This is a genomic window from Candidatus Electronema sp. PJ (genome assembly GCF_048287395.1).
Classification (GTDB): domain Bacteria; phylum Desulfobacterota; class Desulfobulbia; order Desulfobulbales; family Desulfobulbaceae; genus Electronema.
In genome coordinates, this window is the sequence record NZ_JBLWEO010000093.1 from 1 (window position 1) to 49,082 (window position 49,082).

The window sequence follows — 49,082 nt, forward strand, 5'->3', positions numbered from 1 at the left end:
GGCGTGAAAGTGAGCCAGGGGGCTTCATCTACGCATCAAGGTTCGAACCTTAGGGGCGGCCACAAGCTCTCCCCGACTCGTGTGCTGGCAGCTAACCACCACAACAGACAAGATACAAGGGCGGCCCCCTGTGGCCGCCCTGGAAATCAGGCTATTTCTTCTTGCATGAAAGGGCAGGCACAGGGGGCTGCCCCTACCTTGCAAAGCCCGCGTGCAGCGGTAGCTCGACCAGATGCAGCTGCACTCATCGCGGCTCCTCTTGTTCTCTCTGCTGCTTGAAAAAATTGATCCAGGCTGAGGTTTTTTCTAAGGCCCAATCTTTGGGCGGGAGATGCGGTGGCTCGGCAAGGCTTTTCAGGGTGGTTTGCGGGTCAAGCCGCTCGTAAACTCGCACCCAGAAACAGAGTCGCTCTGGATGCACCTCGCAGAATCCCAGGCGGCTCCCGCCGCAAGGGCCGTTGATTAACCGTTTGGGGCAGCCAGACTGCGGACAAAGAAAGGCAGATCGGGATAAAGTGCAGTCGCCACACATTCGGCAGTTGAACAGCAGCCGTTTGATTGCCCGTTCCAGCAGAATCAGGACAGTGGTCCGGCGTTTACCTTGGCTACAAAAGAGACAGAAGCGGCCAAAAAGCCTGCTGCTCAGAGACTGACTGAACAGGAGCTGATGACTGAGGCTGGGAAACTTGGTAGCAGCCCTGCGTAAGCCGGGCTTGAGCAGGGTTTCCTGCGACAAGCCTTGTTCTTTACGGTAAAAATACCAGGTCTTCTGTAATGGAAAATCGCAGACCAGATCAGGCAGCTCTGTTTCCTGATCCCATTGCGCATAACGGTCTAAGACATAGCTGACTTCCTCAAAACGGAGGTTGCTGCCGCCGAGATGCACGCCTTGGCAGCCGTACCGCTTCAGTCGCACAATCATCGCAGCGGCCCGATCCAGGCGGGCATGGTTGTCGCCTGCGGCGGCCTCCTGTTCCATCCGGGCGAGCAGCTCTTGAGAGAGAAGCACGCCAGGTACTTTGCCGGCGGCCATCGCTCTGGCCGTCCCTAAAGAGGGGATAAAGACATTGGCGAGCACCGGCAGGTTGATGCGTTCGCGCCGCAGCAAGGTTATCAGCTCGGCAAATTTGCGCACATCAAAGCCCAGCTGGCTGACAATAAAATCTGCGCCGGCGCGTACCTTGCGCAGCAGATTGGCATACTGCCAAACCTGCTCGGCCTCAGTGGCCTTAAAGGGTGAAACCACGCAGCCTTTGAACAGGCGGAGATAAGGCCGTTTTTGACTGAGAATACAGCCAGGATGCAGGCCAGTGGCCATCTCCTGCATGAGTTGCAGGGTCTGGGTGCTGTCGAGATCAAAGACTGGCCTGGCTTGCCCGTAATAGCCAGGCTTAGGAAAGTCCCCGCCCATCACTAACAGGGAGCGCAAGCCCAATCGCTGATAGAGATAAATGTGGCTAACAATCTGGCTGCGGTTCTTGTCTTTGAGGGAGAAATGCAGCAGCGGCTCAATCTTGAGTTTCAGCAGCTCTTCGCCAATCGCGGCTGGAGCCAAGGAGGAGTTGCCACCCGGATTATCAGTGACAGACAGGGCCTTGATCCTGCCATCGGCCTTGGCAGCGCGGGCAAAGTCCAGCAGTTGCTCGATCCGTTTGCCACAGCAGCTCTGGCCAGGCACTAATTCATAGGTGAAGGTGAATTCGCCGGGATTATTCAGGGAGGTTCGGAGCATAATTCGATAAGAGCGCAGAAAATGGCCGCACCAAAAGAAGCAGGCGGCGGAGTAAACACTGCGAAATAAGAGAAAGAGCAACAGAGCAAGGTGAAACGCGAGAGAAATGCAGCGGAAACAACGGCGGGATACTGAGGAATTTTGGTGGAGCTAAGCGGGATCGAACCGCTGACCTCTTGAATGCCATTCAAGCGCTCTCCCAGCTGAGCTATAGCCCCTCCAAACGAGGCCCATAATATCCTCAATCCTCCCTACTGTCAAGCGGCAAAATGCGAACGACGGCAAGAAAAAAAAGGACAACCGTTTACCGCTCTAGACCGGAAAGGGCTTGCATTTTTTCCGCGAGAGAGTTATGAATAAGTCCGAATTTCATGCGCAAAACCTTGCAAGGAGAATATATCATGGCGTATAAATGTGAAATCTGCGGAAAAGCTCCGACGACCGGCAATATTGTCAGCCACGCTCACAACAAGAGCAGGAGACGTTGGTTGCCCAACTTACAGAGTGTCCGCTCAGTAAGCGGCAGCGGACGCACGGTCCGCATTCGGGTTTGCACGCGTTGCATCCGTTCTGGCTCGGTGGTTAAACCGGCGTGACAGATGCAGAGCTGTAGTGAAGAGGGGCGCGGAGAGGAATCTTCCGGCCCTTTTTTTATTGCGTACACAAAGGAGAGAGCATGAGCAGCGAGGAGATTCGTTTCCTGCCATTTGAGCAGGCTGCCGCCTTGGTTGGGGCGATTCAGGAAGAGGAGGATGTCGAAGACCCAGATCGCCGTATCTTCATGGTCTATGCCAAAGATGACCGAGAGCTGTGTTGGTTTGACTTTGATGAAGTGGTGAGGGAGGTCAAGCCAGTTAAGGGCGATAAAGGTCGGGAGCAGGTAACAGAGTACATCCTGCATCGCATACCCGAATGGGTGCTTGAGCTGTAGCAGCGGCTATTTTTCTGAGCAGGAATGTTTCTCATTCTTCCCTTCCTGCTTTTCTGCTATGCTACCTTGTAGCAGCAGAAAAAACATCTTGCCGCTTCTTGCGCAGATACTCTTTCCTCAAGCAGACAGCTCACTATGTTTGACAAGTATTCCTCCATTCCTGAACAGCTGCATCTGGTTATCACCGGCGAAACTGGCAACGCTCTGTCCTTTGTTGTGGAACGCGACTGGCTCGCTCTGTGCATGAGCGGCCTGCTTCTTCTCTTGCTCCTCTTACCAGTAGGTACGTGGTTTGCTCTGTATTGCCTTCAGGAAAAGAACGAACTCGCAATCAAGACCGTTAACCAGGCGCGCGAACTCGAGTCTGTCCATGCTGACTATACCGAGCAATTGGACACTGAGCTGGCACAACGAGAGAAGCAATGGCAGGAGCAAGCTGCTGCTGCTCAGGCTCGCATCAATAGTCTGGAAGAAGAACAAGAAGTAACTGAGCAGCAATTTAATGCAGAAAAGGAACGGCTCATTTGTCGTTATGAGGAGGAGCTGGCAGCAGCGACTCAAGCAGGCTCAATCAGAATATCCTCTCTCGTTGCCGAGCTGGAACAGATGCGGCAGGGTAAGCAGAAGCTGCTGGAGAAGACCGCAGGTAAACTTGACGAGCGCAGCCGGATGATTGAAACCGTGATGAGCCGGATCGGGATTGAGATCAAAGTTGGAAGAAAGCAGCCAGTCAGCGGCAGTGGCGGCCCCTTCTTAGCAGGTCCAGCTATTAATGGCAAATACAGCGAGCAGCTTTTAGAACGGAGTGATCGTTACCTCAAAGCCATCCAGCAGATGCCCCTTGGTCTGCCAATGCGAGGCCGAATGACCAGTAGTTTCGGTAGTCGTCTTGACCCGTTCAACAATCAGCTCGCCTTTCATGCAGGCATTGACTTCAAAGGAAGCATTGGTGACAATGTTACTACAACTGCGGACGGTGTGGTCAAGGAATCTGGCTGGGATTCAGGTGGCTATGGCAACTATGTTATCGTCCGACACGGCGGCGGCTATGCAACCTTGTTCGGCCACCTGAGCAAGGTCTTAGTCAAGAAGGGAGACACGCTGAACCGGGGCGATGTCGTGGGCTTGATGGGCAACAGCGGTCGTTCAACAGGCCCACATCTGCATTATGAAGTGCATTATCAGGGAAAAGCGGTTGACCCAGAAAAATACCTTTCGGTCGCCGATCTTTCATTTACAGTTCCCAGTGACAAGTAAAAGAGGAGATTGCAACAATGGGCTTGTTTAGTAAAGAAGAGAAGGTTAAACCAGAGCCAGCAGCTGCGCCATCACAGCCTGTGCCAGAGAGAAAGATTGTGAAAAGCGATAAAGACCCTATTGAAAGTGTATTGGCCAAAGAAGTGGTCATTAAAGGTGAAATCTCCTTCAAAGGCAAGGCCCGCTTTGACGGTACGATTGAAGGGAACATCAACGGTGAGTATCTCATACTCAGCGAGACAGCTAAGGTGCACGGTAACATAGATGTTGCCACCTTGATTTGTCATGGGAGAGTGGAGGGAAACATTACGGCTGATATTGTGACTGCTCATGCCACCTCTTCCATCAACGGCATCCTTAAGTCGGAGAATCTCACGGTAGAGTCTGGTGCTGCCCTTGATGGCGAGATTCATGCCAGCTCGCGGAAACAGACCAACCCTGAACGCACAAAGGTTCTGCTGGCCCAGTCAACAGTTGACCTGGGTAACAAATAACGTAACAGACAGCTGCGCAGTACACAGAAGCGGCAGTAGCCCTACAACAAATAGGCTACTGCCGCTTCTTTCATTCCTGCTCAAGAACTACTCATCCTATAGCCATATTCCCGTCTCCTAAAAAAACATCGCTCATACCCTGATAAAAACATCGAGTATAGCCGTAACAAATCATCGAGCGTACTTTGGTCTCGGATCGAGCGTTATTTTGTCTGGGCAATAAGTACGCGGCAACTGCGCATCGAGTATCCTTTTTCCTACCTGACGAACATCTGGTCATTGCAAATCACTCATACTCGGAAGAAGTTATCGCCGTTTCTTCTCCCGATGTTCTAACGCGGCCCGCAGTATTTCTGCTAGTTCCTCAAACTGTTGATCCAACGGCGCATGACCGCGCAAACCTATTTCATAGGCCGGATCATCGCCCTCGCCTTTATAATAGCTCGACAGCCACGCCTTCCGGGCTGCTTCCATTGCGGCAGGCCGGGAGTGTGCCTTTTCTAGCCAAGCCCAGCTCGTTTCCGGGTAAAAGCGCAGCGGTGTACAGATACCCTGATGAAACAGATGAATCAGTCTGGCCAGCTTGTCCTGTGGATCAGCAACCTCTTGAAAGCTGATGGTCTCATCCTTAGCTGCATGAACAGACCGTGGCTCTACACCAGCTGGCTGAAGCATAAGCAGGGCCAGATGATGTATCCAAAGTTGGAGTAGATCATTGGCTTTGAGGCGCGCAGGTCGGAACGTCACTCTGCCGCAGCGACAGAGCGAGGTAAGCTGGCCAGTCAGCCTTATGCCATCAATGGTCAGGCTGACCTCTGCTGGTTCTACTGGCTGCGCAAGCAGCGGTTCTACGGTGTTGATCAGTTGGGTGGTCTCAGTATGTATCTTTTGATGCAGAAGATGGCCGAAACAACTTCCTGGGAGTTCGCCAGCTGCCAGGTGCTGGTGGAAAAGGGTGGTGCACTCTATTCTGCCGTTGCGGAGTTCATGGATCATTTGCGCAGCCAACTGATAGTGCTGGAGCTGCTCTAAGACAAAGGTCTCGCTTTCTGGTAGATGTGGCAGCAGGTTCTCGCTCAAGGTGGGGCGCAAGCCGAGCCGTTGTTCGAGAAAGAAGCGAACAGGATGCTTCCAGAAGCGGACAAGCTGATGGAGATCAATCTGCCGTAAGAACTGCTCTGGCTGGGGTAGAGGCTGGCTGGTAAAGGTCAGGGAGTGTTCTGGAGCAGCAGGTAGCCATTCTGTTCGATACGAGGCAACAGCTGCATTGCCAGTAAAGCACTGGCGACTAAACGGTTGCAAAGGGTGCTCAACAGTTAGCTGTGCAGCTGCGGCAGTGTTATCCTCGGTGCGCCAGCCTCGGTTGATGTAGTCGCGCAGTTCAGCAACAGTCACTGAAGGTGGACGCGGTTTATTGTCACGCAGATCACGCCCAACCCAGGAAATGGCAAGATGAGTCCGGGCCGAGAGCAGGGCTTCTAAGAAGAGATACCGGTCATCATCACGGCGGCTACGATCACCAGGACGGCGGTGTTCAGCCATCAGATCAAAAGCAGGTGGGTGTTGGGAACGCGGGAAGTCGCCATCGTTCATACCCAGTAACCAGATCACCTTAAAGGGCACCGAACGCATGGGTACCATATTACAGAAGGTAACTCTGCCAGCGAGAAACGCTTGGCCACCTGCTGGGGCAGCTAGGATCTGTTGGAAGTGCCGCCGGACAATGGCCAGACTGAGAGGTTGCCCAAAACCAGCCTGACGGCAATTCTCAGCAAAGTCAGCAATGCTTTGTCTGAGGAGCAGGACACCTTCCTCGTGCTGACTGCTGGTGCCGTTGTCAAGAAAGGTAGTAACCAGCCGTAGGAGGAAGGTGGCCCAATTTGCTGGCGATAAGGGTCGGGCTACTTGCCGTCTTAGTCGCTGGAGTTGACGCAGGAACTCGGCCAGATTACCCAGCCATTCCTCGTCCTCACTCATGCTGCCGCTGATCGGCATAATGCCTTGCCAGGGTGCAGCCAGTGGCCCGGTCAGGCAGCCGAGCAACAGCCTGTTGATACCTGCCTCCCAGGTATAGAGCACGTCATGGCCACTGCGTTGCTCCAGGCCCAAACGAATACCTGCGGCGGTGATCATCCTGCGCAGGAGCGGCACGTTCTGCTCACTCAGGCTGAAGCAGGTGAGAATGACCGGGTTCTCCAAGACCGCCATCACTTCGGGAGTGGTGCAGCGGCTACTGAGTAAACCCAGGATACCGAGAAAGCCATCCAAGACAGGCTGCTCTTCCCGGCGTGGCTGATCAGCTATTGACCAAGGGATGCGCAGCGTACTGCCTGCTGAACCGAACACACCCGCCACTGCTGGGGCATAGCGACTGATGTCTGGGGCCATCACTAAGATGTCTGCGGGTTGCAGCTGCGGATCAGCAGCAAAGAGATCAAGCAGGCGGTCATGCAGAACTTGGATCTCCCGCATCGGACTATGGCAGCAATGAAAGCGGATGGAGTGATCAGTCAGATGGAGGAGCAGTAGCTCACCCTTGCCTCGGTCACGCAGGTCAAGGATGTCGCCCTGTATCTGACCAAGCAGTGTGTCCTGCGAAGGTATCTCATACAGGTCTTGCTCCTCAGCAATGGGATGTGTCTCCATCAGCAACTTGAAGAACTCCCGGCCTAAGCTGCCCAGTGAGGCCAGCAACGGATTGCCAGAGCTGTAATAACGACTGAGATCGGTCGAGCCGCGTCTGCGCCAGCTCTGTCGCCGCAGGGCGATTAGGCGTTCTGGCATGATATCATCCCAGGCTTGACGGCAGGGACTGAAGTGAAAGATGCGGATATCAATATGCCGACTGATGCGACTGATTACCTCCAGATACACCGGTGCTAAGGAATTGATGCCAAAGACGCAGACCCGTTCTGGTAGCCCTTCAGTGCGTAGCGTGCCCTGCTTGGCAGCCAGGAGGAAACGCTCCAGCACCTCGGCCCGGTGCTTACCACCGCCCTCAGTCAGTCGCCGCCAGAGTTGAGCCTGCCAGTGCTGCTCCTGGCCTTTCTCCCAGGCTAGGGCCATGTCTGGGCGATACACCAGATACTGGTCAAAGAGATCCGTGATCTTCTCTGCCAGCTGGAAGCGGCGGCGACCATCGCGGTCATCGTGCAGGTAGGTACGGATTTCCTCCATCGAGGGTAAGTCTAGCAGACTATCTAGCTCGGCCAGGATCCGCCAGAGCAGCACCTCGCGGCTGAACTCACTCAGGTCAGGTAGGCCACCAAGGGTTTTGGCGAAGAGGCTCCAGACAAAGGAGGCAGGCAGAGGAAAGGAGATATTGGCACAGATGCCTGTACGCAAGGCGATCTGCTGCGAGAGCCAACGCGCCATGCCTGGATTCTGCACCACGATGATCTCAGGAGCCAGGACACTGCTAGTTGGTTCAGCAAGGACAGCGCAGAGCGCAGCCAGCAGGTTCTCAAGCCGGTTGGATTGGTAGAGGCGCATGGGCGGCAAGAATGGTTCAAGGTGGAGCAGGGAAAAAACTGGTGGGTGACTACTAGGCACTCTAGTGGGTACCCACTAGACACTCTGATGGGTACCCACTAGAATGCCTGATGGGTACCTACTAGATTTGTAGATGGGTACCCTGCTGCATTTGGCATCGCCTGCGCTCAGGTAGCCGACTGCTTCCGCTTCTGCTTCTCCCAGTCACGAAGCCTTTTGAAGAGGTTGTTCAGGTTGAGGTCAATGGATGGGGGAAATATCTTCACATCAATAACGCTGGTTATGATATCTACGATAGACTCCTTTTCTGCACTCTGTGGGTGGATCTTCTCAATGCTTTTTTGCAGCTCATCGCTATCCTTCGGCTGCACCAAGCCCAGCAGCTCCTTGACGCTGTATTCCTTGTCTGAACCTTCGGCATAATAAATATCGTTGCCCCGCTTGGCGTGCTTGAGCAGGGTCTCATAATCCGCTGTGCGTTCCGGGTCATCCGGCATGGGCACGCGCTCCCGGAAGCGGAGCTTCTCAAAGCTGGCGTTGATCTCCCGCAGTGAGTACCAAAGGAAGTGCAGATACTCCTTGCGGCGCGAGCCATTCACCCAGATATCAATGCGCCGCTTCTCGTAATCTGCCTTGACCATAGCTACCGAGCCGCTGTCCTTGTCCTGCAAGACCACGCCGGTGCGCCAGCAAAGACTGGCCTTGATCTCCTTATGCCGCTTGACAATGAAACGGGGCAGGATGGAGGTGGGTAGAAAGTCCTCATAAAGGAAGGCGAAGCGGAGTGCATGGCTGTCGTCATAGGTGAACTCTGGCTCTTGTACTGGCAGCAGTTGTGGGATGAGCACGCGCTGGCTGTCAAGGTCGTAGCACAGCTCGAACTGCTTCATTAGATCGAGAATATAACGGTGCATTTCAGCAGGGAAGTCGTACTTCTCCTTGTCCTGCTTGCGTAGAATCTCGGTCAGGCTGTTGATATGCAAGATGCCTCCCCTTGCTGCTACCAGCTCGGCATTGATGATCTTATAAACTGCTGCTGTGACCCATTTGGGATCAAGCACATGGGTATGCTTCAGCTCAAAGTCTTTGAAATGGACAGCTATGCCCAGATCATGGAGGAAGTCAACCAGCACCTCGCGGGCCTGGTCTTCGGCTATGCCTGCCTCTGCGCAAAAAGTACCGTACTCGTCACAGCTGATGTAGGGCTTGGGCATCTGCTCCAGTTGCTGCTTAACTGCAAACCAGCTCTTGGGCCAGCGGATACCAATCATCTCGACTTTGGCCAGCGCATCCAGCAGTGCCTCGCGGAAGCGGTCTATGCCTTGGCCAGTAGCACATGAAGTGCGGTGAAAGCCTTTGATGACCGGATACTTGCCCAGCAGGAAATGCCGGTTGAGGTCAAAGGAGGGGTTGGTATCGTATTTATTGAGAACAATCAATACTGGTGAATCCCCGCCAAAGCTCTCGATGTGCCGCAGCCAGTATTCTGCCCGCTCATCCTTGCGGGTATCAAGCACCAGCAGATACAGACTGCGCTTGGACAGGAAAAATTGGTGTGTGGCGTGCATAACCTCTTGGCCGCCAAAGTCCCAGAGATTAACCCTGATCTTCTGCTGATTGGCCTCCACATCCCAGCCCCGGATATTGATGCCGTGCGTGGTGTCTTCGTCTTTGTCAAACTCCTCGCCGAGGAGCTGCTTGACTAACGAGGTCTTGCCTGCCGCGCCGTCACCGACGAGGAGGATTTTTACTTGGTTGAGGGGATGGTCTTCTGGTTTGAGGGAGGCGAAATACTCCCTTATTGCCCAAAGGCCCTGGCGGGCGATCTCCAACGGCGGGGAGACAAGGGGGTTATCGTTCAGGGCAAGTCCCGTCAGCCTCGTGAGCTGGCCGATTTCCTGCGGCAGGGTGGTGATCTGGTTGTCGCCGAGGAAAAGCATCGTCAGCCTCTTGAGGTGGCAGATTTCCGTCGGCAGGGCTGTGAGCTGGTTACCGCTGAGGTAAAGCCCCGTCAGGTTAGTGAGGTGGCAGATTTCCGTCGGCAGGGCTGTGAGCTGGTTGCCGCTGAGGGAAAGCTCCGTCAGCCTCGTGAGCTGGCCGATTTCCTGCGGCAGGGTGGTGATCTGGTTGCCGCTGAGGGAAAGCTCCGTCAGCTTCGTGAGGTGGAACAGCTCCGGCGGCAGGGCGGTGAGCTGGTTGCCCCTGAGGTCAAGCGTTGTCAGATTCGTTAGCTGGCAGATTTCTGGCGGCAGAGTGGTGAGTTTAAGCCCTCCAAGGTCGAGACCGGTCAGATTCTTCATCTGGAACAGCTCCGGCGGCAGGGCGGCGAGCTGGTTATTGCTGAGGTAAAGCTTCGTCAGGCTGGTAAGTTGGAATAGTTCCGGCGGCAGGGTGGTTAATCTGTTACTACGAAGATCAAGCATAATCGCCCCGCTTGCCTTCGCCTTCTCTATCTTCTTCAGCAGCTCTTCATTCGTCATCGCCTGCGCACCTGCGTTGTTTGTGTTGTAGGGGCAGGCCCCCGTGCCTGCCCTGTTTCGCCATCCTGCAACAAAGGGCGGCCACAGGGGGCCGCCCCTACATCCGCCGTTCTCAAGGGTACCCTTCTGCTAAACTGGAGGGATCGCATCTCAGATATCTGCTATGATATTCCAGTGCTCCTGCAAAAATGGCATTCTGCGCAGCATAGCCGATCAGCCACAGGCCGTCAATGAACAGGGCCGGGGTTTGCCTGGAAAAAGGATGCTTTTTGCGGGCAAACATGCTAAAGAAAATAAGAAGAACTACGATACCGCAGTTTTCATCTGAGGAACAATGGATCAGGTGCTCCAGAAAAAAAATCGTTGTCTTGGCGTGCTGATCGGTGGCTCTGGCCTGATCGGCGGTACGCTTGCCTATTACTTTAAAACCAAAACGCCGGACGAGTTTGACATCCGCGCCCCCAGCTCGAAGAAGCTGTCCATCCGCAATGCCCAGGACATCATCGTTTATCTGAAGCGGGTGCGGCCAGATTTTATCATCAATGCCTCGATGGCCTCACTGGATTCCGATGCCCAACTTGCCTTTGAGGTCAACTATCTTGGCAGCATCAATCTGGCGCGAGCCTGCTCTGCGCTGAAGATTCCCTATATTCATTTCAGCTCGGCTGCGGTCTTGCCGCACGGGGAGAACTTGGCTGAGGAAGATCAGCTGCCCTTGACGGCCAACCTGACGAACTACGCCAAGTCCAAGTTGATGGCTGAGAAGACCTTGCAACACATGATGAAGGAGCACGATTTGGACTGCACCATCATCCGGGTCTCCATTGTCTATGGCGAACACGACCATAAGATTCAGGGCTTTCATCGGCTGCTCTTCGCCATTGCGGATGAGTCAATGCCTTTCCTTTTCACCAAGAGAGGAATCAAGCATTCTTATACCAATGCGACCAAGATTCCCGCCTTTGTTCATCATGTCCTCTTGCATCGGGAGGAGTTCTCCGGCCAAATCTATCATTTCGCTGATGAAGAACCCGTGGAGCTGGATGACCTGATTCTGACCATCAGGGCCTATCTGGAGGTGAAGACCCCACGCGAGATTTACGTGCCCTATTCGCTGGTGATGGCTGGCAAGTTTGTTTTAGAGCGGGTGGCAGGCTTTCTCAGCTGGTTTGGCATCACCGCGCGGCTGCCGCCAGAGTACATGTTTCTCAGAAATGTCTATCTGCCGCAGGTTCTTTCGACCAAGAAGCTGCAAGAATCCAGTTTTATCGATCCAGCCCCAGAGGAGAATATCTACACTCGACTGCCGGGGCTGGTCATCTACTACCTGACCCGTTGGGCGCATCTCAATCTGATCACCCGCTTCCGGGAAGAGTTTATCGGCAATGACCTGGAGAGTGATTTCCTCCGCCATCCTGACGAACTGCTCAACAGCATCCATGCTGATTCTGCTACGCCGTGGCCAGCGCTCTTGGAAACAGAGGAGTTAGCCGCGCTACCGGATGATGACGACCCTGCCGATGATGGCGATTCCCTCTAACCGCACGCTTTGTCCACCATGTCTGCCTTTTCTGCCTTTACTTCTCCGCTGCAATTTCTGCGTGGCCTGCTGGCCTGCATTAGCCTGCCGCTCCTGGGTGCTGTTCTTTTCCTCGCCGCCATTGTGGATGTGCGCTGGCTCCGCCGGTCAAAGCTCAAGGCCCAGCAGTTTCCCCGCGCTTTGGGCCGGAGCTTCTGTCAGATTGCCAATATCCGGGTGCGGATTGAAGGCGGCGAGCTGCTTGATCCGGCCAAACCGTATATCTTTGTCGGCAACCATTGCAGCATCGCAGATATCACGACCTTTTCCGGCTACATCACCCATGATTTTCGCTGGATCGCGAAAAAAGAGTTATTCACCATTCCTATTTTCGGCGCAGGCATGAGGGCTGTGGATTTCATCTCGATTGACCGTTCACACGGCAGAGGCGCAGTGCAAAGCCTCAATGATGCGGCCCAGCGCATTGCCGAAGGCAGCTCGGTCATCCTGTTTCCAGAAGGCACCCGCAGCCCAGACGGACGGCTCCAGCCGTTCAAGACCGGCGCGGTGATGCTGGCGATCAAGGCTGGGGTGGAAGTGGTGCCAGTTGGCTTTAATGGCACCTATCAAGCCCTGCCCAAGGATAAATGGCTGGCGCGCGGCGGCGAAGTGGTGCTGCGCATCGGTGCACCTTTGGCGATTAAAGACTTTAAGGCCAAAGACAAGCAGGAGCTGGCCAGCATCCTCCAACATCGGGTCGCGCAACTGCTGGATAGCTGCCATTTGCCCTTGCCAACGCCCCAGATAACCAGCGAGGCAGGCGAGAAAACCTGAGCGGAGCCTGGAAGCAAGGGAGAGTCCTGCTCGTTTGCCAAGGAGTTTGGCTCGGCCAGAAAGGAGTTGTAGTCGGCAGCAGAGGAGTTCGGCTTGGCCAAACTGCTTTCCTGTTAAGCCGCAAAGGAGTTTTGCCGACTTAAACTCCTTTTCCAGTCGGCAAAACTCCTTTGCTACTCGGCAAGATTCCTTTGCGGCTTGGCAAAACTCCTTTGCTACTCGGCCAGACTCCTTTTCTGCCGAGTAGAACTCCTTTGTTAGTCGGCAAAACTCCTCTCTTGCCAAGCCAAACTGCTTTGCCAGCGAGTAAGAAAAGAGCAGGAACTCAGGGTGATGCGAAAAATACCGCAATAAAAGAAGCCGGTTCGCTCTCCGCTGCAACCTGTTTGTTGATTCCTGCAAGAGGTCTATTTTTCCGGCCAACTGGCCTACGGTGCAGAACAGAGGCCATATTTCTTTGCAAAATTATGTCTGCATGGCATAATGACAGCACGTGTTTCCGCAGCTTTTTAGACAACCAGCAACCAACAGGATTTTGCCATGAATTGCTCAACCCGCTGCACGCGCAGGCAACCGCCGCTAGCGGCTGCCCTCTTCCTCTTTACCCTGCTCTTCGCCTGCTGTTTAACGGCAGATTGGGCCTTGGCCGCCAAACAGAATACGGTGTTTCTGCCCTTAAAGATCAATGCGGAGGACAGCAGCGCGCTGGCGCAGCAGGCAGACACGGCCTTGCAGGCTGCCTTGGCCAGTAAGAATTTCACCCTGCTGCCCCGCATTGAGGCCGAGCGCTTGATTAACTACCAAGGAGCCTGGCCGCCGCCTGCGGCTGATCTGAGCAAGACTTTGGAAAAGAGCGGTATGGACTATGCGGCTGTTGGCAGCCTGACGGTGCTTGGCAGACGGATTTCTGTGGATATGCAGATTCTTGATCTACTGGAACCAGGCAAATCACAGAGTGCTTTCAAGGAAGGCGCATCGGTTGCGGAGTTGCCCTTAGTCCTGGAAGGGCTGCTGGCTGACGTGCTCGGTCGCACCAATAAAGAACTCATCATTGCCTCAGTTGCGCCCGCAGGGAATGAGCGGATCGACGCAGGGGCCATTCTCAATAAGATCTCGACCAAGGCTGGCGACATCTATAGCCCAGACAGCCTGCGCAATGATCTGAAGGCCATCTTCAAAATGGGCTATTTTGACAACGTGGCCATTGAAGTGGCTGACTCCCCCAAAGGCAAGAACGTGGTGTTCCAGGTGCAAGAAAAGCCGCTGATCAGCAAGGTCTCGTTTATCGGCATCAAGGAACTGGATGAAGAGGACGTGCGCGACGCGGCAGACATCAAAGCCAACACGATTCTCAATCCGGCCATGCTGAATGAGGCCGTCAAAAAGATTAACGAGCTGTATCGCAGCAAGAACTATTCGGCAGCCAAAGCGAGTTTCAAGGTCAATCAGCCGGATCCGAAAAGCACCGAGGTGGTCTTTGAGATCAACGAGGGCAGCAAGATGGCCATCACCGAGATCCACTTCATTGGTAACAAGGCCTTTGATGAAAGCGAGCTGAAGAAAGAAATCCAGACCGGTACCTGGAGATGGTACAAGTTGCCCTGGCTCTTTGGCTCTGGCACCCTGAAGATGGACATGCTCAAACAGGACGCAGACCGGATTGCTGCTTTCTATGCCGATCATGGTTACATTGATGCCAAAGTCAGCGAGCCAGAAGTCAAGGAGGAAGGCGAGAATATCCTCGTCACCTTTACCATTGAGGAAGGTACCCGCTACAAAGTTGGCGTGATTGATGTGCAGGGCGAGCTGCTCAAAAGCAAGGAAGAGCTGCTGGAGATGATGGCTATTCGTAAGGAAGAGTTTTTCAGCAAGAAGATCATGCAGGAGGATATCCTTAAGCTGACGGATGTCTATGCCGAGCAGGGCTATGCCTTTGCTGAGGTTGATCCTGATATGAAGAAATCAGACAGCACGCAGACGGTAGATATCACCCTGAAGGTGACTCAAGGTGAGCTGGTTAAGTTCAACCGCGTTGAAGTAAAGGGCAATACCCGCACCCGTGACAATGTTATTCGCCGCGACCTGGAAGTGCAGGAAGGCGGGACCTACAACTCTAAGGCGGTGCGCGATTCGGTCAAAAAGCTGCAACGGCTCGGCTTTTTCGAGGATGTTACCGTTACCCCGCAGCCAACCTTGGAGGAAGATCAGATGGACCTCTTGGTAGCGGTGAAAGAGCGGGCCACTGGCCAGTTCAGCATTGGCGCAGGCTATTCTTCCTCAGATAAACTGATGTTCATGGGCGAAATCTCCGAGGACAACTTCCTCGGCCTGGGTACCCGACTGTCCTTTGCCGCGAACATGAGTGCTGTCAGCAGCAAGTACAACCTTTCCTACACGGATCCCCGGGTTTTCGACTCGCGGGTCTCGGCTGGTCTTGATGTCTTTAACTGGGAACGCGAGTACACTGATTACACCAAATCTGCAAAAGGTGCTGGCCTGCGGCTTGGTCATCACCTGGTTGAGGAGTGGCGGATTTACTACGGCTACAGCTGGACTGACACCACCCTGGAGGATATTGCCGAAGATGCCTCTGATTACATCCTGGAGTCGGCCAAGATTAACATCACGAGCGCCGTCAAGCTCTCGCTGGTACGCGACACCCGCGACAAGCTGTTCAACACCAACTCCGGTTCCCGCAATAGCGTCAGCGTTCAGTATGCGGGCGGTATGTTTGGCGGCGAGGCTGAATACACGAAGTTGGAAGGTTCCACGGATTGGTATTATCCCCTGCCCCTTTCGACAGTGGTACGCAGCAGACTCGCCGCAGGTAAGGCCTTTGAGAACGAAGATGGCAAACTGCCGGTCTATGATAACTTCTACCTCGGCGGCATGAGTTCTATCCGTGGCTTCAAATCTTCCTCTATCAGCCCCATCAATCCCATCAACGACGAGAAGTTCGGCGGCGACAAGATGTGGTTCGCCAACCTGGAACTGTATTTCCCGCTGGTGAGTGATGCAGGCTTGCGTGGCTTAGTGTTCACTGACTTTGGTAACGTTTATGCCGAGGATGACAGCTGGGATTTCGGCACGATGAAGAAATCTACTGGCCTGGGCTTGAACTGGTTATCGCCAGTCGGGCCGCTGCGCTTGGTTTGGGGCTACAACCTCGATTCCCAGAAAGGCGACGAAGATGCCCAGTGGGACTTTGCGATGGGCGGCAATTTTTAGAAGCAGCCTTTTCAGCTGGGCAAAGCATGGTCTTCGCCCAGCTGAAATCGCGCCCTTGCTGCCACAAAGTTCCCTTTATTTTGCCGCCGCAGGACGGTTCTGCTTGACAAGGGCAAGGAGATTTGATTATTTTCATCCATTCTATTTATAGGCGACAGCCTGCCGATTAGGGCGGGGCACTATCTACGCATCAACCGAACCATTTCAGGAGGAATTCATGGCTGGCACCGAAGACAAGATTGAGAGTTTGCTGAAAGAAGGCGCGTCATTCCCCCCGCCTGCCGCAGGACGCGAGCAAGCCCACGTCAAATCCTTTGAGGAGTACCAGGCGATTTACAAACGCTCGATGGACGACCCTGAAGGTTTCTGGGCCGAGCGGGCCGAGCAGCTTGTCACCTGGGACAAGAAGTGGGACAAGGTGATGAACTGTGATTTCCACAAGCCAGAGGTCAAGTGGTTTGAGGGCGGGAAGTTGAACATCTCTGCCAACTGCCTTGACCGCCATCTGACCGATGGCCGCCGTAACAAGGCCGCGATCATCTGGCAGGGTGAGCCAGAGGACGATGTCAAAGTTTACACCTACCAAATGCTGCACACCGAGGTCTGCCGCTTTGCCAATGTCCTGAAGAAAAAGGGCGTGAAGAAGGGCGACCGGGTTTCCATTTATTTGCCGATGATCCCGGAGTTGGCGATTTCCTTACTGGCCTGCGCGCGTATCGGGGCGATTCACTCGGTAGTTTTCGCTGGCTTCTCGGCTATTGCCCTGCAAAGCCGGATTGAGGACTGTCAAGCCAAGGTGTTAATCACCTCTGATGCCGTACTCCGTGCCGGCAAGACTATTCCGCTCAAGCCCAACGCTGATACTGCTCTGGCTACTTGTCCTTCAGTGGAGAGCTGCATCGTGGTGCGTCGGGCAGGCAATGCGGTTGAGATGAAAGCAGGCCGCGACTGCTGGTGGCACGAGGAAGTAGGCGCAGCCGACATCTCCAGCAACTGTGTGCCAGAATCAATGGATGCTGAGGATACCCTCTTCATCCTTTACACCTCTGGCTCGACCGGCAAACCCAAAGGTGTTGTCCACACCACGGGCGGCTATCTGACCTACGCCATGCACACCACCCAGTGGGTCTTTGACATTAAGGACAACGATGTCTATTGGTGCACCGCTGATATTGGCTGGGTCACGGGGCATTCCTACATCCTCTACGGGCCGCTCGGTTTGGGCGCAACCTCAATCATGTTTGAGGGCGTACCCTCTTGGCCGGGGCCAGACCGCTTCTGGAAGATCGTCGAGAAGTTCCGGGTTAACATTTTCTACACTGCACCGACTGTTATTCGCTCCCTGATGCGCGATGGCGAGGAGCCGATCAAACGTTGGGATCTGTCCAGCCTGCGCGTGCTGGGTTCGGTCGGCGAGCCGATCAACCCGGAAGCATGGATGTGGTATTATGTCAACATCGGCAAGGAAAAGTTGCCCATTGTCGATACCTGGTGGCAGACCGAGACCGGCGGCATCATGATTTCCCCGCTGCCCTACGCTACCACCCTCAAGCCAGGCTCGGCCACTTATCCGCTGCCCGGCATTGACGCAGCCATCTATGACGAGCAGGGCAACGAGGCAGGCCCGAACGAGGGTGGCCATCTGGTCATCCGCAAGCCGTGGCCAGGAATGCTGCGCGGCGTGTTCGGTGATCCAGCCCGCTTCAAGAAGGCCTATTTCAGCCGCTATGCTGGCATCTACGACCCGGAAGACGGCGCACGCAAGGACGCAGACGGCTGCTTCTGGGTCATGGGCCGTCTGGACGATGTAATAAACGTCTCTGGCCACCGGTTGGGCACAGCTGAGATCGAGTCCGCGCTGGTTTCCCATCCTTCCGTCGCTGAGGCAGCGGTGGTGGGAATGCCGCACGCGATCAAGGGGCAGAGCATCTTTGCTTACGTCACCCTGAAGGCTTCGGCAACAGAGTCTGACGCGCTGAAGAAAGAGTTGAGCAATCATGTGCGCAAGGAGATCGGGCCGATTGCCACCCCAGAGGTGATCATGTGGGCACCAGGCTTGCCCAAAACCCGCTCTGGCAAGATCATGCGCCGTATTCTGCGTAAGATCGCTGCGGATGACTTTGACAACTTCGGCGACACCTCCACCCTGGCTGATCCCTCGGTGGTGGACAACCTGGTTGAAGGCCGGAAAAGCATGGCCTAAGCGCAGGCCAACCCGGAAAACTCCGTGTTTCTCCGGCTGAGAAGAAAGGCAGGGTGCTGAACAGGCATCCTGCCTTTTTTATTAGACCTCTTACATCAGGGCAGTAAGGGCTTCGTGCTTGCCCTGCCTGAAACAACCTCCGCCCGCAGCCTTTGGAGATGCAGGCGGCCTCCCTTTGGTGGGCGAGGCATAACATTGTCTGGGAGGAGCTGAAATTTGTGTTGACGGGCCGCTGCAAAGCATGACATAGTGTATCCTACTCATCTGGCAGGCGATTTCAAGTATTCGCCAGGATTGAAGACGGAACGGCAGGCAGATGGAAGACAGAACGATGAAACAAAGATATGCGCAGACTGTCAGAAGGATTCATGATGCGCTGTTTATCAAGCGGATAGTTCCGGCTTTTCTGCTCCTGCTTATTGGCTCATGGTTCTACAGTAGCCTTGAGCTAGAGAACCAAATCACCGACCTGAAAAACCAGGAAACCCTGCATGTGGGCCAAGGCGCGGCTTTGCTTACCAGTAGCCTGCGTATGGTCAATGCCGATCTGCTTCATCTGGCTGGGCAGAAAACGTTGCTGGCGCGTACCGCCGAACCGACAGAGGAGAGTCTGCGCCAGCTTGCCAATGACTTTGTTATTTTCCTGCTCAACAAGGAAGCCTATGATCAAGCCCAGGTTTATGTCCAGATCCGCTGGATCGACAACATGGGTATGGAGCAGGTGCGAGTTGATAGCAGATCGGGCAGACCAGAGATTGCTCCGCCAGAAAGATTGCGCAGCAAGGCTGATCAGCCCTACTTCCTTGCCGCCTCGAAACTGGAGGCAGGCCGTGTCTTCCTTTCTGAACCAGAGCTGGATGCTGAACAGGAGGCTGCCAAGCTGACCATCCGGGCCGCTGCATCAGTGATCGATGGCCAGGGACACAGGCACGGCATCTTAGTTTTTACCTGCTTGGCCGAGGAAATGCTGCATAGTTTCGCGGAAAGCACGGTCAAGATCAAGGAACATGTCTCGGTATTCAGTAGCGAAGGTCGTCGTTTGCCACTTTCGGCCCCTGCTGACAGCCTCCTGCTTGCTGAGGGCCAGGCCCTACCCTATCTTGCCCCTGAAGCCTGGCGGAAAATCCGGGAGCAAGGCGAAGGAAGCCTGCTGGACCAGGACGGTCTCTGGGTCTGGAGCACAGTCTGCCCTTTGAGCAACCCAGACCGGGCAATGATGCCGAAAGAGAACAGCGGCTTCTGGAAAGTAGTTTCCCGGACAGACCAGAAAATTATCGCGGCAATCAGATTCAACATCTGCAAGAGAACGACAAGCGTTACCCTGCTCCTGGCCTTGGTGATCGGCTTCAGTGCCTGGAAGCTGGCTTTGGCTGAAGGCTCAATCCGCAAAATGAACGCCGGGCTGGAACAGCAGGTTAAAGAGCGTACTATCGAATTAAAAACTCGAGTCGCAGAGCTAAAAAAGGTCAACAGCGAGCTGAAGAGTGCGCAGGCGCAGTCAACAGCGATTATTGATGCGCTGGCCCGGATTGGCCTGGGGCTGATCATCATCGACGAACAGCACAAGGTGCGCTACATGAATCAGATGATGAAAGACTGGTTTGGTGACTTGACTCAGTCCGGGTGCTGCGGTCTGTCAGAGGAAGGGCATTATCCCTGGTGCCGCGCGCAAGTACGCGAGGCTCTGGCTGGCGAAAAATCAGTCTGCTATCTGCCGGGCGCATTTGATGGGCGGATCTTCGAGGTGGCAGCAGCCAAGTTTACCGACAGCGAGGGCGGAGCAGCCATCATCCAAGTGGTGCGGGACATCACCCAGCGCAAGCGCGAAGAGCGTTTGCTCAAAGAAAATCAGGAAAAATATCAACGTCTGGTTGATGATATCGGCGAAAAATTCGTGCTCTTCAGCCAGAAACCAGAAGTTGAGCGCTGGACGTATGCCAGCGACGGGGTAGTTTCTGTTTTTGGCTGCGCTAAGGAAGAAGTCACTGGCGGTAATTCCTGGGCAGAAAAGATCAGCTGGCTGCCAGAGTCGCTTGATCATGTTCTTTTCCATCTTTCCCGCATCCGGGAGGGCAAAGCAGACTTTATCCAGCACGATATGCAGTTTATCCACCCAGACGGCAGCCTGCGTACCATCCGCGTATCCTCGCATCCAGTGCGTGACCCGGATGGCAGGCTGCTCTCCATTGATGGCATTCTCGAGGATATCACTGAATATGAGTTAATCACCCAGAAACTGGGAGAGGCACAGGAGCGGGCTGAGGCGGCCAACCGGGCGAAGTCCGAGTTTCTCGCCAACATGAGCCACGAAATCCGCACGCCAATGAATGCCATCATTGGCATGTCGCACTTAGCCTTAGAAACTGATCTCAACCCGGAGCAGCGGAACTACATCGAGAAAGTCCACAACTCTGCCCAGTCTTTGCTCGGCATTATCAACGATATCCTCGACTTTTCCAAGATTGAGGCAGGCAAGCTGGAGATCGAGCAGATCGTTTTCTGTCTCCAAAAGGTGTTTGATAACTTGGCTGACATTATTGGCCTCAAGGCCGAGGAAAAAGGGCTGGAGTTGGACATCGAGGTAGCGGCCAACGTCCCTGTCCGGCTGAAGGGTGATCCTCTTCGCCTTGGCCAGATTCTGATCAACCTCGGCAACAATGCAGTCAAGTTCACCAGTCAAGGCGGGGTTAAGGTGTATGTCGAGCGACTGGACCAGGAAGGTGAACACGTCGTCCTGCAATTCTGCGTGGCTGACACTGGCATCGGCATGACCCAGGAGCAGCAAGGCAGGCTCTTTCAATCCTTCAGCCAGGCAGACAGTTCAACCACCCGTCGCTTTGGCGGCACCGGCCTTGGCCTGTCAATCAGCAAGAAGCTGGTCAAGTTGATGGGCGGCAGCATCCGTCTGGAAAGCGAAGTAGGCAAAGGCTCCCGCTTCTACTTTGTCCTCCCTTTTGAGCCAGTGCTGCATCAGGAAAACGACAAGCAGGATGAGGAGGTCAAGGAAGAGGATTTTGCCAATCTGCGCGGGGCCAGGGTCTTGTTGGTGGAGGACAACCAGCTTAATCAGGAGTTGGCAAAGATTTTACTCTGCCGCAAGGATATCAAAGTAACCATTGCCGCGAACGGGGTCGAGGCCTTGAAAAAGCTGGAGAACGCCAGCTTCGATTGCGTGCTGATGGACATCCAGATGCCGGTTATGGACGGCTATACTGCCTGTGCCGAGATCAGAAAACAGCCGCAGTATCGATATTTGCCGATCATCGCCCTGACTGCCAATGTTATGGCTGATGATCGAGAGAAAAGCCGGGCCGCAGGAATGAGCGATCACATTGGCAAACCCTTTAATGCGCAAGAAATGTACATAACTATGTCCCGCTGTATCGCGGCGGCGCAACAAGAGACCGTACCAGAAGACAGTGGAGTCGCTGCGGCCCGCCGGGCTGCCTATGCAGAATGCGAGCGCAACAAAAGCTAATACGCAGTCCTCAAGACCAACCTGGAGTTGAGGCAATTGCCGGAAGATCTAAACAAAACACCCCAAGGAGAACACAACATGGATCACACACTCAAGCCGAACGAGTTAAAATACCTGCTGGATAACCACGATGAACTGGTTATTCTGGATGTCCGCAGAAAGCAAGACTACGAAGCAGACCCCTGTCTGATCCCTGGCGCGGAATGGCATGACCCAGAAGAGCTTGAGCAGTGGGGCACAGAGATTCCAGCAGGCAGTCGGGCGGTTGTTTATTGCCTGAAAGGCGGTGCCTTGAGCAAAATGGTGACTGAATTCCTTCAGGACAGGGATGTCGAGACCTGCTATTTGGAAGGCGGCATCAATGCCTGGAAAACAACCGTCTTAGGGCAAAGCCTAGATCCATCCGCAACCTGTGGGGCCTCGTGCGGTGTGACGAAATGAAAAGCGTTAATGAATCACCTCTAGCATTTATCGGTAAGGCCGTATGGTTTATTGTTATTCTGTTTGTCTTTTTCCTGCTCAATGACTTCTGGTTCAAAGTTGAGCCAACAGAACGCGGTAATGTCCGCCGCTTTGGCGTGGTGCAATACGCCAAACCGCTTCAGCCGGGCCTGCATTTCAAGCTGCCGCTGATTGACAATGCCGACAAACTCCAAGTATCCCTGACCACCGTACATATACCGCCTTTTGATGTCACCACAGTGGATAATCAGAAGGTAACGCTGGAGATCAACTTCAACTACACCATCCCGGATGAGAAGGTAAATCATGTCATGTATGAAATCGGTCGTTCCGGCAACACTGACATTGATAGCCAAGTGGTTCCTGTGGTGAAAGACCGGACAGGCCGCATCTTTTCCAGCCTAAATATGGCCACGATCAACCTGAACCGCGTCACGATTCAGATGGATATTGAAAAGGATGTGGCAAAAACGGTCAGCGAACTGTTTGGCATTCAACCACACAGCTTGCAGATTGCAGGAATCACGCCCTCAGCCACCTTTATGGCCTCTAATGAAGAGGCGGTCAAGGCTAAGAACGCTGCGGTGGCCGCAGAAAACACCAAAAAGACCCGGCAATTTGAGGCGGATCAGCTGGTGATCAAGGCCAAGGGTGATGCGGATTCAGCGATTGAAGCCGCCAGAGGTCGTTCCGAATCTATGCTGCTCGAGGCCCAGGCTAATAAGACCCGGCAGGTGCTGGAAGGCGAAGGCTTGGCCTCGCGACTGGCTGCGGAAATCAAACCATTCGGTACACCAGAGCAATACATTGCCTATCTCAAGGCCAAAGCCCAATTGAATTGGAACGGGCAGCAGCCCCAGATAGTTGCGGGCGCAGGCAGTTCAGCCAATCTGATCATCCCAGTGCCGCAGGCCCAGTCTGCTGTACTGCCAGAGCAGCAGCCAGGCCAATAATTCTGCAAAATCAACCGGAGAAACCATGAAAAAGAAACTGATCATTGCTCTACTGCTCTGTTCTGCAAGCCAGGCTTTGGCCAACTCTGCCTGCGACAAGCCAATGAACGATTTTGACGGCCTGTACTGCTTGAACAAGGTATATCAGGAGGCAGATAACGAATTGAATGCCAACTATAAGAAGTTGAGCGAGAAGCTGGACAGCGAAGGCAAGAAAGCCTTGAAGACAGGACAGCTGGCTTGGATGAAGGAGAGAAATGCAACCTGTTCGCGGCACGAATCAAACGAGTTCTTTGTCAATCTTGACTGCGCCACAAGCAGTACAGTCAAACGCTCGCAGTTTCTTCAAGACCGCCTCCGGGAATGTATCAGCTCAGGTTGCCAGAACAGTAAATTGTAATGCTCTTTTGCCGGATTGGGCAGCTGGGCAAAGAGGTAGGGGAAGAGTCCGGCTCGTTTGCCAAGGAGTTTGGCTTGGCCAGAAAGGAGTTTTAGTCGGCAGGAAAGGAGTTCGGCTTGACCAAACTCCTTTCCGAGTCGGCCAGAAAGGAGTTTGGCCGACTATAACTCCTTTGCAAGTCGGCAGAACTCCTCTGCGGCTTGGCCAAACTCCTTTGGTAGTCGGCCAGACTCCTTTGTTGCCGAGTAGAACTCCTTTCTTAGTCGGCAAAACTCCTTTCTGGCCAAGCCAAACTCCTTTACAAGCGAGCTAGAAAGGAATGTTTTCTCCGAGTTACGGAATACATGCTGCCCCAGGAGCAAAAAATGCCCTTTCCGCTGCAATCTGTGCGCGGCACCAGGAAACGTAACGCTTCTCAACTTGTTGACTTGGGCCAGAGGTTTAATTTGTCAACCCAGCAGATTGACAAGCAGTTGCTTTGTCGGCAGTTTCGGCGGGCTACAGACAGCTACGAGCAGCAGGCCCTGATTCAGCAGCGGACTGCGGAGCATTTGCTGGAACTGCTCAGGCAGCACAACGGCCTGCGAGCGCAGCGGGTCTTGGAGATCGGCTGTGGCACGGGGCTGCTGACCCGGCGTTTGGTGCAGCAAATCCCTGGCATTGAGGTGCTGGTACTCAATGATCTGGTGCCAGATTTTGCCAGCTACTTTGCCACCGCTTCTCTGGCCCCAAAACTCACCTTTTTGCCCGGCGACATCGAACAACTGCCGCTGCCTGGCCTTTTTGATCTGATTATTTCCTCTTCCGCCTTGCATTGGCTGCATGATTTAGCGGGCCTACTGGCTAAATTGGCGGCGCATCTCCAGCCCAACGGCATTTTGGCCTTTTCCTTGTACGGGCCAGAGAATCTGCGCGAGATTAAAGAGCTGCTCGGCATTGGTCTTGACTACCACAGCCAGGCAGAAATTGAGGCCATGCTCCGGCAGCTGTTCCCCTTTGTCCGCAGCAAGAGCCAGCAGGAAGTTCTCCATTTTGCCAGGCCGCAGGACATCCTCCGTCATCTGCGGCAGACCGGAGTCAATGCCCTGCATCGCCAGTCCTGGACACGGCAACAGTTGGCGCAGTTCTGTGCCGACTATTGCCAGCGGTTTAGCGCGGAGAGCGGCGTGTTTCTCACCTATCATCCTCTGTATTTTGTCGCGCAAACCCGAGGATAACAATGACTCGATGGGGCAGTTTTGCTTTTGCCGCCCACCATCCTTTTCTTCAGCACGCTGAAGAGCAACCAGCAGCGGAGCCTTTTCATGACTGACATATCTCCTGACGACCGGAATCGGCGCGTTAACAAGATCAAGCGGGCCTTTGCCTACAATTTGTTCTGTCGGCAAGGAGTTACGTCGCGCACAGCCAGTTTGAACGACTATTATCTGGCTGTTTCCTACACCCTGCGCGACCGGATGCAGCATCTTTTTGTCAATTCAGTAGAAAAACTGCTGGAAAAAGACCCGAAAATCGTCTGCTACCTGTCAGCGGAATTTCTCACTGGCCCGCATCTGCTGAACAACTTGGTCAATTTCGGCTTGTATGAGGATTTTGCCCAAGCCGCAGAGGAAACGGGCCTCAACCTGAAAGAGATCATCAATCACGAGGAGGAACCAGGGCTTGGCAGCGGCGGTCTGGGCAGATTGGCAGTCTGTTATTTGGATTCGCTCTCGGCCCTCGAGATTCCGGCCATTGGTTATGGCATCCGCTACGAGTACGGAATGTTTAACCAGCGGATCGTGAACGGTTGGCAAAAGGAATTTAGCGACCGCTGGCTGCATCAGGGCAATCCCTGGGAAATCAAGAAGCCGGTCATGGCCTGCGAGGTCGGTTTCGGAGGCCGCACAGAGGTGTATCACTCAGAAAAAGGGGTTCGCCGCATCCGTTGGCGGCCTGCGCGGGTGATTACCGGCGTACCTTACGACACGCCTATTCCTGGCTACAAGGTGAATACGGTTAATTACCTGCGTTTATGGAGTACAGAGTCACATACATCCTTTGACTTCACGGAATTTAACACCGGCGATTACTATAGTGCGGTGGCTGATAAGATTAAGGCCGAGGCCATCACCAAGGTACTGTATCCCAGTGACGAACAGATTGAAGGCAAGCAGCTGCGGCTCCAGCAGCAGTTCTTTCTGACCTCCTGTTCGCTGCAAGATATGATCAGGCTGCATCTTTCGCGGCATGAGAATTTACACAATTTCCATCAGCACTTCCAAGCCCAGCTTAATGACACGCATCCAGCCGTGGCTGTGCCAGAGCTGATGCGTCTGTTGGTTGATATTCATCTTTACGACTGGGATGAGGCCTGGGAGATCACCCGGCAAACCCTGTGCTACACCAATCATACCCTGTTGCCCGAGGCCATGGAGAAGTGGCCGCTGGATCTTTTCGGCACCCTCTTGCCTCGGCATCTGGAGATCGTCTTTGAGCTGAACCGCCGCTTTCTTGATGAAGTGCGCATCAGATGCCCTGGCGATGACGGGCGGCTCCAGCGGATGTCAGTGATTGATGAAACCGGGCCGCGCTATGTACGAATGGTGAATTTGGCCTGTATGGGTGCTAAAGTGATCAATGGAGTGGCTGCCATCCACACTGATTTGCTGCGCAAGCACACTTTGGCCGATTGGGATGCCCTTTATCCCGGCAAAATCCGCAACGTAACGAATGGAGTCACGCCGCGTCGCTGGATTGCCGTGAGTAATCCGCGTCTGACCAAGCTGATTACCGAGGCTATCGGCGAAACCTGGCTGACCAACTTAGATGAACTGCGGCAACTCGAGCAGCTGGCCGATGATGCGGCGTTTCAAGAACAATGGCACAAGGTCAAAGAGGAGAACAAACGCGATTTTGCCGAGCTGATGCGCTGCCGTGACAACATCTGCGTGGATCCTTCGGTCATGTTTGATGTGCAGGTGAAGCGTATCCACGAATACAAACGCCAGCATTTGAACATCCTCCACATCATCACGCTCTATAGCCGCATCAAAGCCCATCCTGAGCTGAATATCACGCCGCGTCTCTTTGTCTTTGGCGGTAAGGCGGCCCCAGGGTACTTCATGGCCAAGCGGATCATCAAACTGATCAATTCCGTGGCGCAGGTTGTGAATCATGATCCAGCTGTGCGGGATCAAATTAAAGTCTTTTTTATTCCCAATTACAATGTTAAAATAGGGCATATCGTCTATCCGATGGCCAATTTGTCTGAGCAGATCTCTCAGGCAGGCATGGAGGCCTCGGGCACAGGCAATATGAAGTTTTCCATGAATGGTGCGTTAACCATTGGCACTTTGGACGGGGCCAATGTAGAAATTCGGCAGGAGGTTGGGCCTGATAACTTCTTCCTCTTTGGCCTTACGGTGGAGCAGGTGATGGAACTGCGGCGCACAGGCTATCAGCCAATTGATTATTATCATAATAATGACAGCCTGCGAGCCGCCATGGACCTGATCAGCTGCGGTCACTTTAGTTCTGGAGATCGTGAGCTGTTCAAGCCGATTATTGACTCGCTTTTGTATCATGATCCGTATATGCTCTTAGCTGATTATCAGGATTACATCAATTGTCAGGAACGGGTCAGCCGTCTTTTTGCAGACAAGAAGAGTTGGACGAGGATGTCAATCCTCAATACGGCCCGGATGGGCAAGTTCTCCTCTGATCGCTCGATCCTGGAGTACAGCCGCAATGTCTGGGATGTCCAACCTTGTCCGGTTGAACTCTCAGGGCAGGATTTACCTGAGAATGGGATTCTGTTTTATCCTGAAATGAGCCAAAGCAACGGGAGTAAGCATCAAGGAGACCTTGCATGATCGCCAATACCACGTCCTGCGAACTGAAAGTGGAAACTAAGCCCTGCGATTTTACCATTTTCGGGGTGCTGGGAGATCTTTCGCAGCGTAATCTGCTGCCCTCCTTGTATCAGCTGGAGAAAGCAGGCCTCCTGCACCCAGAAACCCGAATCATTGGGGTTGCCAGGCACGCGCTTGACCAGGAGACCTTTCTCGTTGAGGTGCGAAACAGGCTCAAGACCTTTGTCGGTGAGTCGCTGGATTCTCAGATCATGGAGCATTTGCTGGCCAGGATGCGCTATGTGCTGATCAACCTGGATGTAGCGGAAGAATACAAGTGTCTGCTGGGAGTAGTGAATCCTCAGGAGCGGGTGTTTGTCAGTTATTTCTCGGTAGCACCGTCGTTGTTTGGCCCTATCTGCACTGGGTTGGCTCATGCGGGACTCGTAACACCCAATACCAGGGTCGTTCTGGAGAAACCCATAGGTCGTAATCTCTCCTCGTCGATTGAGATCAATGATCTCGTGGCTCAGGTGTTTCACGAGAAGCAAGTGTATCGGATCGATCACTATCTTGGGAAAGAGACCGTGATGAATTTGCTCGCCCTGCGCTTTGCAAACTCTATTTTCACGACTAACTGGGATCACAACACGATTGATCATGTACAGATCACGGTTGCAGAGGAGGTGGGCATAGGCAGTCGATGGGGTTATTTCGATCAGGCAGGCCAGATGCGAGACATGGTGCAGAATCATTTGATGCAGATTCTTACCCTCGTGGCAATGGAGCCGCCGATTAATCTGCAAGAGGATAACCTGCGCAATGAAAAACTAAAGGTGTTGAAAGCATTGCGGCCCATCACTTCGAAAAATATTGATAAACGAGTTGTGCGGGGGCAATATGGACCTGGTTTCATTAAAGGCAAGCCGGTTCCCGGTTATCTTGAAGAAAAGGGCGGTAATATCAACTCCACTACAGAAACTTTCGTGGCTATTCGGGTGGATATTGACAATTGGCGATGGGCCGGGGTGCCTTTTTATCTCCGCACCGGCAAAGCAATGGCTTGCAAACGCTCTGAGGTGGTGATCAATTACAAGCCTCTGCCACACAACATCTTTGCGGATACTTATCGCAGCTTGCCTGCGAATAAGCTGATCATTCGTTTGCAGCCCGATGAAGGTGTGGAGATTGAGATGCTCAATAAAGTGCCAGGGATCAGCGATTGCCTGCGCCTCCAGCGCACCATGCTGGATCTCAGCTTCTCTGAGGCGTTTAGCAAAGAGCGCATTGCCGGGGCTTATGAGCGCCTGATATTAGAGGTCATGCAGGGAAATCAGGCCCTGTTCATTCATCGCGATGAAGTGGAAAGCTCTTGGCACTGGATTGACTCTATTCAGGAAGCCTGGGCAAAAGCAAATGAGCCGCCCAAGCCTTATCCGGCAGGCAGTTGGGGGCCTGTGGCTTCGGTGGCACTGCTGGCGCGAGACGAAAGAGAGTGGGAGGAGTAAAGCGGCTAGCATCTCTCTCAGCTGAGGGCTGCTACGCTGTTTTGCTGCCTTAACCTGGGAGAGATGCGGTCAAATCTGTGTTAGATTGGGCTTGAGCCATGTAGGCCGCGCCAAAAACAAAGGCGGATCAAAGTTGATGCGCAAGGACGAGAGCGAAGGCGGGTTTGTCGCCTGCGCTCTTGGGTATTCCCTAAAGGCTGTCAAGAATACCATTGATGAAGCCAACAGAATCCGGTTCGGCGTAGCGTTTGGCGATTTCAAGTGCTTCATTGATGGCGACGGTAGCTGGGACATCCTTGCCGTATTTTATCTCATAGGCCGCGATACGGAGGATATTGCGATCTACAGCGGCCATCCGCTCTATCCGCCAGTTGTGAGAACTGCGAGAGAGCAAGCTGTCAATCTCCTGGCGATGGCGGCAAATGCCTGCGATGAGCTGCTCGGCATAGGTAATAGCTTTGGCCTCTACAGGAAAACAAGTGCAGAACTCATTCACGCGAGCTAGCAGTTCATCCTCGCTACAGGTGCCTTCCTGCACATCATGCCCATAGAGGAACTGGAGGGCCAGTTCCCGTGACTTTCTTCGCAGTCCCATTACAGCTGTTTGATAAGGCTGATCATTTCCAAAGCCGCCACTGCCACGTCCGCGCCCTTGTTGCCCGCCTTAGTGCCGGCCCGCTCAATCGCCTGCTCGATGGATTCGGTGGTTAGAACTCCGAAAAGCACCGGAATGCCGGTATCAAGCATGACCTGCGCGCTGCCCTTGGCAACCTCATTGGCGACAAAATCAAAATGCGGAGTTGCCCCGCGAATAACCACGCCGAGGCAGATAACCGCATCGTATTTGCCGGAGCGGGCCATCTTCTGCGTGGCCAGTGGAATCTCAAACGCGCCAGGCACCCGCGCCACGTCAATGTCGTCGCCCTTCACGCCGGAGCGCGTCAGGATGTCCAATGCGCCTTCAAGCAGCTTTTCCGAGATGAAGGAATTGAAGCGGGAAACCACAATCCCGATCTTGCGCCCGTTGCCTTGCAGATTGCCTTCGATGTAGTTTGCCATTATTTTCTGCCGTAGTGTGTTATGTTCTCGTCAATTATAAAGATGTTCTTGCAGCGAGCGATTTGGCCTGCGTAGCCAGCCGCGCAACGACGGCACAGTCCTCAGAGATAACATGCCTCATGTTGACCTTGACATGAGGCATGTCAGGCGCAACATACGGTATATACCCTCGCACATGGCGTATGTCGGATCGTATCTGCGCCATGTACGGCTTCACACGAAGCATATCAGGCTGAATATGAGATAGGTACGACCCGCCGCGCCCCATGTTGGCTCGCATATAAGGCATATACGGTCTGACATGAGGCATGTTCAGCCGCACATAAGCTGAGGCTTCTTGTCTGTTTTTCACGGCTCCCCAACCACCGGGCCTTGCGGCTCGTCGCCGTACAGCTCCAAGAGATGCCCCATCTTGTCGCGCTTGCAGCGGAGGTAGTCTCTGGTCTCGCATTCGCAGACCATTTCTATTGGCAGGCGCGCCACCGCCTCCAAGCCGTAGCCTTCCAGCCCGATGAGCTTTTTCGGGTTGTTGGTCAGCAGACGCATCTTGCGCACGCCAAGATCACGGAGAATCTGCGCTCCGAGGCCGTAATCGCGCAAATCGGGCTTGAAGCCAAGATGAACATTGGCCTCAACGGTATCCATTCCTTCTTCATCCTGAAGCTGATAGGCCCGCAGCTTGTTGACTAAGCCAATTCCCCGGCCTTCCTGCCGCATGTAGAGGATCACACCCTTGCCTTCCTGATCTACCATTTTCATGGCCGCTTGCAGCTGCGAGCCGCAGTCGCAGCGCGAGGAGCCGAACACGTCGCCGGTCAGGCATTCGGAATGCACCCGCACCATCACCGGCTCGTCGGGGCTGATTTCGCCTTTAACCAAGGCGATGTGCTCGAAATCATCCACCTCGTTTTTGTAGGCGATGATTTTAAATTCCCCAGCATGGGAGGTGGGCAGCCGCGCCTCCGCCACCCGATGCACCAGCACGTCCTCGCGCAGACGATAGGCGACCAGATCGGCGACTGTGGCAATCTTCAGGCCGTGCTTTTCGGCGAAAATCTCTAAATCCGGCATCCGGGCCATTGTCCCGTCATCCTTCATGATCTCACAGATGACACCGGCTGTGCGCAGCCCAGCGAGGCGAGACAGATCAACCGAGCCTTCAGTCTGACCAGTGCGCACAAGAACCCCGCCTTTGCGCGCCCGCAGCGGGAAGATGTGGCCGGGGCTGATAATGTCGCGGGGAGTCGCGTCCGGGGCTGCCGCAGCCAAGATGGTGCGGGCGCGGTCAGCGGCGGAAATGCCGGTGGTCACGCCGGTGCGGGCCTCAATGCTGATGGTGAAGCCGGTGCCGTAGGGCGACTGGTTGTTCTGCACCATCATCGGCAAATCAAGCTGGTCAATGATGTCAGGACTCAGGGTCAGGCAAATCAGGCCGCGCCCGTGGGTGGCCATGAAGTTGACCGCCTCCGGCGTGACAGCGGTGGCAGCCATGCAGAGATCGCCCTCATTTTCCCGGTCCTCGTCATCCACGAGGATGATCATTTTCCCGGCCCTGATGTCTTGTATCGCCTCTTCGATGGAACAGACCGCCATGATGCGCTCCCGCTCAAAATTTGTTCAGCGCAGAAATCCGTGCTCGGCCAGAAAGGCCGGATTGATCCTGCTGTCAGCCGCTCCGGCATCCTTAGCCGCGAGCAGCTTTTCCACGTATTTGCCGATCAGGTCAACCTCCAGATTCACCCGGTCGCCCGCTTTCAGGCCGCCCAGCGTCGTCACCGCCAGCGTGTGCGGGATGATCGAAACCGCAAAGCGGCTGCCAGTGCAGCTATTCACGGTCAGGCTGACTCCGTCAATGGTGATTGACCCCTTCTCAATAACATATTTGGCCAGCTTTTGCTCAAGAGAAAAGGTGAAGAGGGTGAAATCGCCCGCCGCCCGGCGTTCCTCGACCCGGCCTTGGGTATCCACGTGGCCGCTGACCAGATGGCCACCGAGCCGGTCAGACAGCCGCAGAGCGCGTTCGAGATTAACCTTGCTGCCAACCATCAGTATGCCTAAATTGGTGCGGGACAGACTTTCCGGCGAGACATCGGCCAGAAAGCGGCGGCCTTGAATGTCACGGGCGGTCAGACAGACTCCGTTGACGGCGATAGACTCGCCTTCCTGCGGCTCAGTCAGGTCAAAGCCGGCCTCGATGCGGAAGACCATGCCGCCGCCTGCGGGCCGCTTTTCAAGCACCATGCCCAAGCCTTGAATGACGCCGGTAAACATAATTCAATTCCCTCTTCCAGTGAGATTCATCCCTTTATTCGATACGCTCAATTTTATTGAAATCGTAAACAGTATATCTATTATTACTGTGCATGTGATGAATCCCTTTTGTTTCGTAAAAAAAATCAGGTGTTACTTGCCCAACTTCCTCTTCTATAAACGAGGATGGTGATATGTCTTTTATTTTAGCAAGTGTCAAAGATTCTCCATAGGAATCAAATCCCTGCTTTTGCCTGACTCTAACTGTAAAACCATCTTGATCTACAAGGATGCCTCCATTTCTTGCAATATTGCTATTGAAAACTAACGGATTTAAACTATGGCTAATCCAATTTCCCGATAAAGGATTCTCGCCGTAAAACGCAACAAGAATTGAATTGGCATCCTCATGTTCTATCTTATTAAATAAGAGCCACCATACATCTCCCCTGCTAAAAATCATTGGGTCAACAGCATCGACATTGCTCATTATATCATTTTGATACTCCCATTCCATGGGATATTTTATACACTTATACAGCCTGATTGAATGTGATCCAGATACTTCCGGAACCATATACATCTCATTATTGTATTCAAAAACAAAAGGAAATGACATGTGAAATTGCTCATCTATTACTGTGCCAAGTATCGTATAGCTTCTATCGAAAAGCTCTACTGCTGCAATACTGCCTTTGCCGTATTTATAATCATAATCTTCAACATAGCAAACAGTTCGTCCGTTCCTGGTCACAACAAACGGATCTGCAAAGTAATGATTCGGGATATTTTTTATCCGAATGCCTTTTCTTAGAATCGCAGACTGCCAATGATATTGAGTAAATCCTACACCCCATCTTTGGTGTTTATTGAATATATGTTTACTTAAGTACTGCTTTACTATATACAAATCAGTACGTGATAGATATATCAACGATTGCCATGGTGATGGAGCTACTAAAAGAGGGCCATCAAAAGGAGAGCCTCCCTCTGCTTTAGGTAAGCTATCGTTTTCAGCATACTGTAGGATTATTCTTGATAAGTATGGATGACTAAATTTGTATAAATTGATAATGTTCTCTGCATAAGATCGTTTAGTTGTTACTTCTCCTCTGAATAAGACTGAACCGGCATCAAGTTCTTCTGTTAAGATTTGAATAATAAACCCGGTAGAAGGTTTTCGCAAATAAACCTCCCAGAACGCAGGTGGCCCTCCACGATTCCAGCGATTATCGCCGTGGTGGAATGATATTATACCTTTTTTTGAAGAGTTAATTATATCCCCTTTAAATATACCAGGCGCGTTTCCTCTGATAATAATGTCCAAATCGAGCGATTTGATTTTTTCAATATCACTAGCCGGATATTGGACAGTCAATTTGGAAGATGAAAAAATAGGATTCAGATAAATTTTATTGCTACCGACAAACTTATCTATGCTTAACGATACGTTATGCTCTCTGGCTTCACGAGAAGTGATCGAAAGTAGCTTGAATTCTATAGCAGATATTAATTTAAAAGGAAGCCATTTTACAAAACCAGATAGCTTTCTTCTTGAAAATAACGACGTTATCTTTTGAGCAAATGTCCTTTCTGAGAAAGCATGGTTGTTTATTAAATAGAACAGCTCCACCTTGCTGCTCTTTACTAGCTCATCAATGATTTCGTAAAGATATTTATCGCAATAAGTTGAATCTAAAATAATTCCTATTTTTTTCATATTTCAACCAAATCGTAATCTGATCTGTTTTCCTGGAAAATATCTCAATACCTGTCTGTTGACATAGATAAACAGAGGAGCGTACCTGAAATTTACTCGACCGATCAATGATGCGTTTCAAATTTCCTGCATGATATTTATCATATAAGTCAACAAGTCAGAAGAAGAGTTGATCTCCATGTTGTCGCCATCAGGTTGAAATTGAGAGCGAGCCGTTTTCTTCTGTTGCGGAATTTATTGCATAACCACTAGAAACCATTCCTTTCTTGCTCGCTTGCGCAGCAGTTCGGCTTGGCCAGAAAGGAGCTTTGCCGACTTGAAAAGGAATCTAGCTCGGCAGAAAAGGAGTCTGGCCGATTAACAAAGGAGTTTAGCCAAGCCGCAGAGGAGTTTTGCCGACTATAACTCCTTTTCAAGTCGGCAGAACTCCTTTCTGGCTTAACAAGAAAGCAGTTTAGCCAAGCCAAACTCCTCTTCTGCCGAGCAGAACTCCTTTCTTACCGAGCCGTACTCTTCCCTTACTTCTTTGCAGAGAACTTCCGCGACCTGTAGAAAATGCCGACTCCCGAAGAGTATGTGACTGATGCAGCAGGAAAACTATTCAAAACGCAGCGATTCCGGTTTGCTCCTGATACCTTTTCTTCATTCTACAAGATTATCGGCAAGAATGGCAAATTCCTCGGCCATACGCTGGTGCTTGAAGTTTTTGTGGATGGCGGCAACGGTGCGATAGGTGTCTGCCGCCTTGAGCTTGTCGCCCTTTTCTTGATACAGCTCGGCGATTACGATCATTGTTTCTACCATGCCCTTGGGGTCTTTGGTGAGCTGATAATGCTCAACCATGTCAAAGGCATATTCCAAGGCTTTGTCCAGTTCACCCAGCTTGCGGTGCGCTGCCGCCATCTTCTTGTTCAGGGCGAGGATGGAGAAAGAATCCTCCTCCTTCTCGCAAATGGCGTAGGCACGGCGATAATGCGCCAAGGCAGCGGCGTAGTCTTGTCGCTCTAAACAGGCATCGCCAAGCCGGTCTGAGGCGTTGGCAATACCTGATTCATCACCCTGTTCCTCAAAGCCTTTAAGGGCGTTGTGAAAGGACATTGCGGCTAAAGCGTATTCGCCTTTCTTGAACTGCTCGCGGCCTTCGCGATAATCCTGCTTGGCCGGGTCGTTTTCTGCGGCAGTCTTGGCTGGCTGCGCCGGGCCAAGGCTGGCAAGTGACTGGGTGAAGGTGGATGCCATTATTTTTTCTCCGTAGTAAAAATCATGCTGGCCAGAATTCATCATCAAAAGCCTGCTCAAGCGACCAAGGACAAATTTCAGGAAAAGTGCTTTTGGGCAGACCTGTTTCCCGTGCAGCACCAGTGCGGGCGTATTTATATGCCCGTTCGATGGATTCAGGTAGTTTTTGTTTCAGGCTGGGATTGTCCTGCAAGTGATCTGCAATCTGCTCCCGCTGCTCTTCAATGGTGTATCGCCAGCTGTTGCTTTGGTATCCGGGCTGATACTGCCATTTGAGGAGATGAAGGAAAAGAACAGTCAGGCGGTTGATCAATTCGCGATGCTGGCTTTTTCCCATATCTTCTATTTCTTCAGCAAGATGCTCCCGGTCTATTTCCGCGATCCTGCCAGCTCTGAGTAAGGCCGCTTGTTGATTTGCCCAGCCGAAAAAGTCGGCGGTATGCAAGCAGGTGTTCATTTTTTCGTCGCCTTTAGCTTTGACGCAATTCTATCACGTTCTCTGTAGCTCCGCCACCGCCTCAGTCACCAATGCAGCCACAGTTGTCTTGACCGGCTCGCCGTGTTGGTAGATAACAATCTCGCTCTGATCTTTCTGCAAGCCCATGATCTGGAAAATCACCTCGTTGGCCTTAATCCTTCCCAGTAGGCGCACGGTCAGGCCGCGCACTACCGCGCTGTCGTGGCCAAGCAAGGGGAAGAGTGAATAAAACGGCGTGCTGCGGACAAGATCAGGGCGGACAGCGGCGATCTCAGTCAAGCCGTGCAGCGCGGCCTCGCGGGTGCCTTCGTCGCCCATGAAATTGAGCAGATGGCGGGTGAAAGCCCCGTAGATATCTGTCCGGGCCACGACAATCGCGCCGATGGCCTCGACCATGCCCCACGGCATGGAGGCGGAATCTGAGCAGGCCTCAAAAAGTCGATGCAGCATGTCGGCAACTGGCGCAGGCTCGCGGGTGGACAACCGCGCCGTCACCTGCCCGATCACCCAAGCGGTTTTGTACCGTTTCTCTGGCAACGGCTCATAGAGCAGCTTCTGGAGAAAGCGCAGGGTACGCTTGTCGTCAAAGCTCAGATTAACCAGTGCGTCAATGTCGCCTGCGTCAACCAGTTGCTTAACTAACTGCTTGTTGGCCTGCTGCCGCTGCCGCTTAGGATCGCGGGCAGGCTCTACAGGTGGTGCTGCGACTCCGGCTTGCGCTTCTCGCTCCTTTTTTTTGGCAAAACGGGCGGCTATTTCCGCCACGTCCTTATGGAGGCGGACAAAATAGAGGATGCCCCGTACCGCCCTGCCGTCTAAATTGCGCTTAGGGCAAATCTGATGGGAGACATCATCGTAATCCTCCACAATGCCGGTGAGGTAATCGTCCTCTGGGATCAGTTCCCAAGCCAAATCCCATTCGTCGCCGCAGGCAAAAACCAAGCATTCCACCATTGCTGCGCCGATGCTATGGCCGGTCGCATCGCTGACATAGACCGCCCCGCACTGGCATCGGCCAGCTGGAAACTCTTTCATGGTGCGCTGCACTGTTTCCGAAGGACGACCCACATCCAGGCCGCAGAAGGGGCACCAAGGCCGAGTCTGCTGCTGTTTTCCAGCTGCCATTATTTCCCCAACTTCTCTTGCAAGACCTGAACGAAACGAGGCGAGACCGTGTAGCCCAGTTCTTTTGCTCTGTTCATGTGTTGCGAGGATTCCTCATACTCATGAGCGAAATACAGGGCGACTGCCAAATTATTGCGGGCCATTGCACTGTCTGGCTCCAAGGTTACGGCCTGTCGGGCAGACTCTACCGCCTTGTCGTCCTGAGCCAGCATGGTACAGGCGGAAGTTAGATTGATCCAAGCGGTAAGCAAATGCGGATCAATCTGAATTGCCTTTTCGTAGCACTCGACTGCGGCCTCTGCATCCCCCTGCTGCTGCCTGATTAAGCCGATATTAACGTGTGCTTCGGCCATTTGCGGGGTGATAGCCAGGGCCTTCTCATTCAGGGCTAAGGCACGATCAACGTCACCCTGGTCAAAATAAATTGCCCCAAGGTTGATGTAGCTCTCCACTGAGTGATCATCCAGCTCAATCGCCCGCTCCAGTTCGCGAATCGCTTCGCCAACTCGTCCAGCCTGGCGGTAAAGCAGGCCGAGTTTGTGATGAGCAATCAGGTTGTTCGGATTTTCTTGGCAGACTTTTTCCAGTTCTGCAATCACGGTTTCAATGGACACATTGGTCTGTTTTCCTGACATGTTACTTTCCTTGCGGCAAAAATGAACGCCGCTGGACTGAGCGGCGGGATGAATGCTCGGCTGAACTTTAAGCATAAACTGGACAGCGGCAAGCGATAATAGCAGAGGAGGCGGTTTTCTGCAAGAGAAGCAGGGTAGAACACAGCGATTAATCCCTTGAATTGCCAGCAATCCTGAAGGGGATTTTCTGCAACGACTCCAGAGAGCAAGGCGGTTTTCCGCAGCAGAAAAACAGAAAAGCCCGCAGGATTTCTCCGGCGGGCTTAAACGCTGTGGAAGCGGTTTGTTTCTTGGCTCCCCGGGACGGACTCGAACCGCCGACAGGGTGATTAACAGTCACCTGCTCTACCGACTGAGCTACCGAGGATTAGATGCTGCCAACTACAGCAGCGATGGTTAAAATATTTATCATAATGGCGGAAAAGAGTCAAGCGGAAAAATAAAAAAGGTTGCATCTGTTTCAAGAAAACGTTATACTCGTTTCTGCCTAGCTTGCTTATAACGTCGGGGCGTAGCGCAGCCTGGTTAGCGCGCCTGCCTTGGGAGCAGGAGGTCGAGTGTTCGAATCACTCCGCCCCGACCATCATGATCACCTTATCACGCGCTGTTTGGCAAAGCGTTGATAGCTTTTTTTCTGCGCATTTCTTGTCTCGTTCTGAGACCGTAGCACATTGCCCTTCCCGTTCATCTGTTGAATTTTCCTGGCATTACTTTTTGTATAACAACTCCTCTTGCTGCTTGAAGCTCTATTCCTTTTTTGTTCGCTGGCAAAGGAGTTTGGTTTAACCAGAAAGGAGTTTTGCCTGGCAGAAGAGGAATCCTGCCGACTAAGAAAGGAGTTCTGCTCGGCAGAAAAGGAGTTTGGCCGAGTACAACTCCTTTCCTACTCGGCCAAAAAGGAGTCTTGTTTGGCCGCAAAGAAGTTCTGCCGACTTACAAAGGAGTTTGGCTCGGCAAGAAAGGAGTTTTGCCGAAGACAACTCCTTTCCTACTTGGCTAGAAAGGAGTCCTGTTAAGCCAAAAAGGAGTGTTAGCAGGTTGCACTCCTCTGTAAGGAGCTTTCATTCGTCTGCCGGAAGGCTTGACTCTTTTCAGATATCGTTGCAGGCCATTGCGTCAATTTGCTCAAGTAAATAGAGCAACTCCATCTCAATCGCTGAGGTTTTTCAAGGGAGTTGGAACCGTTTTTTCTTACGCCTCAAGCCAGTCTATACAATGCAATCTGGGTACATGTTGAAAATGCGCGGTATTATGAGTGATCAAGGTGAGATCAAGAGATAAAGCGTGTGCTGCGATCATAGTGTCATGATCACCGATAGGTCGCCCCTTTTGTTGCAGCAGAGCGCGCAATTGACCATAGGAATCAGCGGCTAGGCTGTCCCAAGGTAGGCAAACCACAGCTTCGAGAAACGACTCCACTAATACAGCCAAACGGGTTGCATGAGGACGCAAGACCAAGCCGTAGCGCAGTTCGGCACGTGTCACTGCTGAAATAGCAAGCTGCCCTGGTTGTATTTCACGCAGTCGAGCATCTAATTTGGGAAAACCGCCTTTGATGATAAAACTGCATGTATCGGTATCAAGCAACAAGCTGGGATTCATTCCTGCCATTCCGCAAAAGGGTCATTGCTGGCTTCTGACATCTGATTTTTGCTCAAGAAACTGGCAATCTCTTCCTGGTGTACAGACAGAAGTCTGTCTCTGAGCAGCAAAAAATCGTCCCATACGTTGGGATGCGGGGAAAGAACGATGTTGCCCTTTTCCTTATCGCGCCAAATGAAGATATCATCTGAGTCCAGATGAAAATCTGCCGGAAGCTGTATGGCCTGTCTGCCATCATGGCGGAAAATTTTTGCTATTTCCATGTATTCTCCTCAGGTTGCTTGCGTGCGTACATCTATAAAGACATTATAGCAGAAAGAACACTGCTGCGCCGTTTATCTCCTTCCTGCTAAAGTCTTTGCGCCTTACCTTTTTACCGAGCCGCACAGGAGTGTTAGCAGCTTTTACTCCTTGCTCAAGCGTTCAAAATCATGGCGCAGTTATCTGTTCTTCAGCAGCAGCTACCAGCTATTGCCGCCTGATAAATCGCCCTCGCTTGAGGAAAATTTTGGGTGCATGATAGCACCTTAGAAGTAAAACTTGATGTTCTTGCGTTCTTCTGGGCTGACTTCAAAATACTCCCTTTTGCTGATGCCAAGCATCGCACCCACGATGGACTGAGGAAACACTTTGAGCCGAGTGTTGAGATCGTGCACAAGCTCATTGTAATACTTGCGTGCTTGCGAAACATCCTTCTCAACCACCTCCAGCTGCTGCTGGAGTTCCTGAAATTTTTCATCCGCCTTGAGAGCCGGGGAGTTCTCTGACAAGGCCAACAGCGATCTTATCCCAGCGAGGAAGGCGGTTTCGCCGGTCTTCATCTCTGGGATTGATTCTGCTCCTGATGAACGCTTGTACGCCTCAATCGCGGCATTGAGTGTCTGCTGTTCCTGCGCAGCATAGCCCTTGACGATTTCGACAAAGTTAGGCAGCAGGTCGCAGCGTTTCTTGTAATGGGCGTACAGGGTGGCAAATGCCTCATCAACCTTGTTGCGCAGCGCGATAAACCTATTGTACATGCTGATAAACAGGGCAATGAGAAGTGCGACTGTTCCGAGAATGAGATAACCGACCATCTGCTGACTCCTTGCGTTGTTGTTTTTCTTGCGTACTCCGATGCTGACGAAGATCCTCTTGCCCGAATAGGACTCTTTTTCGGTGCTTCTGTCAAGCAACTCTGTACGCTTCTTTTGCCGCGATGTAGATTGAAACAACAAGGGCAGAAAAACCTTGCAATCTCAAACAGCGCAGAGAGATAATCGTTCTCAGGGGGAGAAATGGCATAAAACAGGCAGAATTCAACGCTGCTCTTGCAGGAGGACATCAGAATGCAGAAGGAAATACATGCTGTCACCGGGGCCTTCGGCTTTTCAGGCAAATATATTGCCGAGCGACTGCTGGCTGAAGCGAACAAGGTGATTACCCTCACCAATTCCTTTCAGCGCAAGAACACCTTTGGCGATAGGGTGCAGGCTTTCCCCTTTCATTTCCAGGAGCCGCAGCGACTCACCGAATCGCTCCAGGGCGTGTCTGTGCTGTACAACACTTATTGGGTGCGCTTTAACCATCATAATTTCACCCATGAGGAGGCAGTGCAGAATACTTTGACCCTCTTCAAGGCGGCCAAAGAGGCTGGCGTTGCGCGCGTGGTGCATGTGAGCATCACCAAGCCGAGTGAGGATTCTCCTCTGGAGTATTTCAGCGGCAAAGCCCGTCTTGAACGGGCACTGATCGAAAGCGGCTTATCTTATGCCATCCTGCGACCTGCGGTGCTGTTCGGCAAGGAGGATATTCTCGTCAACAACATTGCTTGGGCCTTGCGCCATCTTCCTGCCTTTCCCGTGTTTGGCGATGGGCAGTATAAGCTGCGACCGATTCACGTCGCTGATCTAGCTGCGCTGGCAGTTCAGCAGGGCAAAGAGCGGGAGAACTGCATTATTGACGCAGTTGGGCCAGAGACATTCACTTACAAAGGACTGGTAGAGACTTTGGGCGAGATTATCGGCTGTAAGCGGCCTGTTATCTCGGTGCCGCCAGCTTTTGGCCATGCAGTTGGCTGGGCTGTAGGCCGAGTGTTTGGTGATGTGATGATTACGCGGGAAGAAATCAAAGGCTTGATGGACAACCTGCTTGATGTTGATGCACCAGCAGCAGGACCAACCAAACTGAGCGAATGGGCTACAGCTCATGCCTCTGCTATAGGCCGACACTACACCAGTGAGTTAGCCAGACGAACAGATCGTGCCAGCGAATACCAAGGTAATTGACCAGCTCTTTACCTACGGCACCTTGCAAGACAAGGAAATCCAGCAGCTCCTTTTCGGCTGCACCTGTGTTATGAGGAAGGCTATGCTGCCTGGCTGGTCTCTCTATGCCTCGCTGCAAGATGGCTATTTGTTCATTAAGCCTGATGATCTAACAAGCAGGGTCTCTGGCAGTCTGCTTGCGATCAACGCCGAGGCGTTACAGGCAGCAGACCTGTGGGAGGAAGTGCCGCTTCTCTATCAACGGGAAGCGGTGTTGGTTAGACTGGAAGATGGCAGCGAGCTGGAGGCATGGGCCTACACTCGCCGAGAGAAAGCAGGCGTGCCGTATGCTGGTAAACAGTTGAGCCTGCTTGAACAGCAAGCGGTGCTGGCTGCGGCCCAACAATCAATCAGCGCATGAGGGTATCGCAGTCAGTGGGAGATTAGTGCCAAAGAGTGCATTCATTGTTTTCACCAAAAAGAAAAAGGCCAACAGCGGCAGGACAAGCACCTGAATCAGAAAGACACCGAGATACAGAAAGGCTAACTGGAGAAGATTCTCAGTGAGGCTCCCCATGTTCTTGCCAACTTCAGCAAAGGCTTCACTGATTTCCGTGGACTTCTGCTTGAGAAACGAAGCAGTACCGAGAATGCCACTCTCAGGCATAGTGAAGTCCTTGAGCTTGTCAAACCCTGCCGAACCAGTCGCTAAGTTTCTGCTCACTTTCTCGATCTGTTCATTGAAGAAATGTACGTTGACAAACTCATTGACCAAAGAGGAAAGCGGTAGGCAGAATCGGGCAACGACAATCAGTACGGCAAAGCGCATCATAGTTTTCTGCACGAATTTCATCCTGTCATTGCCAAACCAGATCAAGAGAGAGAGAATGAGCAGAAAGACAGCCAGCGCAGGTGGAGCAAGGGAGATGCCGATTTCGTAGGTGAGCTTCTGCACACCCAGGGAGGTAACTGCGGTAACGAGGACATCAGACACCCTCTCAGTTAGATCGTCAATTGGATCAAGAGCCTGCCCGACTGCTAAGGACACACCTACCCCAGCAGGCTGGAGATGCAGACTGGATTCCTCAATGATCGAGACCGAAGCGTTAATCACCCGGCAGGTGGCATAAGATAACCCAGCCTTGGTGATTGCTGTGCGGAAATAGGCATCGGCTGCATCATCCAAACCTGGCAGTCGCAAGGCAGGAGACAGGAAGAGCAGAACAGCGGCTAAAATGCCGCTGATGGATAGCAGGGCTTTCTGCGCTAAGGGTTTCATGCTTGTGCTCCTGTGGTGGTGAAAACCTGATTCAGGGATACGTATCAAAATCAAGAAGACTGCGCATCAGTTTGAAATGCTTGTCCAGCGAAAAAACAGAGGCTCCATCAGCGGCCTCTGAGTTCGTCCAGATTGATATCCAAGTCAATCTTGCCTTTGTACTTCTTTAACTCAGAGCTTGTCGCTTTCCTCACCAGCTCTTCTAAAGCGAGCATGACAACGCTTGTTTTGGTTTTGCTGCGAGTCGCCTGCATCGCCTCATGCAACAGCTCTTCCGGCAAATTCAATGTCGTTCTCACAGAGAGCCTCCTTTACCTGTATTTCTGAGCGGCAGCATTGCAACATGTCGATTAAGAGCAACTTGTGAGATAGCTTCAAGATCATGCGCGACATAAAGCTTTTCAAGAAAGGACATCTCTTTAAAGGGACGGCCTATCCTCACTCCATGCCATTTATCAATCTTTACTTGACTGCTTTCCTGATTGAATTCCTCGATTGCCAGTAGCTCTCCAGCAAACTTGTGATTGAAGAGAAAGTCGATGTCATCAAAGTACAGTGGCACATGCCACAGCATCTTCTTATCGGGAACGCAGAAGATTTGCAACGCCTCTTTGGTGGATGAATAGAGATCAAGATCAAAGGAGACAAACCCGATAGGTGGCGGCTGAAAGTTCTGGAAAAACCCTGGCACAGTATCCTTGACGTTACCAAGAATGAGCGTGGTTCGCTTGGTAAGAAGGGCGCGGAGTGCCGACTCATTCATCGGATAATCACCCGGCTGCCAGGCCTCAGGATGGTCTCGGTAATCGCCGATAAAGGCTGGCAGTCCTTGTTGCGGCCCAGCATCAAAACCGTACACCTTGATGCCAATACCAGTTTCCCGTTCGACGGCCTCAGCTTCACTCTGGAGTGTGACTAAACCGTCACCTGCGGCTACGCCAAACTCGATGACCGAGATCTCTGAAATCTTTTGCTTACGTGCTTGCTCTGCTGCTGTCAGCACACCCAAAAGATACGTAGGCCGTTTCGAGATATCCCACAAAGCCCGTGTCCTTACCGACACGTTCAATTGCCTTAACAGTGCCTTGACGAGGAGCCTAAACGGTGGTTCCATGCCAAGACGGCCCAGGAACCACCATCTGCTTGTATCCATATCTGAATCTCCTTGAAAAAAGAATGCAAAGGTGGCTTTGCACTGTACCACGCTGGGAATGACAATACGGGCTGGTTACTTAACCAGCATAGGAGCTTGCCTTGTATCTGTCAATAGAGAAAGGCACCGTCTATCTAGCTTGTGGTGGTTCGATATTCGTCAGGCGGGAAAAAGGATGCTCGATGCGAATTTGCCGCGTACTGATTGCCCGGCAAAAAGAACGAGTATCCCCGAGACAAAATAACGCTCGATCCGAGACCAAAGTACGCTCGATGATTGGTCTGGGTATTCTCGATAAATGGTTGGGGGGATACTCGATGATTTGTGGAGGCTATTACCGATGATTTTTTTTGCCTATTGCCGATGAATTTATCGGGGGATGAGCGATGTTTTTTGGGGAGACAGGGGTAGGTAAAAATTACACAGCGTAACGCGGTAACTGGGCAAAAAGTAACCAGTCCCTGCGCAGGAGATAATCTTCCTAGTCCTGCCACAGAAGCAACATGACTGAAATGACCTCGATTACTGCCGCATGTGTTCTTTTATGACAAAATGGAACATGTTTTGCATACAAGAGGAAGGGTAGCGGTCAGGATCATGTTGGGGAGTATTTTACGCTCCCTCTCATCTAGGGAGCTGAATTATTTATTAGAGGAGAACCTATGGCTACGCAAAAAAGGTATCAGATTGGAACAAAATATGTTGTCAAAGAGGATTGGGAACCAGGCTACGAGACAAGGTGGCTCACTCAAGGACAATGTCCAAACTGTATGAAGCCAACCACTATCAAATATTGGCGAGGGAAAGATGGTAGCGAGTCCTGGAAATGTAAAGATTGTCGTACTGTGGGAGAAGCATAGATAGACTCGGCGCAAGGAACACGGGTATCCCCGATAAAAAGTACTACCGTTCTTTTGTTAAAACTACTACCGTAAAATAGTCTAAACTACGGTAGTACATTACCCCTATCTACGGTAGTACTTTTGTCTAAACTACCATCGTAAAATTTTTCCGGGGATGAGCGATGATTTCCGGGGAGACGGGGGATAAGGCTAGGGGAAAATCAGCCACGAAACCTGCGCGACTCGCAACTATTTGTCCCTCTTCTCTATTTGTTCGCGAGTGCTTTCAGGCAGTGAATCAAAAAGACTCTGGACGTGCTTCGGTTCGCTGATCATCTTCTCGGCAATGAGATTGACGAGTCGGAACAGGGTACTTGCTGTGTCTTTATCATCCGTTACGTCCATATGGCCAGGATGCACAGCATTATTCCCTATCACTCTTACGACATCCAGAGCTTGTTGCACCCTCTGGTCGAGTCCTTTCTTTACCAACGAAGCAATGTCGTTGTTAATATTTTTCCCTGGTTCTCCCAAATGAATGCAGAGTTTCTGGATTGCAAGACGGAGCAGCGCAGCGGAACCACGAGGAGATATATCCAAAATTGCACCCGCTTCCTCATAGTCTCGTCTAATGTCATCGGGAAGATCAGGGTTTGGCGGGACTACGTAAAGCTTCTTAGGGAACAAGAGAGAATCGTGAACCCAGACGGAGAAGTTTTCGCATGTAAAGCATTTGCTTAAGTGAAGATTGTGAACAGTGTAGCACGAATATTCTTCCTGCTTCTCCCTCTTACTGACACTCTCCCTCTTGCTAACCATATTCTTTGCCCATTTGACATCATCCTTGCGTACTTCAACTAAGGTTGAGTTTGCAGCAATCTCATCGGCGTTATGGATATTTGGAGTGCCGCCTTTCTCAATAGGCTCTGGTGCCAAGGTAAACCATGTTTGGCTGGAATGTGCGCCACAGTGGGGGCAATTAAACTCGTTTCTGGCAATAGATGGCGGATGAGGAACGTTAAGCATTTCTTCCATTACGGTTCTCCTTTTCTATTCATAGTTGACTATAGAGGTAGGCATCACTCCGCCTCTGGCAGCTCCTCTCTCTATGGAACTCACGGCGCAAGCGGATTGACAACATTTAGGCCATCAATCCAGCTGTAATCTCTGACATTCGCTGTTGCCACAGGCAGATTGTGAACCAAAGCAGTGGCGGCAATCAACGCATCTCCCAAAGACATCTTTCTGGTCTGCCGCAATGCCACGGCCCTGTCAATAATCACATCTGAGACCGCCAGTACTGGCAGGAGCTGAAACATGCGTTCAAGTTTTTGCCGATGCTCCATACGCAGCTGGTGATATCCCAGCACCTCAACCTTGCTGACCGCAGAGACTGACGGCCTGTGCTTGCTGATGAACTCCCGCACTGCGTCGTGCTTCGGCTCCGCCGCGTAAATGATGATATTGCTGTCAAGCAGCATCATGCCTCCCTGCTTGGCAAAGGCCGGTCTCTGCGGACTTCCCGCTGCCATTCCTGCGGATCATCAATGCCCAATCCGCCGGAATCAGCGATCTCTTGAAGCAGAGCGACAGCGTCATCCTGTTTCTTTGCAGTGATGCGGGGAAACTGGCAGACTATTTTGTACAGCAGCTCCAGATAGCGGTCATCCAAATGATCAATCTCTGTTTTCAGCCGCTCTTTCACTGTCATCACCTCGCCTCCGCATCCATCTTCCTTAATTCCTCCAGAAACGCAGGCAGCAGCTCCGCTTCCGGCAGCTTCTTGAATACCTCGCCCTTCTTGAAGATAATGCCCAAGCCATGCCCGCCCGCAATGCCGATGTCCGCTTCCCGCGCCTCGCCTGGCCCATTGACCACGCAGCCCATCACCGCCACTTTGAGGTTGGATTTCATGGTCTGCAAGACCCGCTCCACCTCTTCGGCCAGCGAGAACAGATCAATTCGGGTGCGACCGCAGGTGGGGCAGGAGATCAGCTCCGGCCCACGCTCGCGGATGCGCAGGGCACGGAGCAGCTCAAAGCCCACCCGCACTTCTTCGAGCGGGTCGCGGGTTAAGGAAATGCGGAAGGTGTCGCCGATGCCTTCGGAGAGCAGAATGCCTAAAGCCACGCTGGATTTGACCGTGCCGGGAATCAGGCCGCCCGCTTCAGTCACGCCAAGATGCAGCGGGTAGTCAGTGCGCTGCGACAGCTCACGGTAGGCGGCAATGGTGGTCAGGGTGTCCGAAGATTTGACCGAAATCTTGATCTCGCTGAAGCCCAGCCGCTCAATGTCCGCAACCTTGTTCAGGGCGCTTTCGATCAGGGCGCGGCAGTTGTCCGGGCTGGGATAGCCATGTTGCTCCAGCAGCTCCTTCTCGATGGAGCCGGAATTCACGCCGACACGGATCGCCGCTTTATGGAGCTTGGCCGCATCCACCACCCGCGCCAGTTTGTCCGGCCCGCCAAGGTTGCCGGGATTGATGCGTATAGCCTGCGCTCCGTTTTCTAAGGACGCAACTGCCAGGCGCGAATCAAAATGAATATCGGCAATCAAGGGAATGCTGATCTGCTCGCGGATGGAACGGAGTGCCGCCGCTGCTTCCATATCCGGCACGGCCACCCGGATGATCTCGCAGCCCGCCTCTTCCAATCCCTTGATCTGGCGCACAGTAGCCGCCGCATCGCGGGTGTCGGTATTGGTCATGGACTGCACCGTGATCGGCGCACCGCCGCCAATGGCGGTCTGGCCGATGAAAATCTGTTTGGTTGGTTTGCGTTGGATCATGGTCTGTGATGCGCTGTAAAAAGGTTATGGAGAGAGGGCCGCGCTGCGCTACACTGTCTTCAGCACCAGCACATCTACCCGCCGCCCCCCAGAGTATCCGCTCTGACAGCCATTATTTCTTCGGTTTCGCAACTATCGGTGTAGGCGGAGGCTCTGTCGGTTCAGGCAGCTTGCTGCGAGTGACTGTCGGATTGCCTTTAGCTCTACAAAAAATGTTACCTTTAGAAGAGAAACAATGTCCTAACTCACTTTTGCCGACACAATGTCCTGACTTACTTGTGTCCTTGGCTGTTAGTTTTATATTAGAGGTTTCAGTTGTTTTCTTCTTGTCCGTCATTTTGATCTCCATTGGTATTGTAGCTTGAAAGATATCTTTTTGCCTCATCCTCTGCCTGTACAAATAACTTCATATTCTCAGGGATGGATTTCCCGGAGAAGTATTTCTCCTCATACTCAGCCTCATTTTTCAGATAATCGTAATAGAGACTTCGCATCTTAGCTTCCGGCAAATCACCTGCTGCGATATCAAGCCATGTCCGCTCAATCATAATACCAAGCTGACGCAAGTCTCTGGCTAAACCAGAGAGCGACTTAATACGTTCCTTATAGGGAAGATAAGGCAGTATTGCATTGATTACCTGAGAGAGAGCAATGATAGTCGTCCAGACATAGACGTATTTGTTCCATAACGCCCAACCGGCAATACTGGAACTCGATGCAATCGCAAGAAACATATTGATATATCGATCAGTCGCTTCATTACGCTTGAGCAACTTTTCCAGATATATCGACCGGACATTAACACGGTATAGCTGCTTCCAAATAAGGTGATGAATCATAGGCTTGATAGATATCTACGCCGTCTTCAATACCAGCACATCCACCAGCCGCCCACTATACCCGCTCCGTATCATCTTCACCAGATCAGCGAAGTTGTTCACCGTGATATTCAGGCTGCTCAAGGCTGATTCGGCGAAGCCCGACAGCACGTATGCACCGTTGGCGAGCACTGTCACCGCCGCGCCCGCCCTGCCGCCTTCGGTCATGTCGAGCAAATTGAAGGCCAAGGTGTTCGCGTGCAGGTCAAGGATGACCTGGATGCGCACCGTCTCGTCCGCGCTCAACGTGCCGCCGGTGACGGTAACATGCGGCGACGCGGCCTTGTCCGTGAGAATGCCGACTTCCGGCGGATTGGGATGGCCCAGCTTGGTCACGGTCAGCGGAGTGCGCAGCCGTCTGCGGTAGGTGCCGGTGCGCAGAGTGCCGTTTTCGGTGTAATGCGTGGCGAGAGAGAGCAGATACTCGTTGTTCCACGGGTCGTTCTGGGCAGGGATGTCCGGCAGCAGGGTGATTGCGGTGTCCGAGACTGAGACAAAGCGGCTCTGGACAGTCCGTCCGCTGCGGGTGCCCTCGATCACACAACCTTCATCCGCCGCCCCCTGTGTGAAGGAAAGATCGCTGCCGCTGAGACGCAGTGCGCCGCCCGGATTGAGAACATCGCTCAGGCCAAAAACTGTGTCTTCGGCAGTGGCGATGACCGGCAGTTTTTCCTCGAACGGCAGCCGCTCAAAGCGGATGTTGCGCTGCACATCCTCGGTGAAGGCGCGGGAGAATATGGCCCGCGCCGCCACTGCTTCCTCGGCTGGCGGCAGGGGCGCATCCGGGGAATCCAGCCGCCCGGTCAGAGAAAGGCGGAAGGTGATGGCGTTGTCTAAAGACGACTGGTCGCCGTTGATCAGGTCAATGCGTATCTCCTCAATCAAGGCGGTGATGGTTGTTTTGATGGTCTCTTCGTCCAGAGAGGGGTGTTTCAGGGCAATCCGGGCAGCCAGAACGTCGCTGCCGTTGGTGTTGCGCGCCACA

At 52.7% G+C, this 49,082-nt stretch carries 43 protein-coding genes and 3 tRNA genes; 19 read left to right on the plus strand and 27 right to left on the minus strand.

Translation table 11 applies throughout. The features are described 5' to 3' along the window. Positions 1-244: 244 nt before the first annotated feature. Both ACNKIB_RS14445 and ACNKIB_RS14450 read right to left on the minus strand, forming a co-directional pair. Positions 245-1,732 (minus strand): methylenetetrahydrofolate reductase C-terminal domain-containing protein, encoded by a 1,488-nt coding sequence (locus ACNKIB_RS14445; RefSeq protein ID WP_417911275.1) that lies wholly within the window; start codon positions 1,730-1,732, stop codon positions 245-247. Between the two features lie 142 nt (positions 1,733-1,874). Further along, a tRNA-Ala gene (locus tag ACNKIB_RS14450) sits at positions 1,875-1,950 on the minus strand. A gap of 183 nt (positions 1,951-2,133) precedes the next feature. On the opposite strand from ACNKIB_RS14450, the gene rpmB reads away from it, so the two are divergent. The 4 genes from rpmB (at position 2,134) to ACNKIB_RS14470 (ending at position 4,414) form a co-directional block, all read left to right on the plus strand. Further along, positions 2,134-2,328 carry a 50S ribosomal protein L28 gene (rpmB, locus tag ACNKIB_RS14455; RefSeq protein WP_417911276.1) on the plus strand — a complete coding sequence of 65 codons (195 nt, stop codon included), beginning with the start codon at positions 2,134-2,136 and terminating at the stop codon, positions 2,326-2,328. Between the two features lie 80 nt (positions 2,329-2,408). Further along, the gene (locus ACNKIB_RS14460; RefSeq protein ID WP_417911277.1) at positions 2,409-2,663 is read left to right on the plus strand and encodes a hypothetical protein; all 255 of its coding nucleotides are present in this window, start codon (positions 2,409-2,411) and stop codon (positions 2,661-2,663) included. Positions 2,664-2,798: 135 nt separating this feature from the next. Further along, positions 2,799-3,920 (plus strand): M23 family metallopeptidase, encoded by a 1,122-nt coding sequence (locus ACNKIB_RS14465; RefSeq protein WP_417911278.1) that lies wholly within the window; start codon positions 2,799-2,801, stop codon positions 3,918-3,920. Positions 3,921-3,937: 17 nt separating this feature from the next. Then, positions 3,938-4,414, plus strand: a complete 477-nt coding sequence (locus ACNKIB_RS14470) for a bactofilin family protein (RefSeq protein WP_417911279.1) — start codon at positions 3,938-3,940, stop codon at positions 4,412-4,414. Between the two features lie 306 nt (positions 4,415-4,720). Here ACNKIB_RS14470 and recC read toward each other — a convergent pair whose 3' ends face one another. Both recC and ACNKIB_RS14480 read right to left on the minus strand, forming a co-directional pair. Beyond that, positions 4,721-7,906, minus strand: a complete 3,186-nt coding sequence (gene recC, locus ACNKIB_RS14475; protein WP_417911317.1) for an exodeoxyribonuclease V subunit gamma — start codon at positions 7,904-7,906, stop codon at positions 4,721-4,723. A 167-nt stretch (positions 7,907-8,073) separates the two neighbouring features. Then, positions 8,074-10,386: a COR domain-containing protein gene (locus tag ACNKIB_RS14480; protein WP_417911280.1), complete on the minus strand. Its 2,313-nt coding sequence runs from the start codon at positions 10,384-10,386 to the stop codon at positions 8,074-8,076. 334 nt (positions 10,387-10,720) lie between these two features. Here ACNKIB_RS14480 and ACNKIB_RS14485 point away from each other — a divergent pair, with 334 nt between their 5' ends. The 8 genes from ACNKIB_RS14485 to ACNKIB_RS14520 all read left to right on the plus strand — a co-directional run bounded on the left by ACNKIB_RS14485 (position 10,721) and on the right by ACNKIB_RS14520 (position 23,463). Then, the gene (locus ACNKIB_RS14485; protein WP_417911281.1) at positions 10,721-11,926 is read left to right on the plus strand and encodes an NAD-dependent epimerase/dehydratase family protein; all 1,206 of its coding nucleotides are present in this window, start codon (positions 10,721-10,723) and stop codon (positions 11,924-11,926) included. A gap of 18 nt (positions 11,927-11,944) precedes the next feature. Further along, positions 11,945-12,739 (plus strand): lysophospholipid acyltransferase family protein, encoded by a 795-nt coding sequence (locus tag ACNKIB_RS14490; RefSeq protein ID WP_417911282.1) that lies wholly within the window; start codon positions 11,945-11,947, stop codon positions 12,737-12,739. A gap of 540 nt (positions 12,740-13,279) precedes the next feature. Then, a complete protein-coding gene (gene bamA, locus ACNKIB_RS14495) occupies positions 13,280-15,967 on the plus strand; it encodes an outer membrane protein assembly factor BamA (protein ID WP_417911283.1) in 2,688 nt (895 codons plus the stop codon). Between the two features lie 217 nt (positions 15,968-16,184). After that, positions 16,185-18,170, plus strand: coding sequence for an acetate--CoA ligase (gene acs / locus ACNKIB_RS14500; RefSeq protein ID WP_417911284.1), 1,986 nt, complete (start codon positions 16,185-16,187; stop codon positions 18,168-18,170). A gap of 331 nt (positions 18,171-18,501) precedes the next feature. Next, positions 18,502-21,648: an ATP-binding protein gene (locus tag ACNKIB_RS14505; RefSeq protein WP_417911285.1), complete on the plus strand. Its 3,147-nt coding sequence runs from the start codon at positions 18,502-18,504 to the stop codon at positions 21,646-21,648. 78 nt (positions 21,649-21,726) lie between these two features. Then, on the plus strand, positions 21,727-22,089 hold the full coding sequence (locus ACNKIB_RS14510; protein WP_417911286.1) for a rhodanese-like domain-containing protein: 363 nt from the start codon (positions 21,727-21,729) through the stop codon (positions 22,087-22,089). Then, entirely contained in the window at positions 22,086-23,063 is a 978-nt protein-coding gene (locus ACNKIB_RS14515; protein WP_417911287.1) for an SPFH domain-containing protein, read from the plus strand. Before ACNKIB_RS14510 ends, ACNKIB_RS14515 begins: the two co-directional genes overlap by 4 nt. 25 nt (positions 23,064-23,088) lie before the next feature. Next, entirely contained in the window at positions 23,089-23,463 is a 375-nt protein-coding gene (locus tag ACNKIB_RS14520; RefSeq protein ID WP_417911288.1) for a lysozyme inhibitor LprI family protein, read from the plus strand. Between the two features lie 161 nt (positions 23,464-23,624). Here ACNKIB_RS14520 and ACNKIB_RS14525 read toward each other — a convergent pair whose 3' ends face one another. Further along, positions 23,625-23,750 (minus strand): hypothetical protein, encoded by a 126-nt coding sequence (locus tag ACNKIB_RS14525; RefSeq protein WP_417911289.1) that lies wholly within the window; start codon positions 23,748-23,750, stop codon positions 23,625-23,627. A 78-nt stretch (positions 23,751-23,828) separates the two neighbouring features. On the opposite strand from ACNKIB_RS14525, the gene bioC reads away from it, so the two are divergent. The 3 genes from bioC to zwf all read left to right on the plus strand — a co-directional run bounded on the left by bioC (position 23,829) and on the right by zwf (position 28,804). Continuing rightward, positions 23,829-24,680 carry a malonyl-ACP O-methyltransferase BioC gene (gene bioC / locus ACNKIB_RS14530; RefSeq protein WP_417911290.1) on the plus strand — a complete coding sequence of 284 codons (852 nt, stop codon included), beginning with the start codon at positions 23,829-23,831 and terminating at the stop codon, positions 24,678-24,680. Between the two features lie 87 nt (positions 24,681-24,767). Further along, positions 24,768-27,317, plus strand: coding sequence for a glycogen/starch/alpha-glucan phosphorylase (locus ACNKIB_RS14535; protein WP_417911291.1), 2,550 nt, complete (start codon positions 24,768-24,770; stop codon positions 27,315-27,317). Continuing rightward, entirely contained in the window at positions 27,314-28,804 is a 1,491-nt protein-coding gene (gene zwf / locus ACNKIB_RS14540; protein ID WP_417911292.1) for a glucose-6-phosphate dehydrogenase, read from the plus strand. The genes ACNKIB_RS14535 and zwf overlap by 4 nt, the downstream gene beginning before the upstream one ends. A 190-nt stretch (positions 28,805-28,994) precedes the next feature. Here the strand turns inward: zwf and nusB are convergent, their stop codons facing one another. The 10 genes from nusB to ACNKIB_RS14590 all read right to left on the minus strand — a co-directional run bounded on the left by nusB (position 28,995) and on the right by ACNKIB_RS14590 (position 37,677). Beyond that, complete coding sequence (gene nusB, locus ACNKIB_RS14545; protein WP_417911293.1) at positions 28,995-29,399, minus strand: transcription antitermination factor NusB; 405 nt, start codon at positions 29,397-29,399, stop codon at positions 28,995-28,997. Next, positions 29,399-29,863 (minus strand): 6,7-dimethyl-8-ribityllumazine synthase, encoded by a 465-nt coding sequence (gene ribE, locus ACNKIB_RS14550; RefSeq protein WP_417911294.1) that lies wholly within the window; start codon positions 29,861-29,863, stop codon positions 29,399-29,401. The genes nusB and ribE overlap by 1 nt, the downstream gene beginning before the upstream one ends. Positions 29,864-30,211: 348 nt before the next feature. Then, positions 30,212-31,456, minus strand: coding sequence for a bifunctional 3,4-dihydroxy-2-butanone-4-phosphate synthase/GTP cyclohydrolase II (locus tag ACNKIB_RS14555; RefSeq protein ID WP_417911295.1), 1,245 nt, complete (start codon positions 31,454-31,456; stop codon positions 30,212-30,214). Between the two features lie 24 nt (positions 31,457-31,480). Next, positions 31,481-32,134 carry a riboflavin synthase gene (locus ACNKIB_RS14560; protein ID WP_417911296.1) on the minus strand — a complete coding sequence of 218 codons (654 nt, stop codon included), beginning with the start codon at positions 32,132-32,134 and terminating at the stop codon, positions 31,481-31,483. A gap of 34 nt (positions 32,135-32,168) precedes the next feature. Further along, positions 32,169-33,833, minus strand: coding sequence for a hypothetical protein (locus tag ACNKIB_RS14565; RefSeq protein ID WP_417911297.1), 1,665 nt, complete (start codon positions 33,831-33,833; stop codon positions 32,169-32,171). A gap of 642 nt (positions 33,834-34,475) precedes the next feature. Next, positions 34,476-35,117, minus strand: coding sequence for a tetratricopeptide repeat protein (locus ACNKIB_RS14570; RefSeq protein ID WP_417911298.1), 642 nt, complete (start codon positions 35,115-35,117; stop codon positions 34,476-34,478). After that, positions 35,095-35,529 (minus strand): DUF29 domain-containing protein, encoded by a 435-nt coding sequence (locus tag ACNKIB_RS14575; protein ID WP_417911299.1) that lies wholly within the window; start codon positions 35,527-35,529, stop codon positions 35,095-35,097. Before ACNKIB_RS14575 ends, ACNKIB_RS14570 begins: the two co-directional genes overlap by 23 nt. A 33-nt stretch (positions 35,530-35,562) precedes the next feature. Further along, the gene (locus ACNKIB_RS14580; protein WP_417911300.1) at positions 35,563-36,675 is read right to left on the minus strand and encodes a DVU0298 family protein; all 1,113 of its coding nucleotides are present in this window, start codon (positions 36,673-36,675) and stop codon (positions 35,563-35,565) included. Further along, the gene (locus ACNKIB_RS14585; RefSeq protein WP_417911301.1) at positions 36,675-37,310 is read right to left on the minus strand and encodes a tetratricopeptide repeat protein; all 636 of its coding nucleotides are present in this window, start codon (positions 37,308-37,310) and stop codon (positions 36,675-36,677) included. The genes ACNKIB_RS14580 and ACNKIB_RS14585 overlap by 1 nt, the downstream gene beginning before the upstream one ends. Before the next feature lie 291 nt (positions 37,311-37,601). Beyond that, positions 37,602-37,677: transfer RNA gene (locus ACNKIB_RS14590), tRNA-Asn, on the minus strand. Positions 37,678-37,815: 138 nt separating this feature from the next. Here ACNKIB_RS14590 and ACNKIB_RS14595 point away from each other — a divergent pair. Together ACNKIB_RS14595 and ACNKIB_RS14600 are read left to right on the plus strand one after the other, a co-directional pair. Next, positions 37,816-37,893, plus strand: a tRNA-Pro gene (locus ACNKIB_RS14595). 148 nt (positions 37,894-38,041) lie between these two features. Next, positions 38,042-38,326, plus strand: coding sequence for a hypothetical protein (locus ACNKIB_RS14600; protein ID WP_417911302.1), 285 nt, complete (start codon positions 38,042-38,044; stop codon positions 38,324-38,326). A 175-nt stretch (positions 38,327-38,501) separates the two neighbouring features. On the opposite strand, the gene ACNKIB_RS14605 is transcribed toward ACNKIB_RS14600, so the two are convergent. The 3 genes from ACNKIB_RS14605 to ACNKIB_RS14615 all read right to left on the minus strand — a co-directional run bounded on the left by ACNKIB_RS14605 (position 38,502) and on the right by ACNKIB_RS14615 (position 39,988). Next, positions 38,502-38,912 (minus strand): type II toxin-antitoxin system VapC family toxin, encoded by a 411-nt coding sequence (locus tag ACNKIB_RS14605; protein WP_417911303.1) that lies wholly within the window; start codon positions 38,910-38,912, stop codon positions 38,502-38,504. Then, positions 38,909-39,175 carry an antitoxin gene (locus ACNKIB_RS14610; RefSeq protein ID WP_417911304.1) on the minus strand — a complete coding sequence of 89 codons (267 nt, stop codon included), beginning with the start codon at positions 39,173-39,175 and terminating at the stop codon, positions 38,909-38,911. The genes ACNKIB_RS14605 and ACNKIB_RS14610 overlap by 4 nt, the downstream gene beginning before the upstream one ends. A 264-nt stretch (positions 39,176-39,439) precedes the next feature. Continuing rightward, positions 39,440-39,988 (minus strand): LemA family protein, encoded by a 549-nt coding sequence (locus ACNKIB_RS14615; protein ID WP_417911305.1) that lies wholly within the window; start codon positions 39,986-39,988, stop codon positions 39,440-39,442. Between the two features lie 252 nt (positions 39,989-40,240). Between ACNKIB_RS14615 and ACNKIB_RS14620 the strand changes: the two genes are divergently transcribed. Both ACNKIB_RS14620 and ACNKIB_RS14625 read left to right on the plus strand, forming a co-directional pair. Continuing rightward, the gene (locus ACNKIB_RS14620; RefSeq protein ID WP_417911306.1) at positions 40,241-41,179 is read left to right on the plus strand and encodes an NAD(P)H-binding protein; all 939 of its coding nucleotides are present in this window, start codon (positions 40,241-40,243) and stop codon (positions 41,177-41,179) included. After that, positions 41,154-41,579, plus strand: a complete 426-nt coding sequence (locus tag ACNKIB_RS14625) for a gamma-glutamylcyclotransferase family protein (protein WP_417911307.1) — start codon at positions 41,154-41,156, stop codon at positions 41,577-41,579. The genes ACNKIB_RS14620 and ACNKIB_RS14625 overlap by 26 nt, the downstream gene beginning before the upstream one ends. On the opposite strand, the gene ACNKIB_RS14630 is transcribed toward ACNKIB_RS14625, so the two are convergent. From ACNKIB_RS14630 to ACNKIB_RS14670, 9 genes are all read right to left on the minus strand, one after another. Next, on the minus strand, positions 41,565-42,437 hold the full coding sequence (locus ACNKIB_RS14630) for a hypothetical protein (protein ID WP_417911308.1): 873 nt from the start codon (positions 42,435-42,437) through the stop codon (positions 41,565-41,567). The two genes, ACNKIB_RS14625 and ACNKIB_RS14630, sit on opposite strands and share 15 nt — an antisense overlap. A gap of 107 nt (positions 42,438-42,544) precedes the next feature. Then, complete coding sequence (locus tag ACNKIB_RS14635) at positions 42,545-42,736, minus strand: type II toxin-antitoxin system VapB family antitoxin (RefSeq protein WP_417911309.1); 192 nt, start codon at positions 42,734-42,736, stop codon at positions 42,545-42,547. Then, positions 42,733-43,590 carry a hypothetical protein gene (locus ACNKIB_RS14640; RefSeq protein ID WP_417911310.1) on the minus strand — a complete coding sequence of 286 codons (858 nt, stop codon included), beginning with the start codon at positions 43,588-43,590 and terminating at the stop codon, positions 42,733-42,735. The genes ACNKIB_RS14635 and ACNKIB_RS14640 overlap by 4 nt, the downstream gene beginning before the upstream one ends. A 1,091-nt stretch (positions 43,591-44,681) precedes the next feature. Further along, positions 44,682-45,467 carry a DUF4145 domain-containing protein gene (locus ACNKIB_RS14645; protein WP_417911311.1) on the minus strand — a complete coding sequence of 262 codons (786 nt, stop codon included), beginning with the start codon at positions 45,465-45,467 and terminating at the stop codon, positions 44,682-44,684. 80 nt (positions 45,468-45,547) lie between these two features. After that, on the minus strand, positions 45,548-45,916 hold the full coding sequence (locus tag ACNKIB_RS14650; RefSeq protein ID WP_417911312.1) for a type II toxin-antitoxin system VapC family toxin: 369 nt from the start codon (positions 45,914-45,916) through the stop codon (positions 45,548-45,550). Then, positions 45,913-46,143 (minus strand): hypothetical protein, encoded by a 231-nt coding sequence (locus tag ACNKIB_RS14655; RefSeq protein WP_417911313.1) that lies wholly within the window; start codon positions 46,141-46,143, stop codon positions 45,913-45,915. Before ACNKIB_RS14655 ends, ACNKIB_RS14650 begins: the two co-directional genes overlap by 4 nt. Further along, on the minus strand, positions 46,143-47,219 hold the full coding sequence (ispG, locus tag ACNKIB_RS14660; protein WP_417911314.1) for a flavodoxin-dependent (E)-4-hydroxy-3-methylbut-2-enyl-diphosphate synthase: 1,077 nt from the start codon (positions 47,217-47,219) through the stop codon (positions 46,143-46,145). Before ispG ends, ACNKIB_RS14655 begins: the two co-directional genes overlap by 1 nt. 311 nt (positions 47,220-47,530) lie before the next feature. Next, entirely contained in the window at positions 47,531-48,058 is a 528-nt protein-coding gene (locus ACNKIB_RS14665) for a hypothetical protein (RefSeq protein ID WP_417911315.1), read from the minus strand. Between the two features lie 15 nt (positions 48,059-48,073). Then, positions 48,074-49,082 (minus strand): hypothetical protein (locus tag ACNKIB_RS14670; RefSeq protein WP_417911316.1); only part of this gene is annotated, 1,009 nt, incomplete at its 5' end.

Excerpts from the sequence above, each read along its gene's own strand:
- ACNKIB_RS14445 (WP_417911275.1), bottom strand. The coding sequence starts at position 1,732 with ATGCTCCGAACCTCCCTGAATAATCCCGGCGAATTCACCTTCACCTAT.
- rpmB (WP_417911276.1), top strand. The coding sequence starts at position 2,134 with ATGGCGTATAAATGTGAAATCTGCGGAAAAGCTCCGACGACCGGCAAT.
- ACNKIB_RS14460 (WP_417911277.1), top strand. The coding sequence starts at position 2,409 with ATGAGCAGCGAGGAGATTCGTTTCCTGCCATTTGAGCAGGCTGCCGCC.
- ACNKIB_RS14465 (WP_417911278.1), top strand. The coding sequence starts at position 2,799 with ATGTTTGACAAGTATTCCTCCATTCCTGAACAGCTGCATCTGGTTATC.
- ACNKIB_RS14470 (WP_417911279.1), top strand. The coding sequence starts at position 3,938 with ATGGGCTTGTTTAGTAAAGAAGAGAAGGTTAAACCAGAGCCAGCAGCT.
- recC (WP_417911317.1), bottom strand. The coding sequence starts at position 7,906 with ATGCGCCTCTACCAATCCAACCGGCTTGAGAACCTGCTGGCTGCGCTC.
- ACNKIB_RS14480 (WP_417911280.1), bottom strand. The coding sequence starts at position 10,386 with ATGACGAATGAAGAGCTGCTGAAGAAGATAGAGAAGGCGAAGGCAAGC.
- ACNKIB_RS14485 (WP_417911281.1), top strand. The coding sequence starts at position 10,721 with ATGGATCAGGTGCTCCAGAAAAAAAATCGTTGTCTTGGCGTGCTGATC.
- ACNKIB_RS14490 (WP_417911282.1), top strand. The coding sequence starts at position 11,945 with ATGTCTGCCTTTTCTGCCTTTACTTCTCCGCTGCAATTTCTGCGTGGC.
- bamA (WP_417911283.1), top strand. The coding sequence starts at position 13,280 with ATGAATTGCTCAACCCGCTGCACGCGCAGGCAACCGCCGCTAGCGGCT.
- acs (WP_417911284.1), top strand. The coding sequence starts at position 16,185 with ATGGCTGGCACCGAAGACAAGATTGAGAGTTTGCTGAAAGAAGGCGCG.
- ACNKIB_RS14505 (WP_417911285.1), top strand. The coding sequence starts at position 18,502 with ATGAAACAAAGATATGCGCAGACTGTCAGAAGGATTCATGATGCGCTG.
- ACNKIB_RS14510 (WP_417911286.1), top strand. The coding sequence starts at position 21,727 with ATGGATCACACACTCAAGCCGAACGAGTTAAAATACCTGCTGGATAAC.
- ACNKIB_RS14515 (WP_417911287.1), top strand. The coding sequence starts at position 22,086 with ATGAAAAGCGTTAATGAATCACCTCTAGCATTTATCGGTAAGGCCGTA.
- ACNKIB_RS14520 (WP_417911288.1), top strand. The coding sequence starts at position 23,089 with ATGAAAAAGAAACTGATCATTGCTCTACTGCTCTGTTCTGCAAGCCAG.
- bioC (WP_417911290.1), top strand. The coding sequence starts at position 23,829 with ATGCCCTTTCCGCTGCAATCTGTGCGCGGCACCAGGAAACGTAACGCT.
- ACNKIB_RS14535 (WP_417911291.1), top strand. The coding sequence starts at position 24,768 with ATGACTGACATATCTCCTGACGACCGGAATCGGCGCGTTAACAAGATC.
- zwf (WP_417911292.1), top strand. The coding sequence starts at position 27,314 with ATGATCGCCAATACCACGTCCTGCGAACTGAAAGTGGAAACTAAGCCC.
- nusB (WP_417911293.1), bottom strand. The coding sequence starts at position 29,399 with ATGGGACTGCGAAGAAAGTCACGGGAACTGGCCCTCCAGTTCCTCTAT.
- ribE (WP_417911294.1), bottom strand. The coding sequence starts at position 29,863 with ATGGCAAACTACATCGAAGGCAATCTGCAAGGCAACGGGCGCAAGATC.
- ACNKIB_RS14555 (WP_417911295.1), bottom strand. The coding sequence starts at position 31,456 with ATGGCGGTCTGTTCCATCGAAGAGGCGATACAAGACATCAGGGCCGGG.
- ACNKIB_RS14560 (WP_417911296.1), bottom strand. The coding sequence starts at position 32,134 with ATGTTTACCGGCGTCATTCAAGGCTTGGGCATGGTGCTTGAAAAGCGG.
- ACNKIB_RS14565 (WP_417911297.1), bottom strand. The coding sequence starts at position 33,833 with ATGAAAAAAATAGGAATTATTTTAGATTCAACTTATTGCGATAAATAT.
- ACNKIB_RS14570 (WP_417911298.1), bottom strand. The coding sequence starts at position 35,117 with ATGATGAATTCTGGCCAGCATGATTTTTACTACGGAGAAAAAATAATG.
- ACNKIB_RS14575 (WP_417911299.1), bottom strand. The coding sequence starts at position 35,529 with ATGAACACCTGCTTGCATACCGCCGACTTTTTCGGCTGGGCAAATCAA.
- ACNKIB_RS14580 (WP_417911300.1), bottom strand. The coding sequence starts at position 36,675 with ATGGCAGCTGGAAAACAGCAGCAGACTCGGCCTTGGTGCCCCTTCTGC.
- ACNKIB_RS14585 (WP_417911301.1), bottom strand. The coding sequence starts at position 37,310 with ATGTCAGGAAAACAGACCAATGTGTCCATTGAAACCGTGATTGCAGAA.
- ACNKIB_RS14605 (WP_417911303.1), bottom strand. The coding sequence starts at position 38,912 with ATGAATCCCAGCTTGTTGCTTGATACCGATACATGCAGTTTTATCATC.
- ACNKIB_RS14610 (WP_417911304.1), bottom strand. The coding sequence starts at position 39,175 with ATGGAAATAGCAAAAATTTTCCGCCATGATGGCAGACAGGCCATACAG.
- ACNKIB_RS14615 (WP_417911305.1), bottom strand. The coding sequence starts at position 39,988 with ATGGTCGGTTATCTCATTCTCGGAACAGTCGCACTTCTCATTGCCCTG.
- ACNKIB_RS14620 (WP_417911306.1), top strand. The coding sequence starts at position 40,241 with ATGCAGAAGGAAATACATGCTGTCACCGGGGCCTTCGGCTTTTCAGGC.
- ACNKIB_RS14630 (WP_417911308.1), bottom strand. The coding sequence starts at position 42,437 with ATGAAACCCTTAGCGCAGAAAGCCCTGCTATCCATCAGCGGCATTTTA.
- ACNKIB_RS14640 (WP_417911310.1), bottom strand. The coding sequence starts at position 43,590 with ATGGATACAAGCAGATGGTGGTTCCTGGGCCGTCTTGGCATGGAACCA.
- ACNKIB_RS14645 (WP_417911311.1), bottom strand. The coding sequence starts at position 45,467 with ATGGAAGAAATGCTTAACGTTCCTCATCCGCCATCTATTGCCAGAAAC.
- ACNKIB_RS14650 (WP_417911312.1), bottom strand. The coding sequence starts at position 45,916 with ATGATGCTGCTTGACAGCAATATCATCATTTACGCGGCGGAGCCGAAG.
- ACNKIB_RS14655 (WP_417911313.1), bottom strand. The coding sequence starts at position 46,143 with ATGACAGTGAAAGAGCGGCTGAAAACAGAGATTGATCATTTGGATGAC.
- ispG (WP_417911314.1), bottom strand. The coding sequence starts at position 47,219 with ATGATCCAACGCAAACCAACCAAACAGATTTTCATCGGCCAGACCGCC.
- ACNKIB_RS14665 (WP_417911315.1), bottom strand. The coding sequence starts at position 48,058 with ATGATTCATCACCTTATTTGGAAGCAGCTATACCGTGTTAATGTCCGG.